61 protein-coding genes and 1 pseudogene (1 of these 62 running past the window's edge) are annotated in these 54806 nt (G+C 70.7%); 44 read left to right on the forward strand and 18 right to left on the reverse strand.

From position 1 onward, the window contains the following. Positions 1-89: 89 nt before the first annotated feature. On the reverse strand, positions 90-839 hold the full coding sequence (locus Apa02nite_RS35155; RefSeq protein ID WP_203828966.1) for an NUDIX hydrolase: 750 nt from the start codon (positions 837-839) through the stop codon (positions 90-92). A 107-nt stretch (positions 840-946) separates the two neighbouring features. On the opposite strand from Apa02nite_RS35155, the gene Apa02nite_RS35160 reads away from it, so the two are divergent. Continuing rightward, positions 947-1924, forward strand: coding sequence for a Gfo/Idh/MocA family protein (locus Apa02nite_RS35160; RefSeq protein WP_203828921.1), 978 nt, complete (start codon positions 947-949; stop codon positions 1922-1924). A gap of 229 nt (positions 1925-2153) precedes the next feature. On the opposite strand, the gene Apa02nite_RS35165 is transcribed toward Apa02nite_RS35160, so the two are convergent. From Apa02nite_RS35165 to Apa02nite_RS35175, 3 genes are all read right to left on the reverse strand, one after another. Beyond that, entirely contained in the window at positions 2154-3161 is a 1008-nt protein-coding gene (locus Apa02nite_RS35165; RefSeq protein WP_203828922.1) for an inorganic phosphate transporter, read from the reverse strand. A gap of 2 nt (positions 3162-3163) precedes the next feature. After that, on the reverse strand, positions 3164-3790 hold the full coding sequence (locus Apa02nite_RS35170; RefSeq protein ID WP_067686269.1) for a DUF47 domain-containing protein: 627 nt from the start codon (positions 3788-3790) through the stop codon (positions 3164-3166). 82 nt (positions 3791-3872) lie between these two features. Continuing rightward, the gene (locus tag Apa02nite_RS35175; protein WP_203828923.1) at positions 3873-4805 is read right to left on the reverse strand and encodes a PI-PLC domain-containing protein; all 933 of its coding nucleotides are present in this window, start codon (positions 4803-4805) and stop codon (positions 3873-3875) included. Positions 4806-4907: 102 nt separating this feature from the next. Here Apa02nite_RS35175 and sigJ point away from each other — a divergent pair, with 102 nt between their 5' ends. Beyond that, positions 4908-5792, forward strand: a complete 885-nt coding sequence (gene sigJ / locus Apa02nite_RS35180) for an RNA polymerase sigma factor SigJ (protein ID WP_203828924.1) — start codon at positions 4908-4910, stop codon at positions 5790-5792. Here the strand turns inward: sigJ and Apa02nite_RS35185 are convergent. Then, positions 5775-6281: a DUF402 domain-containing protein gene (locus Apa02nite_RS35185; RefSeq protein WP_203828925.1), complete on the reverse strand. Its 507-nt coding sequence runs from the start codon at positions 6279-6281 to the stop codon at positions 5775-5777. The two genes, sigJ and Apa02nite_RS35185, sit on opposite strands and share 18 nt — an antisense overlap. Before the next feature lie 55 nt (positions 6282-6336). Here Apa02nite_RS35185 and Apa02nite_RS35190 point away from each other — a divergent pair, with 55 nt between their 5' ends. The 3 genes from Apa02nite_RS35190 (at position 6337) to Apa02nite_RS35200 (ending at position 9674) form a co-directional block, all read left to right on the forward strand. Then, complete coding sequence (locus Apa02nite_RS35190) at positions 6337-8331, forward strand: ATP-dependent DNA helicase (RefSeq protein WP_067686277.1); 1995 nt, start codon at positions 6337-6339, stop codon at positions 8329-8331. Further along, positions 8328-8741 carry an NUDIX domain-containing protein gene (locus Apa02nite_RS35195; protein ID WP_203828926.1) on the forward strand — a complete coding sequence of 138 codons (414 nt, stop codon included), beginning with the start codon at positions 8328-8330 and terminating at the stop codon, positions 8739-8741. The genes Apa02nite_RS35190 and Apa02nite_RS35195 overlap by 4 nt, the downstream gene beginning before the upstream one ends. Positions 8742-8903: 162 nt before the next feature. Further along, positions 8904-9674: a hypothetical protein gene (locus Apa02nite_RS35200; RefSeq protein ID WP_203828927.1), complete on the forward strand. Its 771-nt coding sequence runs from the start codon at positions 8904-8906 to the stop codon at positions 9672-9674. A gap of 8 nt (positions 9675-9682) precedes the next feature. Here Apa02nite_RS35200 and Apa02nite_RS35205 read toward each other — a convergent pair whose 3' ends face one another. Then, positions 9683-10057, reverse strand: coding sequence for a DsrE family protein (locus Apa02nite_RS35205; RefSeq protein ID WP_067686286.1), 375 nt, complete (start codon positions 10055-10057; stop codon positions 9683-9685). Between the two features lie 14 nt (positions 10058-10071). Between Apa02nite_RS35205 and mtfM the strand changes: the two genes are divergently transcribed. Together mtfM and Apa02nite_RS35210 are read left to right on the forward strand one after the other, a co-directional pair. Next, a complete protein-coding gene (mtfM, locus tag Apa02nite_RS52025; RefSeq protein ID WP_269748318.1) occupies positions 10072-10176 on the forward strand; it encodes a small membrane protein MtfM in 105 nt (34 codons plus the stop codon). Continuing rightward, positions 10173-10775, forward strand: coding sequence for a heme-binding beta-barrel domain-containing protein (locus Apa02nite_RS35210; protein WP_067686315.1), 603 nt, complete (start codon positions 10173-10175; stop codon positions 10773-10775). Before mtfM ends, Apa02nite_RS35210 begins: the two co-directional genes overlap by 4 nt. A 40-nt stretch (positions 10776-10815) precedes the next feature. Here the strand turns inward: Apa02nite_RS35210 and Apa02nite_RS35215 are convergent, their stop codons facing one another. Next, entirely contained in the window at positions 10816-11556 is a 741-nt protein-coding gene (locus tag Apa02nite_RS35215; protein ID WP_203828928.1) for an aminotransferase class IV, read from the reverse strand. 55 nt (positions 11557-11611) lie between these two features. On the opposite strand from Apa02nite_RS35215, the gene Apa02nite_RS35220 reads away from it, so the two are divergent. The 11 genes and pseudogenes from Apa02nite_RS35220 (at position 11612) to Apa02nite_RS35270 (ending at position 19814) form a co-directional block, all read left to right on the forward strand. Then, a complete protein-coding gene (locus Apa02nite_RS35220) occupies positions 11612-12010 on the forward strand; it encodes a Fur family transcriptional regulator (protein ID WP_083970996.1) in 399 nt (132 codons plus the stop codon). A gap of 8 nt (positions 12011-12018) precedes the next feature. Continuing rightward, entirely contained in the window at positions 12019-13038 is a 1020-nt protein-coding gene (gene ygfZ, locus Apa02nite_RS35225; protein WP_067686318.1) for a CAF17-like 4Fe-4S cluster assembly/insertion protein YgfZ, read from the forward strand. A gap of 21 nt (positions 13039-13059) precedes the next feature. After that, a complete protein-coding gene (locus Apa02nite_RS35230; protein WP_203828929.1) occupies positions 13060-13893 on the forward strand; it encodes a beta-keto acid cleavage family enzyme in 834 nt (277 codons plus the stop codon). Continuing rightward, positions 13890-14801 (forward strand): asparaginase, encoded by a 912-nt coding sequence (locus Apa02nite_RS35235; RefSeq protein WP_203828930.1) that lies wholly within the window; start codon positions 13890-13892, stop codon positions 14799-14801. Before Apa02nite_RS35230 ends, Apa02nite_RS35235 begins: the two co-directional genes overlap by 4 nt. Positions 14802-14869: 68 nt before the next feature. Then, positions 14870-15220, forward strand: a pseudogene (locus Apa02nite_RS35240) (helix-turn-helix domain-containing protein); the annotation flags it as partial. Positions 15221-15321: 101 nt separating this feature from the next. Continuing rightward, complete coding sequence (locus tag Apa02nite_RS35245; protein ID WP_067686301.1) at positions 15322-15801, forward strand: hypothetical protein; 480 nt, start codon at positions 15322-15324, stop codon at positions 15799-15801. Between the two features lie 61 nt (positions 15802-15862). Further along, positions 15863-16168, forward strand: coding sequence for a DUF2516 family protein (locus Apa02nite_RS35250; RefSeq protein ID WP_232343951.1), 306 nt, complete (start codon positions 15863-15865; stop codon positions 16166-16168). Positions 16169-16298: 130 nt separating this feature from the next. Then, the gene (locus Apa02nite_RS35255; protein ID WP_067686307.1) at positions 16299-17183 is read left to right on the forward strand and encodes an alpha/beta fold hydrolase; all 885 of its coding nucleotides are present in this window, start codon (positions 16299-16301) and stop codon (positions 17181-17183) included. A gap of 131 nt (positions 17184-17314) precedes the next feature. Further along, positions 17315-17746, forward strand: a complete 432-nt coding sequence (locus Apa02nite_RS35260) for a hypothetical protein (protein ID WP_203828931.1) — start codon at positions 17315-17317, stop codon at positions 17744-17746. Positions 17747-17912: 166 nt separating this feature from the next. Continuing rightward, a complete protein-coding gene (locus Apa02nite_RS35265; RefSeq protein ID WP_203828932.1) occupies positions 17913-18689 on the forward strand; it encodes an EI24 domain-containing protein in 777 nt (258 codons plus the stop codon). Positions 18690-19295: 606 nt separating this feature from the next. Then, a complete protein-coding gene (locus Apa02nite_RS35270; RefSeq protein WP_203828933.1) occupies positions 19296-19814 on the forward strand; it encodes an O-acetyl-ADP-ribose deacetylase in 519 nt (172 codons plus the stop codon). 91 nt (positions 19815-19905) lie between these two features. Here the strand turns inward: Apa02nite_RS35270 and Apa02nite_RS35275 are convergent, their stop codons facing one another. The 3 genes from Apa02nite_RS35275 to Apa02nite_RS35285 form a co-directional block, all read right to left on the reverse strand. Then, complete coding sequence (locus Apa02nite_RS35275; RefSeq protein ID WP_067702618.1) at positions 19906-20919, reverse strand: LacI family DNA-binding transcriptional regulator; 1014 nt, start codon at positions 20917-20919, stop codon at positions 19906-19908. A gap of 24 nt (positions 20920-20943) precedes the next feature. Then, complete coding sequence (locus tag Apa02nite_RS35280) at positions 20944-22347, reverse strand: GH1 family beta-glucosidase (RefSeq protein ID WP_067702621.1); 1404 nt, start codon at positions 22345-22347, stop codon at positions 20944-20946. A 219-nt stretch (positions 22348-22566) separates the two neighbouring features. Then, the gene (locus Apa02nite_RS35285; RefSeq protein WP_203828934.1) at positions 22567-23328 is read right to left on the reverse strand and encodes a maleylpyruvate isomerase family mycothiol-dependent enzyme; all 762 of its coding nucleotides are present in this window, start codon (positions 23326-23328) and stop codon (positions 22567-22569) included. A gap of 68 nt (positions 23329-23396) precedes the next feature. Here Apa02nite_RS35285 and Apa02nite_RS35290 point away from each other — a divergent pair, with 68 nt between their 5' ends. After that, positions 23397-24491, forward strand: coding sequence for a UDP-N-acetylmuramate dehydrogenase (locus tag Apa02nite_RS35290; protein WP_373873079.1), 1095 nt, complete (start codon positions 23397-23399; stop codon positions 24489-24491). 16 nt (positions 24492-24507) lie between these two features. On the opposite strand, the gene Apa02nite_RS35295 is transcribed toward Apa02nite_RS35290, so the two are convergent. Continuing rightward, positions 24508-25218 carry a CAP domain-containing protein gene (locus Apa02nite_RS35295; protein WP_232344827.1) on the reverse strand — a complete coding sequence of 237 codons (711 nt, stop codon included), beginning with the start codon at positions 25216-25218 and terminating at the stop codon, positions 24508-24510. A gap of 382 nt (positions 25219-25600) precedes the next feature. Between Apa02nite_RS35295 and Apa02nite_RS35300 the strand changes: the two genes are divergently transcribed. From Apa02nite_RS35300 to Apa02nite_RS35420, 25 genes are all read left to right on the forward strand, one after another. After that, positions 25601-26299 carry a response regulator transcription factor gene (locus tag Apa02nite_RS35300; protein ID WP_067702631.1) on the forward strand — a complete coding sequence of 233 codons (699 nt, stop codon included), beginning with the start codon at positions 25601-25603 and terminating at the stop codon, positions 26297-26299. 85 nt (positions 26300-26384) lie between these two features. After that, entirely contained in the window at positions 26385-28754 is a 2370-nt protein-coding gene (locus Apa02nite_RS35305; RefSeq protein ID WP_203828935.1) for a chemotaxis protein CheA, read from the forward strand. A gap of 1 nt (position 28755) precedes the next feature. Next, positions 28756-29193, forward strand: coding sequence for a chemotaxis protein CheW (locus tag Apa02nite_RS35310; RefSeq protein WP_203828936.1), 438 nt, complete (start codon positions 28756-28758; stop codon positions 29191-29193). Continuing rightward, positions 29193-30065: a hypothetical protein gene (locus tag Apa02nite_RS35315; RefSeq protein WP_203828937.1), complete on the forward strand. Its 873-nt coding sequence runs from the start codon at positions 29193-29195 to the stop codon at positions 30063-30065. The genes Apa02nite_RS35310 and Apa02nite_RS35315 overlap by 1 nt, the downstream gene beginning before the upstream one ends. Positions 30066-30078: 13 nt before the next feature. Beyond that, entirely contained in the window at positions 30079-31257 is a 1179-nt protein-coding gene (locus Apa02nite_RS35320) for a protein-glutamate methylesterase/protein-glutamine glutaminase (protein WP_203828938.1), read from the forward strand. Continuing rightward, entirely contained in the window at positions 31254-32099 is an 846-nt protein-coding gene (locus Apa02nite_RS35325; RefSeq protein WP_203828939.1) for a CheR family methyltransferase, read from the forward strand. Before Apa02nite_RS35320 ends, Apa02nite_RS35325 begins: the two co-directional genes overlap by 4 nt. Continuing rightward, the gene (locus tag Apa02nite_RS35330; RefSeq protein ID WP_083972308.1) at positions 32096-32491 is read left to right on the forward strand and encodes a response regulator; all 396 of its coding nucleotides are present in this window, start codon (positions 32096-32098) and stop codon (positions 32489-32491) included. The genes Apa02nite_RS35325 and Apa02nite_RS35330 overlap by 4 nt, the downstream gene beginning before the upstream one ends. Further along, a complete protein-coding gene (locus Apa02nite_RS35335) occupies positions 32488-32973 on the forward strand; it encodes a chemotaxis protein CheX (protein ID WP_203828940.1) in 486 nt (161 codons plus the stop codon). Before Apa02nite_RS35330 ends, Apa02nite_RS35335 begins: the two co-directional genes overlap by 4 nt. Continuing rightward, the gene (locus Apa02nite_RS35340) at positions 32970-33332 is read left to right on the forward strand and encodes a response regulator (protein WP_067702655.1); all 363 of its coding nucleotides are present in this window, start codon (positions 32970-32972) and stop codon (positions 33330-33332) included. Before Apa02nite_RS35335 ends, Apa02nite_RS35340 begins: the two co-directional genes overlap by 4 nt. 7 nt (positions 33333-33339) lie before the next feature. Next, positions 33340-33828: a hypothetical protein gene (locus Apa02nite_RS35345; RefSeq protein WP_067702658.1), complete on the forward strand. Its 489-nt coding sequence runs from the start codon at positions 33340-33342 to the stop codon at positions 33826-33828. A gap of 148 nt (positions 33829-33976) precedes the next feature. After that, complete coding sequence (locus Apa02nite_RS35350) at positions 33977-34420, forward strand: flagellar hook assembly protein FlgD (protein WP_203828941.1); 444 nt, start codon at positions 33977-33979, stop codon at positions 34418-34420. 42 nt (positions 34421-34462) lie between these two features. Continuing rightward, positions 34463-35734 (forward strand): flagellar hook protein FlgE, encoded by a 1272-nt coding sequence (locus tag Apa02nite_RS35355; protein ID WP_203828942.1) that lies wholly within the window; start codon positions 34463-34465, stop codon positions 35732-35734. Positions 35735-35940: 206 nt separating this feature from the next. Beyond that, positions 35941-36219, forward strand: a complete 279-nt coding sequence (locus tag Apa02nite_RS35360; RefSeq protein WP_067702666.1) for a flagellar FlbD family protein — start codon at positions 35941-35943, stop codon at positions 36217-36219. A gap of 1 nt (position 36220) precedes the next feature. After that, positions 36221-37012, forward strand: coding sequence for a motility protein A (locus tag Apa02nite_RS35365; protein ID WP_067702669.1), 792 nt, complete (start codon positions 36221-36223; stop codon positions 37010-37012). A 2-nt stretch (positions 37013-37014) separates the two neighbouring features. Next, positions 37015-38079 (forward strand): flagellar motor protein MotB, encoded by a 1065-nt coding sequence (locus tag Apa02nite_RS35370; RefSeq protein WP_203828943.1) that lies wholly within the window; start codon positions 37015-37017, stop codon positions 38077-38079. Between the two features lie 11 nt (positions 38080-38090). Continuing rightward, positions 38091-38543: a flagellar basal body-associated FliL family protein gene (locus Apa02nite_RS35375; protein ID WP_067702674.1), complete on the forward strand. Its 453-nt coding sequence runs from the start codon at positions 38091-38093 to the stop codon at positions 38541-38543. 137 nt (positions 38544-38680) lie between these two features. Then, positions 38681-39631 (forward strand): flagellar motor switch protein FliM, encoded by a 951-nt coding sequence (locus tag Apa02nite_RS35380; protein ID WP_239164765.1) that lies wholly within the window; start codon positions 38681-38683, stop codon positions 39629-39631. Beyond that, positions 39628-40398, forward strand: a complete 771-nt coding sequence (gene fliN, locus Apa02nite_RS35385; protein ID WP_203828944.1) for a flagellar motor switch protein FliN — start codon at positions 39628-39630, stop codon at positions 40396-40398. Before Apa02nite_RS35380 ends, fliN begins: the two co-directional genes overlap by 4 nt. Before the next feature lie 11 nt (positions 40399-40409). Continuing rightward, positions 40410-40868 carry a FliO/MopB family protein gene (locus Apa02nite_RS35390; RefSeq protein WP_083972309.1) on the forward strand — a complete coding sequence of 153 codons (459 nt, stop codon included), beginning with the start codon at positions 40410-40412 and terminating at the stop codon, positions 40866-40868. Positions 40869-40995: 127 nt separating this feature from the next. Further along, positions 40996-41769, forward strand: a complete 774-nt coding sequence (gene fliP, locus Apa02nite_RS35395) for a flagellar type III secretion system pore protein FliP (RefSeq protein ID WP_232344830.1) — start codon at positions 40996-40998, stop codon at positions 41767-41769. Then, entirely contained in the window at positions 41766-42530 is a 765-nt protein-coding gene (locus Apa02nite_RS35400) for a flagellar biosynthetic protein FliR (RefSeq protein ID WP_067702682.1), read from the forward strand. Before fliP ends, Apa02nite_RS35400 begins: the two co-directional genes overlap by 4 nt. A gap of 37 nt (positions 42531-42567) precedes the next feature. Next, a complete protein-coding gene (locus tag Apa02nite_RS35405) occupies positions 42568-43659 on the forward strand; it encodes an EscU/YscU/HrcU family type III secretion system export apparatus switch protein (protein ID WP_203828946.1) in 1092 nt (363 codons plus the stop codon). 169 nt (positions 43660-43828) lie between these two features. Continuing rightward, positions 43829-45871: a flagellar biosynthesis protein FlhA gene (locus Apa02nite_RS35410; RefSeq protein WP_203828947.1), complete on the forward strand. Its 2043-nt coding sequence runs from the start codon at positions 43829-43831 to the stop codon at positions 45869-45871. Continuing rightward, positions 45861-47465, forward strand: a complete 1605-nt coding sequence (locus Apa02nite_RS35415; RefSeq protein ID WP_239164766.1) for a hypothetical protein — start codon at positions 45861-45863, stop codon at positions 47463-47465. The genes Apa02nite_RS35410 and Apa02nite_RS35415 overlap by 11 nt, the downstream gene beginning before the upstream one ends. Beyond that, positions 47462-47692, forward strand: a complete 231-nt coding sequence (locus tag Apa02nite_RS35420; protein ID WP_203828949.1) for a hypothetical protein — start codon at positions 47462-47464, stop codon at positions 47690-47692. Before Apa02nite_RS35415 ends, Apa02nite_RS35420 begins: the two co-directional genes overlap by 4 nt. A gap of 97 nt (positions 47693-47789) precedes the next feature. On the opposite strand, the gene Apa02nite_RS52030 is transcribed toward Apa02nite_RS35420, so the two are convergent. From Apa02nite_RS52030 to fliF, 7 genes are all read right to left on the reverse strand, one after another. Next, positions 47790-49682 (reverse strand): flagellar hook-length control protein FliK, encoded by a 1893-nt coding sequence (locus tag Apa02nite_RS52030; protein ID WP_203828950.1) that lies wholly within the window; start codon positions 49680-49682, stop codon positions 47790-47792. Positions 49683-49734: 52 nt separating this feature from the next. Beyond that, entirely contained in the window at positions 49735-50718 is a 984-nt protein-coding gene (locus Apa02nite_RS35430; protein WP_203828951.1) for a transglycosylase SLT domain-containing protein, read from the reverse strand. Between the two features lie 101 nt (positions 50719-50819). After that, on the reverse strand, positions 50820-51254 hold the full coding sequence (locus tag Apa02nite_RS35435; RefSeq protein WP_232344834.1) for a flagellar FliJ family protein: 435 nt from the start codon (positions 51252-51254) through the stop codon (positions 50820-50822). Between the two features lie 145 nt (positions 51255-51399). After that, positions 51400-52707: a FliI/YscN family ATPase gene (locus tag Apa02nite_RS35440; RefSeq protein ID WP_067702703.1), complete on the reverse strand. Its 1308-nt coding sequence runs from the start codon at positions 52705-52707 to the stop codon at positions 51400-51402. 35 nt (positions 52708-52742) lie between these two features. Further along, positions 52743-53411: a FliH/SctL family protein gene (locus tag Apa02nite_RS35445; protein WP_203828952.1), complete on the reverse strand. Its 669-nt coding sequence runs from the start codon at positions 53409-53411 to the stop codon at positions 52743-52745. Then, positions 53395-54420: a flagellar motor switch protein FliG gene (gene fliG / locus Apa02nite_RS35450; RefSeq protein WP_067702708.1), complete on the reverse strand. Its 1026-nt coding sequence runs from the start codon at positions 54418-54420 to the stop codon at positions 53395-53397. The genes Apa02nite_RS35445 and fliG overlap by 17 nt, the downstream gene beginning before the upstream one ends. 45 nt (positions 54421-54465) lie before the next feature. Further along, on the reverse strand, positions 54466-54806 hold the final stretch of the coding sequence (gene fliF, locus Apa02nite_RS35455) for a flagellar basal-body MS-ring/collar protein FliF (RefSeq protein ID WP_203828953.1). It continues 1285 nt past the right edge of the window; the window shows 341 of its 1626 coding nt (coding positions 1286-1626); its start codon lies off the right edge, out of view; it ends in the stop codon at positions 54466-54468.

Genomic DNA, 54806 nt, shown 5'->3' on the forward strand with positions numbered 1-54806 from the left:
CCCGTCCGCGTTCCGGCACCACCCCCGCGTCACCCTGATCGCGTGCCCGTGCCGCCCACGCACCCCCCACCGCCCCCACGACACCCCCGCTACAGCGTGAGCGTCGCCGTCCCGTCCGTACCGATCTCGATCCGAGGCATCACCGGATTGGCCGCGTCCCGCCCCGCCGAAGCCGCCACCACCCCCGCAATGCTCAGCGCCGCCGCGATCTGAGCCACCGTGTGCCTCGTAGGCGGCAACATCGGCAGCTCCGCCGACTTCGCCGGATCGATCCACGCGGTCCGATCGGCCTCCCCGGACACGTCCCGAGCCTCCTGTGCCTCCGGCAGCAACGCCACGAAGAACCACGTGTCGAACCGCTTCGGCTCGAACTCCGGTGTCACCCACCGCGCCCACGGCAGCAACAGGTCGTCCCGCAGTCGCAGCCCGCGCCGTTCCAGCAGCTCGGCCATGGTCAGTTCGCGGCGCAGCACCGCGGCCCGGTCCGACTCCCACGTCGGATCGTCGACGTCGGCGACCGTCCGGTCCGGTTCCGCCGCCGGGCCGGCCAGCACCACACCGGCCTCCTCGAAGAGCTCCCGGGCCGCCGCCCCGACCACGGCCCGGGCCTGGTCCTCCGGGACGCCCAGTCGCTGCGCCCAGTCGTCGCGCAGCGTCTCGGGGCGGTCCGACGGATCGACGCCACCGCCCGGGAACGCGTACACGCCGCCGAAGGCCATCGTGGTCATCCGGCGCAGGACGTACACCTGAAAACCGGGACCGGACGGCCTCAGCAGGACCACGGTGGCGGCCGGGCGGGCCGGCACGGCCGGACCGGTGAAGTCCCGGGCCCGTTTCATCATCGCGGCGGGGAGCGGCATGGAAAGCGGGATCGGCTCGGTCACCGGTCGATCCTGCCACGCGTGAACCTGCCACCGGTGCCGCCGCGGGCGATACGGTAACGATCATGACGGGACAGAACGTTCGCTGGGGCATTCTCGGACTCGGCGGGATCGCCGCGACCTTCGCCGCTGACCTTCCACTGGTGCCGGGGGCCGAGCTCGCCGCGGTCGGCTCACGCAACCAGGCGACCGCCGACGCGTTCGCCGAGCGGTACGGCTTCGCCCGCGCCCACGGCTCCTACACCGCCCTGGCCACCGACCCCGACGTCGACGTGGTCTATATCGCCACCCCGCACGCGTTCCACCTGGCCGGCGCCCTGGAGTGCATCGAGGCCGGCAAGGCGGTGCTGGTCGAGAAGCCGATCACGCTGGACCTGGCGTCCGCGGCCCAGCTGGTGCAGGCGGCCCGCGCCCGCGGGGTGTTCCTGATGGAGGCGATGTGGATGCGCTGCAACCCGGCCATCCGCAAGATCACTGAGCTGATCGAGGAGGGTGCGATCGGCTGGGTCAGCGCGATCCACGCCGACTTCGGTCTGCAGGGACCGTTCGCCGCCGACCACCGGCTGCGCGCCCCCGAGCTGGGCGGCGGTGCGCTGCTCGACCTCGGCGTCTACCCGATCCACCTGGCCCACCTGATCCTCGGCTCGCCCGCCTCGGTGCAGGCCTGGGCGCACCTGACCCCGGAACGCGTCGACGAGCACACCGGTGTCCTGCTCGGCTGGCAGTCCGGCGCGATCGCCGCGCTGACCTGCAGCATCAACGGTGCCAGCCGCAACGCCGCGTCGATCACCGGCACCGAGGGCCGGATCGACATCCCGCCGGGCTTCATGGTGCCGCGCTCGTTCACGCTGAGCCGCCCGGACAAGGCCCCCGAGACGTACGAGTTCGACTTCCCGGGCAGCGGCTACCAGTTCGAGGCCGCCGAGGTGCAGCGCTGCCTGGCCGCCGGAGAGCTGGAGAGCCCGCTGGTCACCCAGACCACCACCCTCGAGGTGATGAACCTCCTCGATTCGATCCGCGACCAGGTGGGCGTCACTTACTGAACCCCATTTGGTACGAATACCGAGCGCTCGCCCGCAGGCTACGAGCCACGTCCCGCCCGTGAGGCCACCGCGAGACCGCGGCCCGCTCCGGACCGCGGCGCGGCTCACGGTCCCGGCTGTGCCTCAGGGGTGTCTCCGCGCTGCGGAGACACCCCTGAGAGCCAGCCAAAGCCCGGTGGCGCGCCGCGGTCCGGAGCGGCGCGGGCCTCGCGTCCGTACCGGAAAGGGCTTATGCGAACAGCGGCCTGGTGACGAAGTAGAAGATGCAGGCGAGCAGGGCCGCGGCGGGGAACGTGGTGATCCAGGCGATCACGATGTTGCCGGCGACGTTCCAGCGGACCGCGCTCAGGCGTTTCGTCGCGCCGACGCCCATGATCGCTGAGGTGATCGTGTGGGTGGTCGAGATCGGGGCGTTCAGGACCCAGGCGTTGAAGTACAGGACCGAGCTGGCGACCGTCTCGGCGGCGAAGCCCTCGGCCGGGCCCAGGTCGATGATCTTGCGGCCCAGCGTGCGGATGATGCGCCAGCCGCCGGTGTACGTGCCGGCCGCCAGCATCGTGGCGGACGCCCAGTAGACCCACTGCGGGATGTCCGTGGCGTTGTCCTGGAACCCGCCGGTGTAGAGCGCCAGCACCACGATGCCCATGGTCTTCGCCGCGTCCTGCACGCCGTGACCGATCGCCATCATCGCGGCGGAGACGGTCTGCGCGTGCCGGAAACCGCGGTTCAGCTTGCCGGGGTGGCCGCGCCGGAACGCCCACATCAGGCCGACCATGAAGAGGAAACCGAGGATCAGGCCGACCACCGGGGAGAGCACCATCGGGACCAGCACCTTGGTGAGGATGGTGGTCCACTGGACGCTGCCGATGCTGGCGACCACGGTCGCGCCGACCAGCCCGCCGAAGAGCGCGTGCGACGAGCTGGACGGCAGGCCGAAATACCAGGTGACCAGGTTCCAGGCGATCGCGCCGAGCACGCCGGCGAAGATGATGCCCAGGCTGGGGATGCCGATCGGCAGGTCGACGAGGCCGTCGCCGACCGTCTTGGCGACGTTGGTGCCGAGGTGGGCGCCGACGAAGTTGCCGACCGCGGCCATCGCCAGGGCGACCCGCGGGGTGAGCGCGCGGGTGCTGACGCTTGTCGCGATCGCGTTCGCCGCGTCGTGGAAGCCGTTGGTGTAGTCGAACACCATCGCCGCGAGGATCACCGCCAGGACGGCGACGAGTTCCGGAGACAAGCTCAGGACTCCTTGACGGCGATGGTCTCGACAGTGTTCGCCACGTGCTCGAACGCGTCGCAGGCCGCCTCCAGCTCGTCGGCGACCTCCTTCATCTTCAGCACGGTCAGCGCGTCGTACTCGCCGGAGAACAGCCGGACCAGCAGCATCCGGTACGCCCGGTCACCGTCGTTCTCCAGCCGGTTGATCTCGATCCAGTAGTCCTCGAGATTCTTCATCGAGCGCAGCCGCGGCATCGCCTCAGAGGTGATCTTCGCCTGCTGGTCGAGCACCGTGATCAGCTCGTGCATCTCCCGGGGCAGCGACGGCAGCTCGGTGAGCCCGTACAGGTAGAGCAGGTTGCCGACCGCCTCCAGGTGGTCCATCACGTCGTCCAGCTGGGAGCCGAGCGAATAGATGTCGGCCCGGTCGAACGGCGTGATGAACGTGGAGTTGATCTTTTTGTACAGCTCGTGGGTGATCGCGTCGCTGTCGTGCTCGACGTCGCTCAGCCGTTCACTGACCGACTGCACGTCGACGCCGGGCAGGGTCAGCTCATTGAGCAGCTCGGTGCCCTTCACCAGGTTGAGCGAGGCCTTGGTGAAGAGGTCGTAGAAGACGCCCTCTACGGGACGGAATGAGAACTTCACGGCAGGGACCTCGATTGACAGGTTCGCTTGATCTCCGCAGGCATGCTATCGGTCCCCGGGAGTTCACCCTTTCGACACGGTGCTAAACCGGCCCCGCGTGCGGCCGGGACGCGCCCGGACGCGGGGCCCGAACCGGCAGCTCAGCCCGGGTGGCCTGGCCGGTGGGGTGTTTCCGCAGGTGCTTGGCCAGTCCGTGCAGGTCGGTGTCGGCGATCACATCCACGCCGGCCGCGCTCAGCTCCGCCCAGATCGCGGCCCGGGCCCGGCGGGAGCCGTCCGGCAGGCCGCTGATCCGTACCGTGCGGCCGTCCGCGTGTGCCGCCTGGACCAGCGCGTGCAGCTGGTGGCGCTCCTCGGCGGTGATCGGCTCGCAGCCGTCCCAGCCGAACCGGCGGGTCCACGACTCGGTGAGCACCGGTGCCAGCTCGGGCGGGGCGGCGCAGGCCGGGTCCAGGTCCAGGTCCTCGAAGGAACCCTCGGCGAACGCGTACCGGACCGGCTGGGCGGCGAGCAGGTCGCGGACGTTCACGATGCCGGCCACCGTCACGGTCACCACGCCCGGCGTCAACTCGCCGCCGGCGCTGCGGCTGAGCAGGGGCGCGTGGTCGCGCAGCTGCTGGTCCAGCATCCGGTAGGCGCGCAGCAGCGAGTCGGTGTCCCGGTTCGGCCCGGTGAACTCGACGACCAGCTGGAACGGGGCGCGCTGGTCGTGCCAGAGCCGCCCGGCGGTGGCTTGGGCGCGGGTGAACAGCGGCGCCAGCACGAGCCGGCGCAGGGTACGGCCGGGCTGCGGGTCGCCGGGGCCGAGGAACAGCTCGCCGTGCGGGCCGGGGACCACCCGCACGGTCATCCCGCCCAGGCCGAGCCGCAGCACCGGCGGCAGCGGGTCGGTGAGCCGGTCCGGGATCAGGGCGTGCCCCTGGGGGAGGCAGGTCCGGGGCCGGCGGGCCAGGGCGACCGACATGGCGCCGCCCGCGCCGGCGAGTCCGGCGAGGCTGCCCGCGAGAGTCGCCATGTCCTGCACGTGCGCCCACCCATCCTAATAGTACTAAATGTGCCGTTTCATACTGTGGCACAGGTGATACCCGACCCCGGGCAGGCCGCGCAGAATTGCCCCATGCCGTCGCCGACCGCCACCGAGTTCCAGACCCACCGCGCGTACCTGACGGCGGTCGCCTTCCGGATCATCGGCAACCGGGCCGAGGCCGAGGACGCCGTCCAGGAGGCCTGGCTGCGCTTCGCGCAACAGGCCGACGTGCGGGATGCGCGGGGGTGGCTGACCACTGTCACCTCACGGATCTGCCTGGACCAGCTCAATTCCGCCCGGGTACGCCGTACGTCCTACCCGGGGGAGTGGCTGCCCGCGTTCACCGTCGACCAGGACGCCGACCCGGCCCTGTTCGCCGAGCGCGCCGACCAGGTCAGCGTGGCGCTGCTGGTGGTGCTGGAGCGGCTCACCCCGGAGCAGCGGGTCGCGTTCGTGCTGCACGACGCGTTCGGGGTGCCGTTCGACGAGGTCGCCACGGTGCTGGACACCACGGCGGCGGCGGCCCGGCAGCACGCCTCCCGGGGCCGGCGCGCGGTGGCCGACGGCGGGGTGCGGCACACCGCCGGGCTGGCCGAGCAGCGCCGGGTGCTGGCGGCGTTCCTGACCGCGGCGCAGAGCGGTGACCTGATCGCGCTGGCCGCGGTGCTGGCGCCGGACGTGGTCGCGATCAGCGACGGTGGCGGGCTGGTGCGCAGCGCGCTGCGGCCGGTCTTCGGCCCGGAGAAGGTCGGCCGGTTCTTCCACGGCCTGCTCACTCACCGGCTGGCCGACGTGGCCGACCTCGAGGTGGCGCCGGTGCTCGTCGAGGGCGGCGCCGGGATGCTGCTGCGCGGCCGGCGCCCGGACGGGGCGCTGCTGCTCGCGGTGCTCACCGTCGCGGTCGAGGACGGCCGGATCACCGGGCTCTTCACCCAGCAGAACCCGGAGAAGGTCCGCCTAGTCGGTGACCTCTGAGAGGTGCTTGCGGTAGTGCGTGGCGAACGGCTCGGTGCCGTCGCCGAGCTTCACCATCAGCTCCCGGGCGGCCGCGTTGGCGTGGCCGACCAGGTCGTCCTGGTACCCGAAGAGGATCCGGTGCTCCTCGAACTCGTCCTCGTCGCGCAGCTCGACCAGACCGGACTCGCGGCGGCGCACCACGTCCAGGTCGAGGTCGATGATGTGCACGGTGTCACCCTCCCAGCGGGCCGGGGTGGTGATGTCGCAATACACCTCGCTGGTCCGCGGCGGCGGGTTGAACATGCCGGTCCACCAGGAGTCACGCGGGATGAGCAGGATGAACGGGATCTGCTCGACGGAGGGCCGGCCGTGGTAGACCGACGCGGTGCCGTGCGTCACGCCGACCCAGACGCCGAGGTCGTCCTCGGCCAGGCGGCGGGCCGGATAGTCACGGTGAGCTGATCCGTCGTACTTGGTGTAGATGACCCGGACCATCTCGCTCGACATGGGTGCACCCTAACGGTGACCGGGTTCTGTCGGTGGTCCCGGGTACGGTTCCTGGGTGCCCGCAGCTACCAAGAAAAAGGCGACCGCCGAGCAGCTCCTCGCCGCCGCGGTCGGCGCCGTTCCCGGGGGCTCCACCCGCCCAGGTCAGCAGGCCATGGTGGCGGCGATCGAGAAGGCCATCCAGGACCGCGAGCACCTGCTGGTGCAGGCCGGCACGGGCACCGGGAAGAGCCTCGGCTATCTGACCCCCGCGCTGCTGGTGGAGGGCCCCGTGGTGGTCTCCACGGCCACCCTGGCCCTGCAGAATCAGCTGGTCGAGCACGATTTGCCGCGGCTGGCCGCGGCGGTCGAGCCGGTGCTCGGGCGCAAGCCCTCGTTCGCCGTCCTCAAGGGCCGGCACCACTACCTCTGCATGGCCAAGCTCGAGCACGTCGACGCGGAGGCGCCGACCGACACGCTGTTCGACGACGCGCCCGCGCCCAAGGCCGGGCAGTGGCTGGGCGAGGCGGGCAAGCTCGGCAAGCAGGTCCTGCGGATCCGGTCCTGGTCGGAGAAGACACAGACCGGTGACCGCGACGAGCTCGACCCGGGCGTGGACGAGGCCGCCTGGAAGTCGGTCTCGATGCCGGCGCGGGACTGCGTCGGCGCGGCCCGGTGCCCCTATGGGCAGGAGTGCTTCGCCGAGGCGTCCCGGGTCCGGGCCCGCGAGGCCGACATCGTGGTCACCAACCACAGCCTGCTCGCCGTCGACATGCTCGCCGAGCGGCACATCATCCCGCCGCACAAACTGCTTGTCGTCGACGAGGCGCACGAGCTGGCCGACCGGGTCTCCTCGGCCTCGCAGGCCGAGCTCACCCCGGAGGCGATCGAGCGGGCCGGCCGCCGCGCCCGCACGATGATCCCGCCGTCCGCCGCCGAGTCGCTGGCCGAGGCGGCCGACGCGCTCACCGTCGGGCTCGCCGACATCCCGGCCGGCCGGCTCACCGCCGGGCTGCCGGACGCGCTGCGCCAGCCGGTCACCCTGCTCGAGTCGGCCACCCGGGCCGGCCTGAGCGCGATCGGCGACATCAAGGCCGACGATCCCGACCCGGTCAACAAGCAGCAGGCCAAGGCGGTGCTCGACGAGCTCTCCAAGACCGCCCAGCGGCTGCTCGAGGAGGACGACTACGACGTCGCCTGGGTGGAGAAATCCGAGTTCGGCTCGGGCCGCCGCGCGCTGGTGGTCGCACCGCTCTCGGTCGCCGGCACACTCGCCCAGGCGCTCTACGAGGACCGGACGGTGGTGGCCGCCTCGGCCACGCTGACCCTGGGCGGCCGGTTCGACACGGTGGCCCGGTCGCTGGGCCTGCCCGCGCCGACCGCGGAGGCGTCCTCCGGCGACGGCTGGACCTCGCTGGACGTCGGCTCCCCGTTCGACTATCCGAAACAGGGCATCCTCTACGTCGCGGCGCACCTGCCCCGCCCCGCCGCCTCCGGGCTGCCGGACGCCGCCGGCGAGGAGCTGCTGCGGCTGGTCGAGGCGCTCGGCGGCCGTACTCTCGGGTTGTTCTCCTCGCGCAAGGCGGCGACCCAGGCCGCGGAGCTGCTGCGCGCCAAGACCGACCTGCCGATCCTGCTGCAGGGCGAGGAGACGCTGCCGATCCTGGTCCGCAAGTTCCGGGAGGAGAAGGCGAGCTGCCTGTTCGGCGTGATGTCGCTCTGGCAGGGCGTGGACGTGCCCGGCGACTCCTGCCAGCTCGTGGTGATCGACCGGCTGCCGTTCCCCCGGCCCGACGAGCCGCTGGCCGCGGCCCGCTCGGCCGCCGTCGACTCGGCCGGCGGCTCCGGTTTCGCCAGCGTGAGCGTCCCGATCGCGGCGGTCCGGCTGGCGCAGGGCGTGGGCCGGCTGATCCGGTCGACAGGTGACAAGGGTGTGGTCGCGGTCCTCGACTCGCGGCTGGAGACGGCCCGCAGCTACGGCGCGTTCCTGCGCAAGTCGCTGCCCCCGTTCTGGTATACGACCCGGCCCGAGGTCGCGGTCGGCGCGCTGACCCGGCTGGCCAAGTCGTGATCCGGGTCGCGTGCACGTTCCTGGTCGACGCGACCGGCGCGTTGCTGCTGCAGCTGCGCGACGAGTTCGCGCCGTATTACCCGAACGTCTGGGGCCTGCCCGGCGGCGCGATCGAGGCGGGGGAGACACCTGCCGAGGCGGCCGAGCGGGAGCTGCTCGAGGAGGCGAGCGTGCGCGCGGCCGAGCCGCTGCTGCTCTTCGAGCGCCAGGACCTGCCGGCACAGGACCGGGAGAAGCACTATTTCCACGGCCGCACCACGGCCACCCAGGCCGACGTGGTGCTGGGCGAGGGCGCGGCGATGCTGTTCGTCCCGGCCGCCGAGGTGCTGGACCGCCCGTTCACCCCGGGCAGCGCCGAGGTGATCGCCCGCTTCCTGACCTCGTCGGCCTACCGCTCCGCCCTCCGATGACACCGGCTCATCGAGCCGGTCGTCTCCGGCGCCGACGGGGACACGGCGCTGCGGGTGGCCCTTGAGCTGTGACCGGCGCGTGTCACCATGGCTGCCGTGATGGGGCCGGGGAGCGGGTTCGGGGTGCCGGGGGCAAAGCGGACGCGTCGGTGGCTGCTTGCGGTGGTGGCGGGCTGGGTGGTGGTGCTCGCCGGGGTGTCGTGGTGGTCGGTGCGCAACGATCCGGCGACCGTGCCCGAGCAGCGGGACGCCGGGCAGGCGATGGCGCCGCTGCGGAAGGCGGCCGGGACCTTGCTGGCCGCCGCCGAGAACGGGCCGTGGGTGATCCGGCTCGGGGCGCCGCACGTCGAGACCTGCCGGCTGACCCCGGTGCGCGACGGGCGCCGGGCCGGGCAGGACGTTTTCCTGTACGTGCCGCAGGGGCAGGCCGAGGCCGCCCTCGACCAGGTCGCGGCGGCGCTGCCCGGCGACTACCGGGCCGGTGTGGTGCCGACCAAGGCGGGGACGCGGCTGGCGCTGTACGCCGACGCCGGTGACTTCATCGCGGTCGAGGCACACGCCGAACCGGCCGATCAGGTGCTGACCCTGTCGGCCGACACCGGATGCCGGCCGCCGGGGGTGACCACGGCGGCGACCGGTCCGGCGGCGGGACCGGCGCCCGCGACGCTCACCGAGACTGTGGTGGCGCTCGGCGGGACGGCCGCCGCCGAGGTGTCGGTGGAGTCGGCCGGGTGTCCCGAGGGCGGGGTGGCGGCCACCTATCGAGCGACCGCCGGGGCGAGCGGGGATCGGCCGGTCGGGGTGCCCGCCGGTACGACGGTGGTGTGGTCCTCGGCGGGCGGCTGGGCGTACCGAAAAGGATCCGCATCGGTCGTGGTGGACGCGAACGGTGAGCGTCTGCAGGTCGCCGTGACCACCGCCTGCGAGTCGTAGAACCAGCGTCAGTAGACGAGGGCCTGGGCGCCCTCGGACATGATCTCCTCGACGAACACCGCGGCGCCGGCGATCCGGATGCCCGGGATGACGTCGGCCGGGCCGATGTCGCGGCGGGCCACGCACTGGGTGCACGCGGTGATCCGGCCGGCCTCGAGCAGCACCTCGATCAGGTCCGGCAGCGGCGCGGCGTGCGGCAGCGCGAACTCGGCGGCCCGGCCGGGCAGCGCGAACCAGGTGGACTCGCCGGTCAGCCAGAACGACACGTCGACCCCGGCGGTCGCCGCCGTCGTCGCCACGTTGAAGGCCTGGTTGCAGCGTTCCGGCGCGTCCGCGCCGGCGGTGGCCTTGACGACCAGCAAACGTGCCATGCGGGCCAGCATAGGATGGGCCGGACATGGTTACAGAGATCGGGTTCGTGAGCCTGCTGGTCGCCGCGATAGGCGGACTGGCGGGCGGTTTCGGTTATCTGGCAGTGCGAATTTCGAGGGGGCGTTGGTGAGCGGCGAGACGACGGAAACTCCTTTGGACCCGCCGCCGTGGCTGAACGCCCCGCCGGTGGACGCCTACCCCTATGAGGACACCCACGACCTGCGGTCGGGCCCGGACCTGAACCCGGCGTTGCTCGGCCTGCTCCCGTTCATCGGGCTGTGGCGGGGCCGTGGCCAGGGCGGATTCCCGGCGGCGGAGGACTACAACTTCGCCCAGGAGATCCGGATCAGCCACGACGGGCGGGACTTCCTGCGCTTCGAGTCGCGGTCCTGGCTGCTCGACGAGGAGTCGGCGCCGATCGGTCAGGCGCTCACCGAGTCCGGGTTCTGGCGGCCGGTGCTGGTCGACGGCCGGCCCGGCGACGAGATGGAAGCCACGATGATCCGGCCGGACGGCGTCGCCGAGCTCTATCTGGGCAAGGCCGCCACCACCCGGCTGGAGATGGGCACCGACGCGGTCGCGTACACGCCGTCCGGTCTGCACGTCACCGGCGGGCACCGGTTGTTCGGGGTGGTCGAGGGTGCGCTGCTCTACGCGCACGAGATCTCCATCGACAACAGCGACCTGACGCCGCACATGTCGGCGCGGCTGCTGCGCATCGGCGGTTGATCAGGCTCATCAAGAGCTGGTCGAGCTCATCAAGAGCTGATCAAGAAGAGAAGCCCAGCATGGCGAGGAAACGGGGCGTCCACGGTGATCGTGGGCGCTCCGTTCCGTCCAGGGAGATCACTTCGGCGAGGCCGCGCAGGGACGAGGTCAGCCAGATCGCGTCGGCGGTGGCCAGCTCGGGCAGCGTGACCATCCGGTGCACCGGGCGCAGGCCGGCGGACGGGGCGAGCGACAGCAGGTGGGCTGCGGTGATCCCGTCCAGGATGCCCGCCTCGGCGGGTGGGACCGTGCAGAGTTCGTCGCCGGAGAGCCAGACGACCGAGGCGGTCGTGGCTTCCAGGACGTACCCCTCGAGGGAAACCCAGACCACGTCGTCGGCCTGATGCCGCGCCGCCCAGCGGCGAGCCGCGAAGTTGCTCGCGTAGGACAGTGACTTGGCCGCGGACAGTGACCAGGGCGGACGGTGCCCGGCGGCGACGCCGAGGCCGGCGCTGAGCACCCGGACGCCGTCGCGGCGCTCCCGCAGCACCTGCTCGGGGATCGCCGAGACGCCGACGTGCAGCAGGGTGCGGGTGTAGATGATCCGCATGGCGCCGGTCCGGCCCGCGCCGGCGGTGACGTCCACCACGGGCGGCGGGGGCAGGTCGAGCAGCGCGGCCGAGCGGGCCAGCCGGCCCAGGTGCTCGGGCAGCAGCCAGGGCCCGGACTCCCGCAGGTGCAGGGTCTCGAAAACCCCGTCGCCGAGCAGATCGGCGGGTGTTACCAGGATCCGCTCCGTCATCTGTTCGAAACTAGCGAACTATGCTCGTGGAGTGTCCGCCACTTCGTTAGCCGCCATGCTCCGTGAGCGCGGCCTGCGGCTCACCCCGCAGCGCCAGTTGATCTTGGAAGCGGTGCACGAGCTAGGCCACGCGACCCCCGAGTCGGTGCACAACGCGGTCCTCGAACGGGTCGCCGGTGTCAACATCACCACCGTGTACCGGACGCTGGAGCTGCTGGAAGAGCTCGGCCTGGTCAATCACACCCACCTCTCGCACGGTTCGCCCACCTACCACGCGGCCGGCGAGCATCAGCACGTCCACCTGGTCTGCCGGTCCTGCGGGTCGATCGAGGAGATGGACCCGGTGGTGCTGGCGCCGGTCTGTGCGCGGCTGCTCGAGGAACGCGACTTCCGGGTCGATGTCGGACACGTCTCCCTGTTCGGGGTCTGCGGCAAGTGCAAGGAGTCCCAGTGAGCATCGTCATGATCGAGGATCTCGACCCGGGTTCGGCCGACGCGGGCGTGCCCGCGCACCTCGGCGATCCGGTGCGGGAGCAACGGCTGCTGGAGAGCGCGGTCGGCCTGGTCGACCGGTCGAACCGGGACGTGATCGCGGTGCCGGGGGTGGAGCGGGCGAGCTGGCTGCACACGCTGACCACTCAGCATCTGTCCGAGATCTCGGACGGCAGTGAGCTCCTGGTCCTCTCGCCCCACGGGCACGTCGAGCAGCACGCTTTTGTCACCGACGACGGGGTGACCGCCTGGCTGGACACCGAGCCCGGCAGTGGGGCCGGGCTGCTGAAATACCTGGAGATGATGCGTTTCTTCACCCAGGTCGAGCCGCGTCTCGCGACCGCCGAGATCGCGGTGCTGTCGCTCGTCGGCCCGGACGCCGCCGCGCTCTTCCCCGATCTCGCCGAGCCGCGGGTCAGCCCGGTGCCGGGTCCGAAGTTCGCCGCCGGGTCGGTGCCGCCCGAGGCCACGTCGCACTACGCGGTACGCCCGTTCGAGGGCGGCCTGGCCCGCCGGGTCCCGCTCGGCGTCGACCTGCTGATCCCTCGTGCCGCCAAGGACGCGGTGATCGAGAAGCTGGGCGTGCCGCAGGCCGGCCTGTGGGCGTACGAGGCGATCCGGGTCGCGGCCCGGGTGCCCCGGCTCGGCCACGAGACCGACCACAAGACGATCCCCGCCGAGGCCGGGTTCCAGGCCGCGGCCGTGCACCTGGACAAGGGGTGTTACCGCGGTCAGGAGACCATCGCCCGGGTGCACCACCTGGGCCGGCCGCCGCGCCGCCTGGTGCTGCTGCACCTGGACGGGATCGCCACCGACCACCCGCCGGTGCAGGGGACGCCGGTCGAGCTGGACGGCCGGGCGATCGGGTTCATCGGCACCGGGGTCCGGCACCACGAGTTGGGCATGGTCGCGCTGGCGGTGCTCAAGCGCAACGTCCCGGACGACGCGCGCCTGCTCGTGGGGGAGTCGGCAGCCGCCATCGACGCGTGATTCTCGTGGCAGGATGGCCGCATGACCGGGACCTTGATCACCGTCGCCCCGACCGGCGCGGAGAGCGACAAGGCGGTTGTGCCAGCCCTGCCAGTGACCCTGGATGAGCTGGTAACGACCGCGAAGGAGTGCGAGGCGCTGGGCGCCTCGATCATTCATGTGCACATCCGGGACGCCCAGGCCCGGCCGACCCTGGACCAGGGCCGGCTGCGTGCCACCGTCACGGCGTTGCGCGAGTCGACCGGGCTGATCGTTCAGCTCTCCTCGGGCGGCGCGGTGACCGATCCGGAGTCCGACCGGCTGGCCGTGCTGGACGCCGGTCCGGAGATGGCCTCCTGCACGATGGGCACGGTCAACTTCGGTGACGGCGTGTTCCTGAACCGCTGGGAGTTCATCGTCGGCCTGCACACCCGGATGCAGGAGCGCGGCATCGTGCCGGAGTACGAGATCTTCGACCTGGGCCAGCTCACCACCCTGCAGCGGCTGCTGAGCCGGCACGGGCTGCCGTTCGGCGGCCACGTGCACGTCGACCTGGTGATGGGCGTGCCGGGCGGGATGCCCGGCACGGCGGCCGCGCTGGTCGCCTGCGAGCAGGTGATCCGGGACCTGCCGGAGGGCACCACGTTCTCGGCGACCGGGATCGGCCGCAGCACCCTGCCGGTGATGCTGGCCTCGCTGTCGGCCGGCGGGCACCTGCGGGTCGGCATGGAGGACACCGTCACGTACGCGAAGGGCCGCCCGGTCGAGTCGAACATGCAGCTGGTCGCCCGCGCGGTCGGTTTCGCCCAGCTCGCCCAGCGCCCGCCGCTGTCGCCGAGCCAGGCCCGTGAGCTGCTCGGAGTGCCGTCCCGGTGACCGTTGTCGCGGAGGTGGTCCGGTCCGGTTTCGTGGAGAGCGTGCACCACGGTGTGGTCGCCTTCACCGACCGGCCGGGTGTCGGGGAGACCGGGGTCCCGTTCTTCCCCCGGTCGTCGAACAAGCCGTTGCAGACGGTCGGGATGCTCCGCCACGGCCTGGTGCCGCGCGAGGAGACCGACCTCGCCATGATCAGTGCCAGTCACGACGGCGAGCCGTTCCACGTGGAGCGGGTGCGGGGCATCCTGGGCGCCGCCGGGCTGGGGCTCGAGGCGCTCGGCTGCCCGGCCCAGCTGCCGTTCGCTGAGGCGCCGCGGAACGCCTGGCTGCGCAACGGTGGCTCGGCCGAGCCGATCCTGATGAACTGCTCGGGCAAGCACGCCGGGATGCTGGCCACCTGTGTGATCAACGGGTGGCCGCTGGCGTCGTACCTCGATCCCCGGCACCCGCTGCAGGTGGCGCTCGCCGAGGCGGTCAGCGAACTGGCCGGTGAGCCGATCGCGGCGGCCGGGGTGGACGGGTGCGGTGCGCCGGTCCTGGCGATCTCGCCGGTTGCGCTGGCCCGGTCGTTCCAGCGTCTGGTCGAGGCCGCACCGGGCACTCAGGAGCGGCGGGTGGCGGACGCCATGCGGGCGCACCCGGAGCTGGTCGCCGGCACCGACGCGCCGGACACCGTGCTGATGGGCAAGGTGCCAGGCCTGCTGATGAAGAGCGGCGCGGACGGGGTGGTGGCGGCCGCGGTGCCGGGCGCCGGCGGGATCGCCATCAAGATCTCCGACGGTGCGGCCCGGGCCCGGGTGCCGGTGCTGCTCGAGGCGCTGCGGCGGCTCGGCGTCGAGGCGCCGCCGCTGGACGAACCGGTGCTGGGTGGCGGTCTGCGGGTCGGCGAGGTCCGCGCGGCCTGGTGACTCGTCTCACGCTAGCTCTTGCAAGCGTTTGCTTGCAGGAGCTAGCACTCGGGGCTAACTTCGAATACATGGCCACACCCAAGGACCTGCCCCAGGACATCGGGACGTTCATCCGCGACCTGAGGCAGACCGCGAAGATCTCGCTCCGGCAGCTTGCCGACAAGGCCGGGGTGAGCAACCCCTACCTGAGCCAGATCGAGAACGGCCTGCGCAAGCCGAGCGCCGAGGTGCTGCAGCAGATCGCCAGCGCCCTGCGTGTGTCAACGCCCGCGATGTACCTGCGGGCCGGACTGCTCGACGGCGAGGGCCAGCTGGGTGTGCTGGCCGCCATCGCGGTCGACCCGGAGCTCACGATCGCGCAGAAGCAGTCCCTGTCGCAGATCTACGAGACGTTCCGCAACGAGAACTCTCGGAACGCGCCGCTCGCACCGTCGTCCTCCGCCACGGCCGAGACCGCGGACCTGGACGAGCACGAGGCCGGCGCATCCCGGACCACCCCGATCACCGTCGAGGAGACGAAATGACCGAGCAGACCAAGACCAAGATCCCGACCCCGCTGTACGCCGCCGCCGGTGCCGGTGACCTCGCGTACCAGCAGCTGCGCAAGCTGCCGGCCGTGCTGACCGAGCTGAGCGACCGCGCGGTCGCCTCGCTGCGCACCGCCAACGTTCAGGCCACCGAGCTGCAGAAGAAGGCCGCCACCACGGACTTCGACGCGCTGCGCACCAACGCCACCACGGTGGCCAGCACGTTCGCCCAGGTCGCGCAGGAGCGTGCGGTCGCGGCGTACACCGCTCTGGTCGCCCGCGGTGAGAAGGTCGTCGGCAGCGGCGTCATCGAGACCGCCGAGGTCGTCAACGCCGACATCGAGGCCACCGAGCAGCCGCAGGCCGTCGAGGCGGCGATCGAGGAGGCCAAGGCGGTCGAGTCCGCCGAGGCGACCCCGAAGCCGCGCAAGCGCGTCAAGCCCACCCCGGCGACGATCAAGCCGGCCGAGTAAGCATCGCGACATGATCGACGGGCCCCGGCATCGCCGGGGCCCGCGGCATAGACTCTCCGGCATGGCGCCTATTTTCTTCCGAGACGTGCAGGGCTGGATCGAGCTGCTGGTCCTGCTGTTCGCGCTGATCCTGGAGGTCGTGGCGTTCATCCACTGCCTGACCCAGCGCGGCGCCGGCTTCCAGGCCCTCGGAACGCTGCCGAAGGGCGCCTGGGCCGCGATCATCGGCATCTGCGCCCTGCTGACGTGGTACGGCAGGTCCGCATTGGGCATCTTCGGCCTGGTCGGCATCGCTGCCTCGTTGATCTATCTTCTCGACGTGCGTCCCGGCCTGCGGGACATCGCCGACGGCAAGGGCTTCTGGTGACCCTGCCCTCTGTCATGACCCGGCCTTCGGTCGTGGCGCTGCCTTCTGTTGTGGCGCTGCCTTCTGTTGTGGCGCGGCCCTTTGTTGTGGCGCGGCCTTTGGTTGTGGCCCGGCCGGCCCTGGCCCGCGGGTGAGGGGTCGTTTCGGCCCGCCGCCGCCCGACGGTGGGCCGCGCCTGCAGCGCAGCGACGGGACCAGGCCGCAGTCTGGTCGGCCGACGCTGCCGGGCCCGGCCACCGAGACGGTCACGCTGGCCTCCGGTGTCCGCGTCGAGCAGCTGATCACCGGCACCGGCGACCCGGTGACGGTCTTCGCGCACGGGCTGGCCGGGGACATCGCCGGCACCCGCCCGCTGGGCAGCGCGGTCACCGGCCGCCGGGTGTTCTTCCACTTCCGCGGGCACGGCCGCTCCGACATCCCGCCCGGCCCGTGGAGCTTCGGCGACCTGGCCACTGACCTGCGCGGGGTGGCCGACCTGTCCGGGGCGACCCGGGCGCTCGGGGTGAGCATGGGCGCGGGCGCGTTGTGCCGCCTGATCGCCGAGACGCCGGACCGGTTCGAGCGCGCGGTGTTCTACCTGCCCGCCCCGCTGGACGGCCGGCGCTCGGACGCCGCGGTGCAGCGCCTGAACCGGATGCTCGCCTCGGTCGAGTCCGGCGAGGCCGCGATGATCGCCGACGCGGTCGAGGCGGAGCTGCCCGCCTCGGTGCGCAACACCCCGGCCGGCTGGAGCTATCTCCGGCAGCGGGTCGACCAGTTGCAACGGGACGGCCTGGCGGTCGAGCTCGAGACGCTCTGGCCGGAGCCGGCGGTGCCGGACGAGAACCTGCTCCGCGCGTTCCGCGGGCGCGCGCTGGTGATCGGCTGTGAGGGCGACGAGGTGCACCCGTCGGGCTGGGCCGAGCGGCTCGCCACCCTGCTCAGGGCGGATCTGCAGATGTACGACCGCCCCACGGTCCTCTGGACGAACCGCCAGGAACTCCGCGACCGGATCTCGGTTTTCCTGAACAGCTGATCCGGCAATTTAGTGGCTATATGCCCCGAAAGCCGTAACTTTTACCGCTCTCGAGCGATGTTCTCGGCGTGCGCCTGTCCCCTAAATCCGCTTTTATCGGTGTTATTGCGATCGGTCTTCCGTTCGCTGTCGTGGTCGGCTGGGCCCTGGGCACCCCTGTTGCCCGGACAGTGGCGGCCCAGGAAGCCGGCGGCATCGGTGGCAGCGACGCCCTCGGCGGAGCCCCGATCACTGCCGACGCGTCCACCGGCGGTTACGCGTCCCATCCGCCCCGCCCGAACGGGCCGGTCACCACGACCGGCCCCACACCGTCCCCGATCGTGGTGATCAGCAGCAGGGTGATCACCAAGACCGTCACGGTGCCCGGCTCGCCGCTTCCGGTCACCACCACGACCTCCGCGCCACCGCCGGTCGTGATCGAGCCTCCGGTGCCGACGCCGACCCAGATCACCGGCCCGCCGGAGCCGATCCCCACCGACTCGGAGAGCGCCGAGCCGAGCTTCGACCCGGAACCGCCGGTCGACGACGACGAGCCGCGCCGCTCCTGGCGCCGTTTCCGCTAGCCCGCCAGGTCCCGGCCGGGTGTGACGACCGGGTCGGGTTCCGAGCGGGTGCGGCGACCGCGTCGGGTTCCGGGCGGGTGCGGCTGGCCGCGTCGGGTTCCGGGCGGGTGCGGCTGGCCGTGTCCCACTAAGCTGCCGGATCGTGAAGGAAGATCCGAGTCGGCCAGTGTCCGCGGTTCGCCAATTCGCCACCGGTGCCGGGCTGCTCGGCCGTGGGCTCGGCCTGGTCCTGAGAAGCCCCCGGCTGCTCGGCCTGGGTCTGCTCCCCGCGCTGCTCGCCGGCGTGCTCTACACGATCGGGCTGGTCGTCCTGATCCGCTACCTGCCCGAGCTCTCCGCCAAGGTCACCTGGTTCGCCGACGGCTGGACCGGTTTTTGGCGCGACTTCGTCGAGGTGCTGGCCGGCGCCGGGCTGCTCGGCCTGACCCTGCTGCTCGGCATCCTGACGTTCACCGCGGTCACCCTGCTGATCGGCGACCCGTTCTACGAGAAGATCTCCGAGCTGGTCGAGGACCGCTTCGGCGGGGTGCCGGACGCCGTCGAGGTCGGGTTCTGGCGCTCGCTGCGCCGCAGCCTGGCCGACTCGGTCCGCCTGATCGGCCTCTCGATCCTGGCCGGCATTCCGCTGTTCGCGCTCGGTTTCGTACCGGTGATCGGCCAGACGGTGATCCCGGTCCTGGCCGCCGCGGTCGGCGGCTGGCTGATCGCCCTGGAACTCACCGGCGTCCCGTTCCAGCGTCGCGGTCAGCGCCTGCGCCACCGCCGCGTCACCCTCGCCACGAACGTCCCGCTCACGCTGGGCTTCGGGGTCGCGGTGTTCTGCTCGTTCCTGATCCCGCTCGGCGCCATCTTCCTGATGCCCGCGGCCATCGCCGGCGCGACCCTGCTGGCCCGCCGCACTCTCGGCAAACCGGTGCATATCACCACGGTCAGCTCGCTGTAGGCGGTTGTCACCACCCTCAAGATCAAGAGCTTTTTGTCGTGCGTCCGCTGTGGTGCGGACCGTCGCTCCCGCCGGGACCCCTGCGGGCTTCGCTGGCCGCTGGCGCGTCCAGAACGCGAAGCCCTCCGGGGCGACGTCCGCTTTTGGTCACGGAAAACCCCCTGGCACCCCCCCTAACCAAACTGAACCCGATTTCCACACTCCAAGCCCATCCACACCCCACCCCCACCCCAAACCCCCTCCCCACCACACTGTCCAAGGGGGAGCCCCCTGGGAGGGTGGGCTCTGCGCGGAGCGTGTGAAGCCATGATCGCGCCCTAACTCCCCACACAGTGCTCGCCACGGGCTTGCGTGGGGACTTTGGGTGCGGAGCGCGCCGTAACTCCCCACGCAGTGGTCGCCACGGGTTTGCGTGGGGACTTTGGGTGCGGAGCGCGCCGTAACTCCCCACGCAGTGCTCGCCACGGGTTTGCGTGGGGAGTTTGGGTGCGGGGTGCGCCGTAATTTCACACGCAGTGGTTGTCGCGGGTTTGTGTGGGGAGTTTGGGTGTGGGGGCGCCGAAAGTCCCCACGCTGTGGGGTTGGTGGTGGATGGGGGGAGCTGTTGTGCGGGTGGAGCTGGTTGATGGGGACATCACTGGGCAGCGGGTGGACGTGGTGGTGAACGCGGCCAACTCGTCGCTGCTCGGTGGGGGTGGGGTGGACGGCGCGATTCATCGCAAGGGCGGGCCGGAGATCCTCGCGGAGACGCGAGCGTTGCGGGCGGCGAAATACGGTCGCGGGCTGCCGGTCGGCCAGGCGGTCTCGACGACGGCGGGGCGGTTGCCGGCGCGCTGGGTGGTGCATACCGTCGGGCCGGTGTTCAGCGCGACCGAGGACCGGTCCGAGCTGCTCCGGGCGTGTTACGCGAACTCGCTTCGGGTGGCCGACGGGCTGGGCGCCGAGACGGTGGCCTTTCCGCTGATCTCGGCGGGGATCTACCGCTGGCCGGTCGAGGACGCGGTCCGGCAGGCGCTGGGAGTGCTGCGCGCGGCCGAGCCGGAGCACCTGCGTACGGCGTACCTCGTCCTGTTCGGCGCCGAAACCGCAGCGGTCGCCCGCGCGGTAGCCGGCACCCAGCCGTAGCGAAAATCCCCTGCCGTGGCCGATGCCCGGGCGTAGCGGAAAGCCCGCGCGGTGGCCGGCGCCCGGGCGTAGTGGAAAGCCCGTGGCGGGGTCAGGCGGAGTCGCGGACGATCAGTTCGGTGGGGAGGACTATCGACTCCGGTACGTCGGGTTCGCCGCTGATCAGGCGGAGCATCTGGCGGGCCAGGGTGCGGCCCATCTCGCCGATCGGCTGGCGGACCGTGGTCAGCGGCGGGTCGCTGTACCGGCTGATCTCGAAGTCGTCGAAGCCGATCACCGCGACGTCGGCGGGCACCCGCCGTCCGGCCTCGCGCAGCGCCAGCAACGCGCCGTGCGCCATCAGGTCGGAGGCGACGAAGACCGCGTCCAGCGCCGGGTCCTGGGCGAGCAGTGTGCGCATCCCGGTGATCCCGGACTCCCGGGTGAAGTCGCCGGCCACCACCAGCTCCGGCAGGCCGGCCGAGCGGAGCGTGTCGGTGTATCCGGCGAGGCGTTCCACCCCGGCGACCATGTCCTGCGGGCCGGCGATCGTGGCGATCCGCTGGCGACCGGTTCCGATCAGGTGGCGGACCGCGGCGGCGACTCCGCCGGCGTGGTCGACGTCGACGTACGGAACCGGGGGTTCGGCGTTCATCGGGCGGCCGCTGCAGATCACCGGGATGCCGCGCCGGGCCAGCGCGCCGGGCAGCGGGTCCGCGCCGTGGATCGAGGCGAACATGACGCCGTCGACGTGGCCGGCCACCGCGTAGCGCTCGACGCGGTGATGGCCGGCCTCGGAGCCGGTCATCATCAGCACGAGCTGCTTGTCGGCCGCTTCCAGCTCCATCCCGACGCCGCGGATGATGGCCGGGAAGAACAGGTCGTCGGAGAAGACCCGGTTGGCCGTTTCCGGCAGGATCAGCGCGATCGAGTCGGTGCGCTGGGTGACCAGGCTGCGGGCGGCCTGATTCGGTACGTACCCGAGCTCCTCGACCGCGTGGTTGACCGCCTCCCGGATGGTGGCCGCCACCGTGGTCGAGCCGTTGACGACGCGGGAGACGGTCGCGCGGGACACCCCGGCGCGCCGGGCCACCGCCTCCAGGGTCGGGCGCTCCCGCGTCGTCACAAAACGCTCCTCAGTAAAGGCGGGCTACTCGAGCCCGTTACGCCGGATCACCTCGCGGTACCACTTGGCGCTGTCCTTGAGCACACGCTGCTGCGTCGTGTAGTCGACGTGCACGATACCGAAGCGCTTCTTGTAGCCCTCGGCCCATTCGAAGTTGTCCATCAGCGACCAGAGGAAGTATCCACGCAGGTCCACTCCGGCAGCCAGGGCGTCGTGGCAGGCGCGCAGGTGGCCGTCGACGTAGTCGATCCGGCGCTGGTCGGGAACGTTGCCGTCGGCCGCCGGGCCCTCGGGGAACGCCGCGCCGTTCTCGGTGATCATCATTGGGGTGCCCGGGTAGTCCCGGTGCAGGCGGGTGAGCAGCCGGGTCAGGCTGGCCGGCTCGATCGGCCAGTTCATGTCGGTGACCGGGCCGACCGGCGGCCGGAACGCGATGCCCTCGCTGCCCGGGTAGTCCAGCGCGCCGGGGGCGCCGGGCTTCGCCGAGACGTACGCCGGGTTGTAGAAGTTGATCCCCAGCACGTCGATCGGCTGGTTGATGATCTTCAGGTCGCCGTCCTGGACGAACGCCAGGTCGGTGAGCCGGGCGACGTGCTCGAGGACGTCCGCCGGGTATTCGCCGCGCAGCAGCGGGTCCAGGAAGATCCGGTTGGCCAAGCCGTCGATCAGGCGGGCGGCGTCCCGGTCTGCGGCGTTCTCCGGGTCGACCGGGTAGACCTCGCACGGGTTCAGCGTGATGCTGACCCGCTGGGCGCCGGCCGCGCGGAGCGCCTGCGTCGCCAGGCCGTGACCGAGGTTCAGGTGGTGCACGGCGGCCAGGGACGCCGCCGGGTCCTTGACGCCGGGGGCGTGGATGCCGGACGCGTAACCGAGGTAGGCCGAGCACCACGGCTCGTTCAGCGTGGTCCAGGTGGCCACCCGGTCACCGAGCCGGCGGTACACGATCTCGGCGTACTCGGCGAAGGCCTCGGCGGTCGCCCGGTTGGTCCAGCCGCCGTGGTCCTCGAGGGTCTGCGGCAGGTCCCAGTGGTAGAGCGTCACGGTCGGGTCGATGCCCTTGGCGAGCAGCTCGTCGGTGAGCCGGTCGTAGAAGTCGAGCCCCTTGGTGTTGACCGGGCCGGTGCCGTCCGGGCGGATCCGGGGCCAGGCGACCGAGAACCGGTACGAGGCCAGCCCCAGGTCGGCCATCAGCGCCACGTCGTCGACGTACCGGTGGTAGTGGTCGCAGGCGATGTCGCCGGTGTGGCCGGCGTACACCTTTCCGGGCGTACGGCTGAAGGTGTCCCAGATGGACGGGCCGCGACCGTCCTCCCGCGCCGCACCCTCGATCTGGTACGAGGCCGTGGCCGCGCCCCAGACGAAGCCGTCGGGGAAGGTGATCCCCGCACGCGCCGGCTGCGCCGACGTGGACGTGACGGTTGCCGTCATGTCTTCACCGCTTCCTTGATCCGCTGAACTTAACCGGTTCACTATACCTATTTGCTGAGCTTCGCTCAGCGGCGATTTGCCCTGAAAGTCGACGAGTTAGAGCCGATTTCCGGTGCCCGCAAACCCGGCGGGTACCAGAAATCGGCTCTAACTCGTCGACGGCAAATCGCGAACCTCCACGGGGTGGGGGCGCGTCCAGCGGTGAGGAAGTGGGGTCCGTCAGCCGGTGCGGAGGGCTTGGAACAGGCGGGGGTCGCCGGTTTGGGCCGGAGGGGTGAGGGGTGTGCGGCCCATCAGGGTGAGCTGGAGGTCGCTGGCGGTGCCGGTGGCCTTGGCTCGGGCGTGGTGGTCGTCGGTGTCGAGGATGGTGCCGGTGTCCAGCAGGGCGATGCCGCTGCCGCGCAGCCGGACGAACCACTCGGTCTCGGCGTCCGTGCCGACCAGGTGGACCACGCCGTGCAGGTCGGTGGGGCCCAGCCGCTTGCCGGCCGGCAGCCAGGTGTCCAGGATCTCGGCGACCCCGTCGGCGGCGAGCTTGGTCTCGATCGGGGTGGGTCGCCCGGCGGCCGCCTCGGCGTCCCAGCGGTGCACCGACAGCTCGTGCGCGAGCCGGCGGTCCCAGAAGGCCGCCTTCTTCGGCTGGGGCGCCCAGTTCCACGCCGGGTAGTCCGGGTCGAGCGCCTCGAGCGTCTCGATCGTGCCGGTGACCTCGCGGCGCAGCTGGTCGAGTGCCTCGTCCCAGCTCGGCCGGGGGTCCGCGTCCGGCGCCACCGTGGGCCGGTCGGTCACCCCGCGGGTGACCGTGGCGCGGACCCAGCGCAGCAGGCCGGTGACGTGGTGGGCCAGGTCGCCGGTGGTCCAGTCGGGGACGTCCGGCACGGGAGCGTCGGGACCGGTCTCGGCCACGGCGTCCCGCAGGGCCGGGCCGTCGGCGCGCAGCGCCGCCAGCCAGAAGTCCTTCGTCCCGTGCAACCTGTTCATCGCAGTCGTCTCCCGCTCGGCCGGACCGCCGGTGAATCACTCTGCCCTATGAGCTTAGGGTGAACGTCGTGCCCGACGCATACGCCGATCATCTGACTGACGATAACTCCGAGGCTGACGCTGTTCCGGCTGCGGACCGAATGCTGGCGGTATATACGACGCTACGCCTAGGTGGCCCGGCCGGCACGGTGACCACCGCTGTCGAGACGGACGAAGCGGTCGCCGTGGTGCGTAAGGCCACGGCCGAGGGACGCCCGTTCCTGATCCTGGCCGGTGGCAGCAACGTGGTGATCGGTGACGCGGGCTTCGACGGCGAGGTGCTGGTGCTGCGCAACCGCGGCGTCGAGGTGGTGGCGGAGGGCGACGGCGAGGTCGTGGTCCGGGTCGCCGCCGGCGAGCCGTGGGACGACTTCGTCGGGTACGCGGTGGCGAACGGCTGGTCCGGCGTCGAGTGCCTGTCCGGCATCCCCGGTTCGGCCGGCGCCACCCCGATCCAGAACGTCGGCGCGTACGGCCAGGAGGTCGAGCAGACCATCGTGGCGGTGCACGCCTACGACAGGGTCGCCGACGAGCAGCTGGTGCTGACCCCGGCCGAGTGCGGTTTCGGCTACCGCTCGAGCGTGTTCAAGCACAGCGACCGTCACCTGGTCACCGCGGTCGACTTCCGGCTGGCGACCGACGGGCTCTCCGCCCCGATCCGATACGCCGAGCTGGCCCGGCAGCTGGGCGCCGAGGCCGGCGACCGGGTGCCGGTGGCGCAGGCCCGGCAGACGGTCCTGCAGCTGCGCGCCGGTAAGGGCATGGTGCTCGACCCGGCCGACCGGGACACCTGGTCGGTGGGCTCGTTCTTCACCAACCCGGTGGTGCCGGCCGCGTTCTTCGCGGAGCTGACCACGACCCGTGGCGGCATGCCGCACTGGCCGGGCGAGAACGGCACCGTGAAGATCCCGGCGGCCTGGCTGATCGAGAACGCCGGGTTCCCGAAGGGCTTCGCCGGCGCCGGGGTCTCGATCTCCACCAAGCACACCCTGGCGCTGACCAACCGCGGTTCGGGCGACACGGCCGCGCTGCTGGACCTGGCCCGGACCATCCGGGACGGGGTACGCGACCGCTTCGGCGTCGAGCTGCACCCCGAACCGGTGCTGGTCGGCGTCGAGTTCTAGACGCGGACGAACCGGTTCAGCGCCAGCCGAACACCTGGGTGTAGTAGGGCGTGCCGTCCGACGCGTACACGATGGCCGCGCCGATCTTCTTGGCCCCGCAGTTCAGGATGTTGGCGCGGTGCCCCGGGCTCTCCATCCACGCCTTCATCACCTCGGGCGCGGTCGGGTAGCCCCAGGCGATGTTCTCGCCGGCCGGGGTGCGGTACCCGGCCCGCTGCGCCCGCATGGAGAAGGTGGAGCCGTCCCGCCACACGTGGCTGAACAGCCGGGTCCGGGCCATGTAGTAGCTCTGTGCCACCGACGCCAGGATCAGCTCGTGGTCCAGGCCGACCCGGGGGCAGCCGGCCGCCCGGCGTTCCCGGTTGGTCAGCCGGACGACCTGGTGCATCAGGCTGCGGGCGCGGGCCTTCTCCGGGTCCGGGGTGGCCGCGCCGGCCGGTGCGGCCTCGACGTTCGGCGTGATCGGCGCGGCCGGGGTGCGCGGTGTCGTCGCCGGGCCGGGTGACGTCGTGGCCGGCTCCGGAACCGTGTCGGTGACGACCGGCGTGGGCTGGCCCGGCGGCCGGTCCGGTACCACCGGTCCCTGGGCGTTCACCGCGTGCGGCAGCGCGAACAGAGCGGCGGGCAGAGCGAGCAGCGCGGGCGCGGCCGCTAGCGCGGAGGCGCGGCGTACCACCTTGTCGAGCACGGGTTCCTCCCGGATCCGTGGTGGACGCGATTCGTCCACCAGGGATATCGGACCCTTTACTTCGTCCCGTGTCACATCTTTCGCGGAACGGCGGAAATGCCGTACAAGAAATGAAAAGCTGAGGGGATCGGCGGTCCGCAGGCGGGCAGCGGAGCGTGATTAGCGCCTGACATCCGTCTTGGTCGGATCCTTCGGCGACCGGCCGGTGTACAGGGTCTTTGCCCGCTAAACTGTGACTGTCCGTAAATAGGCGATGACATCACGCTATGGTGTTTTTGCGCCTTTGAATTTCTCCCGTCCGCGGTCGCGCGGACGGTGCCAAGCGAGACACCGAACTTCCCACCGCCGGCTGCGGCGCGAGGGAGATCGGCCGTGCCCGAAAACGGGTGCGAGCACGGGTTGGGGGCAGGGTGAACACACGATGAGTCGCCTACTCGTGGTCGAAGACGACCCGGACATCGCACTCGCCCTGCGGCTGTTGTTCAGCCGCGCCGGGTACGAGGTGGCCCACGCCGCGGACGGGCGTTCCGGCCTCAAGGAGGCGTACGCCGAGCACCCCGATCTGGTGGTGCTCGACGTGGGTCTGCCGGAGATGGACGGCTGGCAGGTACTGGAACGTCTCCGCGACGTCTCGGACGTGCCGGTGCTGGTGCTGACCGCGCACGGGCAGGAAGCGGAGAAGGTCCGCGGCCTGCGTGGCGGCGCGGATGACTATCTGACCAAGCCGTTCGCCAACAACGAACTGCTGGCCCGGGTGGAGGCGCTGCTGCGCCGCTCGTCCACCGGGCAGAACAGCTGGGCCAGCCAGATCTATGACGACGGCCTGGTGCACCTGGACCCGACCAAGCGCCGGGTCTACGTCAAGGGGGACGAGAAGCGGCTCACGCCGACCGAGTTCCGCCTGCTGAACGCGCTGGTGCGGCACGCCGGCGCGGTGCTCTCGCCGAATCAGCTGCTCACACAGGCGTGGGACGACCCGACCGGCATCGGCCAGGAGCGGGTCAAGTTCGCGGTGCTGCGATTGCGGCGCAAGCTCGGCTGGTCCGATCCCGAGGAATCACCGATCGAATCGGTGCGCGGGTTCGGCTATCGCTACCGCCGCCCGGGCGGGGAAGCCTGAGAAGTCGGGCGTACCGGGTGAGTCTTCTCAGTTGGTGCCCGTCAGGGTCGATGAGGGCTGTGAAGCCGAGCAGGAGGTAGGTGTCGTGGAAGACCTTGGCGAGATCGTCGGCGAATTCCTGATGGAATCGCACGAGAACCTGGACCAGATCGACCGGGACCTCGTGAGCCTGGAACAGGAACCGGACTCGCGTGATTTGATCTCCCGCATCTTCCGGGCGATCCACACGATCAAGGGCACCAGCGGGTTCCTGGCGTTCTCCCGGTTGGAGAAGCTGGCGCACGCGGGTGAGTCCCTGCTGTCCCGATTGCGGGACGGCGTCCAGCCGGTCACCCCGGAGACCATCACCGTTCTGCTCGTCACCATCGACGGTGTCCGCTCGCTGCTCGCCTCGATCGAGGAGAAGGGCACCGAGTCCGAGGTCGACATCGACAGCATCATCGTCAAGGTCAACGCGCAGATGAACGCGCCGACCGAGGCGAAGGCGGAGGCTCCGGCCGCCGCCGCGGCGCCCGCCGCCGAGGCCGCTCCGGCCGCGGACGGCGAAGCGCCGGTGCCGCTCGACGAGACGCCGGCCCGCCCGGTTCCCGAGCCGGTCGCCGAACAGCGGCAGCCGCTGGGCCAGATCCTGGTCGAGGCGGGCGCCGCCCAGCCGGGCGACGTGTCCACCGCGCTGCAGCAGCAGATCGAGGGCGACGAGCGCAAGCTCGGCACCATCCTGCTGGACGAGGGCAAGACCCAGCCGGCCGCGGTGAACGAGGCCCTGCAGTCGCAGGCGGCGCCGAAGCGGAGCATCGCGGACAGCGCGATCCGGGTCGACGTCGACCTCCTGGACACCCTGCTGAACATGGTCGGCGAGCTGGTGCTCGCCCGTAACCAGCTGGTTCGCGGGGTCATGGAGATCGGCGACTCCGGCCTGGTGCGCAGCGCCCAGCGACTCGGCATGATCACCAGTGAGCTGCAGGCCGGCATCATGAAGACCCGGATGCAGCCCATCGAGCACATCTGGTCGAAGCTGCCCCGCGTCGTCCGGGACCTGAGCAACTCGCTCGGCAAACAGGTCCAGCTGGTGATGCAGGGCAAGGACACCGAGCTCGACCGGAGCCTGCTCGAGGCGGTCAAGGACCCGCTGACCCACCTGGTCCGCAACGCGGTCGACCACGGCATCGAGGACCCGGAGCGCCGGGCCGCCGCAGGCAAGGGCACCGAGGGCACGCTGACGCTCCGCGCCTACCACGAGGGCGGGCACGTCGCGGTCGAGGTCGCCGACGACGGCGCCGGTCTGGACGTCGACCGGATCGCGGCGAAGGCCGTGGAGAAGGGCCTGCTCCGCCCGGACCAGGTCGCGAACATGGACCGGCGCGACATCATGGCGATGGTCTTCCAGCCCGGCTTCTCCACCGCTGCCAAGGTCACCAACGTCTCCGGCCGCGGTGTCGGCATGGACGTGGTCAAGACCAACATCGAGAACATCGGTGGCGCGGTCAGCGTCGACTCGACGCCCGGCGAGGGTACGGTCTGGCGGCTCACCATCCCGCTGACCCTGGCCATCATCCAGGCGCTCACCGTCGACTGCGGTGAGCACCGGTACGTGGTCCCGCAGGTCGCGGTGCTCGAACTGGTCTTCATCGACGGACAGTCCACCAAGATCGAGTACGCCTCGGGCGCCCCGGTCTACCGCCTGCGCGGCAAACTGCTGCCGCTGATCCGGCTGGACCGCGCGCTCGGTCTGGAGGTCGGTGGCGACCAGGGCGTCTACATCATGGTGCTGCAGGCCGACGGCCGCCGGTTCGGCATGGTCGTGGACCGGGTGCTGAACACCGAAGAGGTCGTGGTCAAGGCCTTGAACACCCGGTTCAAGGACATCGGCCTGTACGCCGGCGCGACGATCCTCGGCGACGGCAAGGTCGGCCTGATCCTGGACGTCTCGTCGCTGGCCCGCCGCTCCCACCTGGCCGTCGACTCGGAACGCGAGAACGTCGTCGCCAACTCGAAGGCCTCCGGCGAGGGCAAGATGCAGCGCCTGCTGGTCACCGCGGTCGGCGAACGCCGGGTGGCGATCCCGCTGGACACGGTCACCCGGCTCGAGGAGTTCCCCAAGGACCGGATCGAACACGCCGGCTCCCGCGAAGTCGTGCAGTACCGAGGGCAGATCCTGCCGCTGGTGCGGTTGTCGCACCTGCTCGGCGCGTACGGCGAGGAGCCCGAGGGCGACACCGTGTCGGTGGTCGTCTACAGCGAGGGCGGACGGAGCGTGGCGCTGGTGGTCGACCGGATCGTGGACATCGCCGAGAACTCGACGGCGGCACGCCGGGACGCCGAGGAGGACGGGCTGGTCGGCACCGCGGTGATCCAGCAACGGGTCACCGAGCTGCTCGACGTACGCCGGGCCATCCTCGCCGCCGACCCGAACTTCTACAGCGACGCGTCCGACGACATGCTGGTGGAGGCCTGAGATGGCGAGTCGCCAGTTCGCCACCTTCGAGGTGGACGGCCAGCTCTTCGGCGTCGAGGTGCACACCGTGCAGGAGGTGCTCTCGTACAACGAGTACACCCCGGTGCCGCTCGCCCCGAAGGCCGTCGGTGGCCTGTTCAACCTCCGGGGCCAGGTGATCGCGGCGGTCGACCTGCGGGTCCAGCTCGGGCTCGCCCGGCAGGCGCTGCAGGGGCCGGTGATGAACGTGATCCTGCGCGGCGACGGCGAGCCGGTGAGCCTGCTGGTCGACAAGATCGGTGAGGTGGTCGATCTGGACGACGAGACGTTCGAGCCGCCACCGGACACCCTCAGCGGCCCGACCCGGGAGCTGGTGGTCGGCACGTTCAAACTGGACGGACGGTTGATGCTCGCCCTCGACGTCAATCAGGCGGTCGACACGTACCGCGCCACCAACTGATGTACAGCCTGGTCAGCGCCCCGGTCCTGGGCTTCGACCTGACCCGCCTGCCGGGCGGGTCGGCGGCGGCCGACGTCATGCTGCGCGCGCTGCGCCTGCAGGTCGCCGACCTGCCGGTGCTCGCCGCGCGGCTACCCGACGAGGACACCCGGGGCCCGCTCTGGGTCGAGGTGGAGAGCGCCGCGCGCCGGATGCCGAGCCTCAAGGGGATGTCGAAGGACGACCCGGCGGGAAACCTCGCCCTGGTCGAGCGCGCGCCGATCGGTTCGGTCGACTCGCTGCTCACCTGCCTGCGCTACGACGTGATGTCGTGGACCTGGGAGGGCACCGGCCGGGCCGCCCGGCAGACCGAGGAGGCGGCCGGGGCGACCGCGCTGCTCTGCGACGCCGCGGTCGCCTGCTACCTGCGCGAGGTCCTGGACGACGACACCCGCCGCCGCCTCGGCGCCGGCTGGGTGTCCGCGGTGCGCAAGCTGCCGGCCGGCGCCCCGATCGACCTGGGACCGCACCACTACACGGTCTCCGCCCTGCTCGACCGGCTGCACACGCTGCGGCCGGAGGACCGGAAACGGGTGTCGACGGCCGCCGACGACGCCCGGCGCAACACCGCGGGCTGGTCGCCCGCCGTGCACTCGGCGTCCTGGGCGGCGTATCTCTCGGATCGGGTCCGTACCGCCGCCGCGGCGCAGATGCTGCTGGTACAGGCGGTGGACACGGCCGGCATTCCGCTGGCCGACCGGGCCGGTGGGGTCTGGAACATGCTCAGCGGCGCTGTTCAGGCGCTGGTGGTTCGCGATCTGCTGGACACCGCAACGGCGCACCGGCTGCTCGCGCCGGTGGTTGCGGCACTCGGTCCGGCCTGGCTCGGTTGAAGGGAGTGGTCGAATGATCTCGGTTCTCGTCGTCGACGATTCCGTGGTGGTCCGGCGGCTGATCGTCGACGCTCTCGGGGATGCTCCGGGCATCCAGGTGGTCGGCACCGCGGCGAACGGCCTGCTGGCCCAAGCCAAGATCGATCAGCTCAAGCCCGACGTGGTCACCATGGACATCGAGATGCCGCAGATGGACGGCATCGAAGCCGTTCGTGAGCTGCGGAAACGGCACGCGGCACTGCCGGTGATCATGTTCAGCACGCTGTCCGCGGCGGGTGCCAGCGCCACCCTGGAGGCTCTTGCCGCCGGCGCGACCGACTACGTCACCAAGCCCAGCAACGTGGGCTCGGTCAAGGAGTCCATCCAGGCGGTGCGGGACCAGCTCGTACCGAAGATCCAAGCGCTCGGCGGACGCCGCCGGACGCCGCCGCCGTCCGCGCCACCGCGTGGTCCGGCGCCGGCTGCCGGGCTGCGTCCCGGTGCCGCGGCGCCGGGACGGCCCGGCCCGCCACCGCCGCCCGGCGCGGCCCGCCCACCCGCTTCCGGACCGGCGCCGGCTCGGCCCGCTGCCGCCCGCCGCAGCGGGCCGCAGGGCCGGATCGACATCCTGGCGATCGGCTCCTCCACCGGCGGCCCGGACGCGCTCACCAAGGTGCTGCTCGGTCTGCCCGCGGACCTGGCGGTCCCCGTGGTGATCACCCAGCACATGCCGCCGGTCTTCACCAAGATGTTCGCCGAACGGCTGGACCGCAGCACCCCGCTGAAGGTGGTGGAGGCCGGTGACGGCATGGAGCTCACCGCCGGCACGGTCTACATCGCGCCCGGCGACCGGCACCTGGTCTTCAACCGCCGGGGCACGGCGACGCTGACCCAGCTCAGCAACGCACCACAGGAGAACTCCTGCCGACCGGCCGTGGACGTGATGTTCCGGTCGGTGGCGGCGCTGTACGGCGGCACCGCCTTCGCGGCCGTCCTCACCGGCATGGGACAAGACGGACGGGGTGGTGCGAAAGTGCTACGAGACGCGGGCTGCGAGATCTTGGCGCAGGACGAGGCGAGTTCGGTGGTCTGGGGCATGCCCGGCGCCGTGGTCGGTGCGGGCCTCGCGGACGAGGTGCTGCCGCTGGACCGGATAGCGGGCGCGCTGCTCAACCGGGTTCGCGTGGGACGGTCCGCGGCGGTGGCGCGATGACCCTCTCGCAATCGGACTTCTCGTTCGTCTCCAACCTGGTCCGCAAGGAAGCCTCGATCGTGCTGGCCCCGGGCAAGGAGTACCTGGTCGAGGCGCGGCTGATCCCGGTCGCCCGCGCGGTCGGCGCGGCGAACGTCAACGAGTTCCTGGCCGACCTGCAGCGCCGGCCCAACCCGCAGTTCCAGCGCAAGATCATCGACGCGCTGACCACCAACGAGACGTCCTGGTTCCGGGACCGGGAGCCGTTCTCCGCGCTCACCGACGTGGTGCTGCCCGAGCTGGTGAAGTCCCGGGCGTCCACCCGCAAACTGCGCTTCTGGTCGGCGGCCAGTTCCAGCGGTCAGGAGGCGTACAGCCTGGCGATCACCATGCAGGAGAACCTGCCGACCGGCTGGAACTACGAGATCCAGGGCACCGACATCTCGCACACCATGGTCGAGCGCGCCTCGAAGGGCGAGTACAGCCAGGTCGAGGTGAACCGGGGCCTGCCCGCCACCCAGCTGGTGCAGTACTTCGAGCGGGCCGGCGCGCACTGGCGGATCATCCAGCCGCTGCGCCGGAACGTGTCGTTCAAGCACATGAGCCTGACCGCGCCGTTCCCGCCGATGCAACCGTTCGACGTGATCTTCCTGCGCAACGTCCTCATCTACTTCGACGTGGCCACCAAGCGCCAGGTGCTGCAGCAGGCCGCGAAGCTGCTGCGCCCGGACGGCTGGCTGTTCCTCGGAGCGGCCGAGACGACGATCGGGATCGACGACAACTACGAGCGGGTGGCCGCTGGCCGCACATCCGCGTACCGAATCCGTAACGCGGTGCCTGCGGGCGCCGGGAGAAGGGGATGACGCCGATGCGCGCCATGGTGATCGACGATTCGCGCGCGATGCGCATGATCCTCAAGCGCATCGTCACGAAGCTGAGCTTCGAGGCGGTTGAGGCGGGTGACGGCAAGGAGGCGCTCGATCTCCTCGCCGACATGACCGAGGTTCCGGAACTGGCCCTCATCGACTGGAACATGCCCAACATGAACGGGCTCGAGTTCGTCGTGAAGGTCCGGGCCGATCCGCGGCTGCGGGAGATGACCCTGGTGATGGTCACCACCGAGAGCGAACAGAGTCAGATCGTCCGCGCACTCGCCGCGGGCGCCCACGAGTACGTGATCAAGCCCTTCACCGAGGGCGCCATGATCGAGAAGCTGGCCCTGCTGGGCCTCGTGCCGACCGGAGCAAACTCATGAGTGTCGAAGTCGAGGTGGACGAGAACGACCTCGCGGAGATGGTGGAACAGGTCTGGGAGTCATATCTGGATCCGGAGGGCGTGAGCCCGCTGATCCCGACGTACGACGAGAACCAGCCCTCCGAGGTGCACTCCTCGGTCTCCATCACAGGGTCGTGGAGCGGCCACATCGTGTACGCGTCGTCCCGGGCCGCCGCCCAGCGCGCCGCGGCCGCCTTCCTGGCGATGGAGCAGGACGAGGTCAGTGAGGAGGACATCTCCGACACGCTCGGCGAACTGGCGAACATCGTCGGCGGCAACGTCAAGGCGATGCTCCCGCCGGGCTCGCACCTGTCCCTCCCACAAGTTTCGCTCGCGCCGGAGACCTCGGCGCGTTTCCCGAACACCCAACGCATCAGCGGCGTCTATGGACTCTGGGAGGGCGAGCCGGTGTCCATTTCGATGTGGCAGAGCAGCACCGACACGAAGGAGGAGGGTGCATGAAAATCCTGATTGCTGATGACAGCAGGGTGATGCGGCAGATCGTCGTTCGTACCCTGCGGCAGGCCGGTTTCGGCGACCACGCCCTGATCGAGGCTGCTGACGGGCAGGAGGCGTTTGACAAGACCACGGCGGAGCAGCCGGATCTGGTGATCTCCGACTGGAATATGCCGCATCTGACCGGTATCGAGGTGTTGCGACAACTCCGCGCCGCCGGCAACAGCGTCAAATTCGGTTTTGTCACCTCGGAGTGCACACCCGAGATGAAGACCGCCGCCGAAGCCTCGGGTTCGGCCTTCTTCATCGTCAAGCCCTTCACCGCTGAGCGATTCGACGAAGTTTTCGCTCCTATTTTGGGATGATTACGACATGTCAGACGTCTCGGTTCTTCCCGGCTCACTAGCCGTACGCAACCTGTTCGAGGACCTCCTCGGCCGTGAGGTGACCGTCAGTCCCGGTGACCCGCTCAGCGCGGAAGAGGTCCGGACCGCAACGGTGGCCATCTTCACCGACGCCGGCCAGAAGATCTACGCGTCGATGGGCCTGCAACTGAGTCTGGCGGCCAATGCCGGCGCCGCGCTCGGTCTGCTGCCGCCCGGCGCCGCCGAGGACAGCATCGACGAGAAGCAGCTCTTCCCGAACCTGGCGGAGAACGTCTTCGAGCTGTGCAACATCTTCACCAGCCTCCTCAACAAGGAGGGGGCGCCGCACGTCAAGCTCTACCAGGTGATCTACCCGGGCATGGAGCTGCCGAGCGACGCCCGGGCGGTGCTGCTCGCCCTGGGTCGCCGGCTGGACCTGATGGTCGAGGTGAGCCGGTACGGCAAGGGCAAGCTCAGCATCTCGCTGGCACCCTGAGGACGTCGCGCGACCGCGTACGTACGCGGAAAATTGAAGATCCGAAATTGCGGGCCCGCCGATCCGGCGGGCCCGCAAATTTGTCCCTAAGAAAATCTCATGCCGGGCCGAAGTTCAGGGTGAGCTAGCCAAGGGACAGGAGAAGTCGATGACCTCGCCGACCTCTGGAACGGGCGCCACGGGTGCCTCTTCGGAAGCCGTACAGGCGGCCGCGAGAGCCGCTGCACTCGCGAAGGCCAACGCCAAGGACAAAGACCTCGGCGACAAGGACACCTTCATGAAGCTGCTGGTGGCTCAGCTGAAGTACCAGGACCCGTCGAATCCCGCGGATTCCACCCAGTTCCTGGCGCAGACCGCGCAGTTCACGCAGGTCGAGAAGCTGGAAGACATGATCGGCATGATGAAGGGCCAGCGGATGGTCACCGCCAGCGCGCTGGTCGGCAAGACCGTCACGTACATGGACCCGACCGGTGCCATGCAGTCCGGCGTGGTTGCTGCGGCAAAGCTCAATGGAGACAGCGAACCGATGCTCAAGGTCGGGAACACGGATGTAGAGCTGTCCAAGGTCACGGAGATTACACAGACCGCCTGATTCCGTCATTTCCCTTTACTTCTTGAACGCGAAGGAATCTTTATGCTGCGCTCTCTCTACTCCGGTATCAGTGGTCTGCACGCGCACCAGCAGATGATGGACGTCACCGGCAACAACATCGCGAACGTCAACACGGTGGGCTACAAGTCGACCTCGGTCCAGTTCCAGGACACGCTCAGCCAGATGGTCGGCGCGGCCGGCGCACCCCAGAACGGTCAGGCCGGCTCGAACCCGGCGCAGGTCGGCCTCGGTGTCCGGGTCGCCGGCATCACCTCGAACTTCGCACAGGGCTCCGCGGAGACCACCGGCAAGTCCGGCGACATGATGATCCAGGGTGACGGCTTCTTCATCACTCGCAGCGGCAACGAGATGCTCTACACCCGGGCCGGCTCGTTCGGCTTCGACGCCAACGGTGTGCTGGCCAGTGCCAATGGCGAGCCGGTGCAGGGCTGGACGGCCACTAACGGCATCGTCAACTCGGCAGTCCAGCCGGGCGACATCCGCATGCCCCTCGGGGCCACCATTCCGCCGAAGGCGACCACCACGGTCACCCTCAAGGGCAACTTGAGCAGCGACAAAATCCCGGATGTCAACAATCCGGACAACGGCGGCGACACCTACGCGACCACCATCCCGGTCAAGGTGTTCGACGCGCAGGGTGGCACGCACACGGTCACCGCGAAGATGGAGCGACAGGCCGGGTACGACAACACGTCCGACCCGACCACGTCGAGCTGGAAGGTCACGCTCTTCGACGAGAACGGCGACCCGGTCAGCGGTGACGCGACGATCAACTTCTCCGGCGGCAAGCCGAGCGACGGGGCCGGCGGCGTGGAGAAGACGCTGAGCATCGGCAGCGCACCCAACGCGTACACGGTCGACATCTCCGATGTCACGTCGTACTCCGGACTCTCTGACGCTCGGGTGTTCGACACCGACGGGCAGACGTCGGGTGCGCTCACCTCACTTTCCTACAGCGTGTCTGACACCGGTCAGATCATCGGCGTCTACAGCAACGGCTTGAAGGAAGTGCTGGGTCAGGTCGCCATGGCCACCTTCAAGAACGTCAACGGTCTGGAGAAGGCCGGCGACTCGACGTATCGGGATACCGTCAACTCCGGGTACGCCCAGGTGGGTCAGCCCGGCAGCGCCGGCATGGGCGCGGTGATGAGCGGGGCCCTGGAGATGTCGAACGTCGACCTGGCGCAGGAGTTCACCAACCTGGTCATCGCCCAGCGCGGCTTCCAGGCGAACTCCAAAATCATCACGACCTCCGACGAGATCCTCCAGGAGCTCGTCAGCATGAAGCGTTAGCAGCAGCGGCAGGTTGTCCGGCGGCGGCCGGGGCGGGGCACTCATGCCTGCCCCGGCCGCCGCTGTGTGAGCCCCGGATCGTCGCAGCTCGCACCCGGATAGCGACCGGTTGGATCTCATCGGCAACCGGGATCGCGCCGAAGTAGTAGGCGTAGGGCCACGGAGGGCCTTCCACCAGCCAAGGACGAACCAAGGACGGGACAGTCTTGATCCTCGTAACTCGTATCAATGGTGCCGTGTTCGCACTGAACCCGGACCTGGTCGAGCGTGTGGACTGCACGCCGGACACGGTCGTCACCCTGGTGGACGGCACCAAGTACGTCATCTCTGAGTCGGTGCCCGAATTCATCGACTCGGTGCGTCATTACCGCGCCTCGCTCATCGCCCAGGCGAGCCGTATGGAGCCAGTTTCCACGGCTGCCCACTCCTCGTCGGACGACGACCTCGACGCCAAGGTGCTCCCGCTGCACCGGAAGGAACGCTGACATGGACATCTCCACGATCGTCGGAGTGCTTGCCGGATTGGTGATCGTCTTCACCGTCCAGATCCTGGAGGGCGGTTCGCCGGCCTCCATCCTCCTGATCCCGTCCATGATCCTGGTCTTCGGCGGCGCGTTCGCCGCCGCCATGGCCGGCGGTGTCCTGAAGGACGCGACCGGGTTCGTCAACCAGCTCAAGAAGGCCTTCACCGCCAAGGTGACGCCGCCGACCCAGCTGCTCGACAACGTCGTGAAGCTGGCCGAGCGGGCCCGCCGCGAGGGCCTGCTGGCCCTCGAGGACGCGGTCAAGACGGTTGAGCACCCCTTCCTCAAGCGGGGGCTGCAGCTGGCCATCGACGGCACCGACCCGGATGAGCTGCACGACATCCTGCACGCCGAGGTCGCCGCGAAGAAGAAGGCCGACAAGGCCGGCACCAAGTTCTTCGAGAACATGGGTGGCTACGCCCCGACGATCGGCATCATCGGCACGGTCATGGGCCTGGTCCACGTGCTGGAGAACCTCGACAAGCCCGAGACGCTCGGTCACTCGATCTCCGCGGCGTTCGTCGCCACCCTGTGGGGCGTGCTCAGCGCCAACATCATCTGGCTGCCGATGGCGGCCCGCCTGACCCGGCTCAGCGGGGTCGAGGCGGAGGAGATGGAGCTGGTCATCGACGGTGTCCTGGCCATCCAGGCCGGCTCGAACCCGCGTCTGGTCGCCCAGAAGCTGCGCAGCCTGCTCCCCCCGGACGAGATGAAGAAGGCTGAGGCCATGGCCTCCTCCAAGAAGGCGGCCTGAGCATGAGTTCTGGTGGTGGCAAGCGCAAGAAAGCCCATGAGGAGCACGAAGAGCACGTCAACCACGAGCGCTGGCTCGTGTCGTACGCCGACATGCTCACCCTGTTGTTCGTCCTCTTCGTCGTCCTGTTCTCCATGAGTGACATCAACACCAAGAAGTTCGCCCAGCTGGCGCAGGGTCTCTCGGCCGGCTTCGGCTCCAAGAGCGCGGCCTTCAGCGGCAACTACGCCCCGCTGGACGGCGCCTCGAACAACGCGCAGATCGTGCAGATCGACCCGGGCTCCAACCCGGGTGACGGGGCCTCCGGGACCGAGGGCCTGAGCAAGAAGCAGCAGGAAGCGGTCGACCGGGCGGTCAAGGCCGAGGACCGCGCCAAGGCATCGGCCAACGCCGAGAAGGCAGCGAAGGAGGCGGAGGACCTGAAGGCGATCGAGAACAAGATCTCTGACGCTCTGGCCGCCGCGAAGCTGCTCAACAACGTGAAGTTCACGATCGATCAGCGGGGCCTGGTCGTCACGGTGGTCACCAATGAGGTCGTCTTCGCCGGCGACCGGGCGGACCTGCGCCCCACCGGCGAGAAGATCCTTAACGCGATCGCCCCGACGCTGGCCAAGCTGCCGAACAACATCGAGGTGGACGGCAACACCAACCAGCTCAAGGCGCGGACCAAGTACTACCCGAGCGGCTGGGAGCTCTCCGCGGCTCGTGCCTCCACCACGGTCCGGTACTTCACCGGGCACGGCATCCCGAAGAAGCGGCTCAGCGCTGTCGGTTTCTCCGACACCAAGCCGCTGATCGACCCGAAGGACCCGCGGTCGATCACGATGAACCGCCGGGTGGACGTGGTCGTGCTGACCATGCTGTCGGCCGACCAGGCGGCGCTGCTGCCCTCGGCTGCCGGCACCGACACCAAGCTGCACGCCGGCCAGACCTCGGCCGAGGCCAAGGCCGCCGCCGAGGCCGCGGCGACGACGGTCGAGGCCGACAACTCCTCAGGCTCCAGCACCACCGGTACGGACGGCACGCCCAGCAATTACTCCACGATCATCTCTGACAACAAGAACTGAGGGGACTTCTCATGGCTGACGAAAAGGACACTGCTGCGGTGGAAGCGCCGAAGAAGTCCAGCAAGAAGATGATGATCGTGATCGCGGCGGTGCTGGTGGTGCTGGGCGGCGGTGGCGCCGGAGCGTTCTTCATGCTCCGCGGCGACTCGGCCGAGGCGGCGCCGAAGAAGGGCGTCGTCACCGCGGCCGACAACACGATCACGGTGAACCTGGCCGACGGTCACTACCTGAAGCTCGGCTTCGCCCTGCAGCAGACCGAGGCGGCCGCCGAGGCGGTCGACCTGAGCGAGGCCTACGAGCTGGCGATCGACGAGTACACCGGCGTGAAGGTCGCCGAGCTCTCCACCGAGGAAGGCCGCGCGAAGCTCAAGGCGGACCTGCTGGCCAAGCTGATCAAGGCCTACACGGTGGACGGGACCAAGGAGGTCATGGACATCTACTACACCTCCTTCGTGACGCAGTAACCGAACGTCGTAGTCAGCGGTAACACGTAATAGCGGGTGAGGGCGGGTCTCTTCGGGGAGACCCGCCCTTTCGTGTATTAAGGGGCAAAACCGCCCCCAGCACTCAGCGGTTCGCGAAGTCCGCCGATCAGGACGACGTGACCACCACCGCACGCACCCCGGGCAAGATGTCGCGCCGTGGCCAGGGCGGGGGGCCGACGGCGTACGACTTCCGTCGCCCGATCAAGCTCTCCCGTGAACACGTCCGGACCCTGCAGATCGCGTTCGAGACGTACGCGCGCAGCTGCGGCACCCTGCTGACCACCCGCCTCCGCGCGGTCAGCAACGTCTCGCTCATCTCCATCGAGCAACTGAACTACGACGAGTACGTGGCGTCGCTGGCCAACCCCACGATCATCGGGGTGGTCACGCTCGACCCGCTGCCCGGCACGGTCCTGCTGGAGATCGCCCAGTCCGCGGTGATGACCGCGATCGACCACATGCTCGGCGGCCCCGGCGGCTCCCAGCCGGAGCGCCCGCTGACCGAGGTGGAGATGCCGCTGCTCCGCGGCCTGATCGAGCGGATGCTCGGCGAGATGCGCTACGGCTTCGAGAGCCTGGTGGACATCTCGCCGAAGCTCAAGGAGATCGAGTACAACGCGCAGTTCCTCCGCGCGCACGCGCCCGGCGACGCGGTCGTGGTGGCGTCGTTCGAGACCAAGATCGGTGCGGAGGAGTGCATCTCCACGATCTGCCTGCCGTTCAACACGATCCTCCCGGTGCTCTCCCGCACCGAGACGATCGTGCTCAGCGCGTCCGAGCGACAGGCCAAGGACAGGGCGCTGCGGAGCCTGACCGCCGGACTTTCCGCCGCTCCGATCGACGTAGCAGTGCGATTCCAGCCCATTCGGATGCGTACCGATGACATCGTGGATCTACGTCCGGGTGACGTCGTGCCGCTGGGGCATCAGACCAGCCGGCCGCTCGAGGTCACCGTGAACGACATCGTCTTCGCGCATGCCGTACCCGGCAATCAGGGTGCTCGGCTCGCCTGTCTCGTCGTGCCGTCCCCCCATGAGAACTCGTCCAAGGAGTCTGGCCGCTCATGACCGCCCCTGCCATCACCGCTCCGCAACTGTCACTGGCCCGGAACGCCGCCGAGGCCGCGCTGGCGGTACTGCCCACCAGTCGTGCCCTGTTCGCCGGCGACCCGGTGACTCCCGGCGAGACAGTGATCGAGGGCCAGGCGGTCACCGCGCGCTTCAGCGGCGCGGCCTCCGGCGAGGTCGTCGTGGTGGTCGGCCAGGATCTCGCGGACGCGCTCAAGGAGAGCCCGCTCGGCGAGCTGGACCTGACCGCGGCCGTCCGGCCGGCCCTCGAGGCCGCCTCCCGGGTGTTCGGACCGGTGATCCTCGACCCGGGGCAGGTGATGGACCCGCAGGTGGCGCTCAGCGCGCTGGCCACCAAGGAGGGTGCGGTCGCCATCCCGCTGCGCGACGACGAGGACGTCCGCGCGGTGATCGCCATGGCGCTCAGCCCGTGGCCGACCGACGATCCGATGGCAGCCATGACGGCCGCCGCCACCGGCGGCGGGGTGGCTCAGCGGACCTCGTCGGCGCTCGGCTCCCGGGGCGCCGGGCTGGACATGCTGCACGACGTGGAGATGGAGGTCTCGGCCGAGCTGGGCCGGACCCGGATGAGCGTGCGCGAGCTGCTCTCGCTGATCCCGGGCGCCATCGTCGAGCTGGACCGGGCCGCCGGCAGCCCGGCCGACCTGCTGGTGAACGGCCGCCTGATCGCCCGCGGCGAGGTGGTCGTGGTGGACGAGAACTTCGGTATCCGGATCACCGAGATCGTCTCGCCCGGCGCCGAGTAGGAGTCCCCACCTTGATCCGGCTTCTCCTCCAGGTCGGCTTCTCCCTGCTCATCGTGCTGTTCATGATGTGGGGACTGGCCCGGGCGCTGCGGCGTCCGTTCGGTGGCCGCGGGCACGGCCCGCTGACCGTGCTCAACCGGCAGCAGTTGAGCCGGGGCGCCGCGGTGGCGGTGGTGAAGGTGTCCGACCGGGCGCTGGTCCTCGGCGTCACCGACCAGCAGATCAGCTATCTGGGCGAGGCCGAGCTGGACATGTTCGAGCCGGAGCCGGTCGAGCACCGCGACCATCTGCTCATCGAACCGTCCGAGCTGATCGAACCGGACATGATCCTGCCGGGCCGGCACCCCGCGGCGCAGACCGGGCCGAGCATCCACGAGGAGCATCACGGCCCGCTCGACGGCTCGATCCTCTCGCCCCGGACCTGGCGGTCCACCTTGGAATTCCTGCGCGAGCGAACGACGAGGCGATGAGATGCGACGCGCGATCCTGATACTTCTCGCGGGCGTGGGGCTGGCTCTCGCGTTACCCACGCCGGTGTCCGCCGCACCCGGTCAGCCCGGGGCGGAGGTCGCGGCGAGGGCTGCGGATCGCGCGCTCATGGACGTACCCCAGCAAGCGCCGCAGGCGCCCGCCCACCCGGCGGCGGAACGACCACCGGAACTGCCGCGGGTGCCGCAGGCACCGAAGACCTCGCCGCCGAGCATCAACCTCAACATCAACGGTACGAACCCGGACGGCAGCCGCCCGGCCTCCAGCCTGGTGATCGTTCTCGGTCTGACCATGCTCTCGGTGGCGCCGGCGCTGCTGCTGCTCTGCACGTGTTTCACCAAGGTCTTCATGGTTCTCGGGATCACCCGCAACGCGATGGGCCTGACCACGCTGCCGCCCAACCAGGTGATCGCCGGGCTGGCGCTGTTCTTGAGCCTTTTCATCATGGGCCCGACCGTCTCCGCGATGAACGACGTGGGCGTGCAGCCCTATCTGAAGGGCGACAAGACGCAGGCCCAGGCGTTCAACGACGGCATCAAGCCGTTGCGTGAGTTCATGTGGAAGACCACCCGCGAGGACGAGCTGGCCCTGCTGATCAAGGTGTCCGACCAGGCCAAACCGGCGAATCGGGACGCCGTGCCGCTGACCACGCTGGTGCCCGCGTTCGTGCTCTCCGAGCTGCGGGCCGCGTTCATCATCGGCTTCGTCATCTTCATCCCGTTCCTGATCATCGACATGGTGGTCTCAGCGTCGCTGATGTCGCTGGGCATGATGATGCTGCCGCCGGTGACCATCGCGCTGCCGTTCAAGCTGCTGCTGTTCGTGCTGGTCAACGGGTGGGGGCTGATCATCACGGCACTGGTCGGCTCGTACCGGTTATGAACTTCGACGTCCCGATCGCCGAGCTGATGGCGCTCCTGCTGGGCGCGTGCCGGACCGGCGCGTGGATGGCGGTCTGCCCGCCGTTCAACTCGCGGCTGATCCCCGGGCCGGTGAAGGCGCTGCTCTCGGTGGGGCTGACCCTGCCGATGACGCCGTACCTGCGGGACACCGTCCCGTCGATGGAGACCCCCGCACTGATCTTCAGCGTGATCATGCAGGTGTTCGTCGGTGTCGGGCTGGGCTTCGTCACGGCGCTGCTGTTCGCCGCCCTGCAGGCCGCCGGTGACCTGCTCGACCTGTTCGGCGGGTTCACCCTGGCGATGGCGTACGACCCGCTGGGGATGAGCCAGAACGCGGTCTTCGGCCGGTTCTACAACCTGATCGCGATCACCCTGCTGTTCGCCAGCGACGGGCATCAGCTGATCCTGCGCGGCTTCCTGCAGAGCTTCAAGACGCTGCCGCTGGACACCACGTTCTCCGTCGAGACGTTCACCAAGCTGCTGGTCAGCGGGATCGGCGAGATGTTCCTGTCGGCGCTGCAGATCGCCGGGCCGCTGATCTGCGTGCTGTTCCTCGCCGACGTGTCGCTCGGCCTGCTGAACCGGGTGGCGCCCGCGCTGAACGCGTTCCAGCTCGGCTTCCCGATCAAGATCTTCCTGGTGGTCACCCTCTCCGGGCTGGCCATCGGGATGCTCCCCGGCGCGCTGCACACCCTCGTCGAACGGGCGGTCAGCGCGGTGGTCCAGCTCAGCGGCGGCTGACCGCCGCCGGGCCGCCCGTTGATGGGAGGAGGTGGAGATGTCCGGCGAAAAAACCGAACAACCGACTCAACAGAAGCTCAAGAAGGCCAAACAAGAGGGCCAGATCGGGCGTACGCCGGACCTCGGCGCCTGGTTCGGGATGCTGGCCGCCAGCGTGATGCTGCCGCGCACCCTGCGCAAGGCGATGGAGCACGCCGAGGACCTGGTCGGCAAGATCCCGGACATCATCGTCCACCCGGATCCGGCCAAGTGCCTGGGCATCCTCAAGGACGGGCTGTTCAGCGCGGGCTGGGCGGTGCTGCCACTGGCGATGACCATGATGGCGGTCGGTGTCGCCGCGGCCGGCGCGCAGGGCGGCATCCGGGTCGCCACCAAGCTGTTCGTCCCCAAGTTCAACCGGCTCAACCCGTTCACCGGCCTGAAGCGGATGGTCGGCGGGCAGGCGGTCTGGGAGCTCACCAAATCGCTGTTCAAGACCCTGGTGCTGGCCGGCGTGCTGTACATGACGATGAAGGACATCGTCCCGAAGCTGATGACCGCCGGTCGGCTGCCGCTCGCCGCGCTGCTGGGCATCGTCTCCGACGCCGCGCTGGCGCTGATCCGGGCCGCGGCGCTGGCCGGTATCGCGATGGCCGGTGCGGACTACTTCGTGGTGCGCCGGCGTACCCAGAAGCAACTGCGGATGAGCAAGGAGGAAGTCAAGCAGGAGAACAAGAACGCCGAGGGCGACCCGCTGATCAAGGCGCAGATCCGGGCCCGGCAGATGGCCATGTCGCGCAACCGCCAGATGGCCGACGTGCCGACCGCGGACGTGGTGGTGGTCAACCCGGTGCACGTCGCGGTCGCGCTGCGCTACGAGCCGGAGAAGGGCGCTCCGAAGGTGGTCGCGATGGGCAAGGGCCCGGTGGCCGCCAAGATCCGGCAGCTGGCCAACGACAACCGGGTGCCGATGGTGCAGGACGTGGCGCTGGCCCGGGCCCTCAACGCGAGCTGCGAGGTGGGCCAGGAGATCCCGGCCGAGTTCTTCGGCGCGGTGGCCAGGGTGCTGGCGTTCGTGATGAGCCTGAAGGCACGGGGGTCGGCGGCTGGTGTGCACCGCAATCCGAACCCCACCCCAGCAATGACGTAACCGGAATTCGGGAGATTTCCTCACATCGGGGGCGGTTACCGGGGAGGATCGGGGCGTGGCGGTGCCACAAGGGTCTCAGTGATGGCGACGGAACGCCGAACAGAACGACGCCAGGACGGCGACGACTGGGCCCGGATGGCCATCGGACTGCCCATGCCTGGAAGGTGTCGTGAAGAAGCCGAGCATCAGCAGACTCGCCGTCCCCATCGGGGTCATCGGCATCATCATCATGATGGTCGTCCCCCTGCCGACCTTCCTGCTGGACCTGCTGATCGCTTTCAACATCACGGTGGCCCTGCTGGTGCTGCTGACCAGCATGTTCGTCGAGAAGCCCCTGGACTTCGCGGTGTTCCCGGCGCTGCTGCTGGTGATGACGCTGTTCCGGCTGGCCCTGAACATCAGCGCCACCCGGCTGGTGCTGCGCGACGGCGACGCCGGCAAGGTGATCCACGCGTTCGGCAGCTTCGTGGTCGGTGGCAACCTGGTCATCGGCCTGGTGATCTTCTCGATCCTGGTGATCGTGCAGATGATCGTGGTGACCAAGGGCGCCGAGCGGGTCGCCGAGGTCGGCGCCCGGTTCACCCTCGACGCGATGCCCGGCAAGCAGATGGCGATCGACGCCGACCTGAACGCCGGCCTGATCGACGAGTCCGCCGCGAAGAAGCGCCGGGCCGAGGTGGCCGCCGAGGCCGAGTTCTACGGCGCGATGGACGGTGGCTCCAAGTTCGTCAAGGGCGACGCCGTCGCGGCCATCATCATCACCCTGATCAACCTGATCGGCGGGTTCGCGGTCGGGATCCTGCAACACGGCCTGTCGCCGACCGACTCGATGAACCAGTTCAGCATGCTGAGCATCGGCGACGGGCTGGTCTCCCAGGTGCCCGCGCTGCTGCTCTCGGTGGCCACCGGCCTGATCGTGACCCGGTCGGCGACCTCCGGGGACATGGGTCAGAGCGTCACCGCCCAGCTCGGCCAGAACAAGCTGGCGCTGCGCATCGGCGGCGCCGCGGCCCTCGCCCTCTGCGTGATACCGGGGCTGCCGAAGATCCCGTTCCTGGTGGTCGGGGTGGCGGTGCTGGTGATCGCGCAACGGGTCAAGGAGACCGTGCCGGACGAGGACGTGCCGGCCGTCGAGGCGGTCGAGATGCCCGCCGCGGACTCGCCCGAGCAACTGCTCGGCGAGATGCGGATCGACCCGCTGGAGCTGGCCCTGGCACCGGACCTGGTCGACCTGGTCGACGTGAACAGCGGCGACCTGCTCGACCGGGTGCGCGCGCTGCGGCGCAAGATGGCCCTCGAACTCGGGGTGATCATGCCGCCGGTGCGTACCCGGGACGACCTGGACCTGCCGCTGTCGTCGTACGCGATCCGGATCTCCGGCGTCGACGCCGGCACCGGACAGGCGCCACCCGGAACCGTGCTGGCGATCGGTGAGGGGCTGCAGGCGCTGCCCGGCCGGGCCGGTGTCGAACCGGTGTTCGGCCTGGCCGGCAAGTGGGTGCCGGCCGAGCTGCACTACCAGGCCGAGCTCTCCGGAGCGACGGTCGTCGACCGGGCGTCGGTGATCATCACGCACCTCGCCGAGGTGGTCCGGAACAACGCCAGCCGGCTGCTCGGCCGGGAGGACGTGCGCGCACTGTCCGAAATGGTCAAGCGCACCCACCCGGTGGTGGTCGAGGAGCTGACCCCGGGGCTGCTCAGCCTCGGCCAGATCCAGAAGGTGCTGCAGGCGATGCTCGACGAGGGCGTGCCGATCCGCGACCTGGTCCGGATCTTCGAGTCGCTGTCGCTGCGGGCCAAACTCTCCCAGGATCACGACGGCCTGATCGAGGCCGCGCGCAACGCACTGGGTCCGGCCATCGCCGCCCAGTACGCGACCGCCGGCCGGCTGACCGTGATCACGCTTGACCCGATGCTCGAGCAGAGTCTGCTCGAGTCTCTCCGGCCCAGTGAGACCGGCGCCTTCATGGCGATCGACGGCATGCGTGCCGAGGCGATCGTCAGCGAGGCCAGCCGGCTCGCCGAGGCCGCCGAGCAACAGGGCCTCAACCCGGTCCTGGCGTGCTCGCCACAACTGCGGTTGCCGCTGATGCGACTGCTGCGTGCCGGCTCCCGCCGGGTGCAGGTGCTGTCGTACAGCGAGATCTCTGGTTCCACCGCACAGATCGAGACGATAGGGGTGGTGAACGGTGCCTACGCGGGTGCTGCTTGAGGGACCGGCCATCGAGCCGTTACTGGCTCAGGTACGTGACGAGTACGGCTCGCGCGTCCGGATCATCTCCGCCGACAAGGTACGAAGCGGTGGTCTCGGAGGCTTCTTCGCGAAGCAGCACTACGAGCTCTCCGTCGAGGTACCGGACGCACAAGAGGACAGTGAGGACATGGCGCAACAGACAGTCGCCGGTAGCGGCGCGAACCCGTTGGAGCGGCTGCTCGAACAGGCCGAGTCCCGGGACCGGTTCACCGGCGAGCCGGCGCCGGCCCGGCCGTCGGCACCACGACTGGGCCCCGGGCCCGGGCTGAGCCCCGGCAACGGACTCGGCGATCGGCTGGCTCGACCGGAAGCTCTCACCAAGCAGGACAGCAGGGAGGCGGGGATGGGGGACACCGGTACCGCGTTTGCGGAACTGATGGCCGGACTCGACGTGGCGAGCCACCTCGGCGAGACACAGCGACCCGGTCACCGGGTCCGCCAGCCGGCCGACGCGGCGGTGCGCGCGTTCACGCCGGCCACCGCGAACGAGCCACCGGTCAACGTCGGCGGGCGGCCCAGCCTGCCGGCCGCGCTGCCCGGCCGGCCCGGCGGACGACCGGCACCACCGCCCTCGGCGCCGGTCTCCCCGGCCGGTGCGGCGACGGTGTCACCGGCGCGCCGTGCCGTGCCGCAGACCACCGCCGCGGCGCCGATCCGGACCACCGAGCCGACCGCGGCGCCGCCCCGGGCCGCGTTCCAGACTCCCGGGCCGACCGCGCCGCTCCGGTCCGCCGCCGAGGTGTACGGCCTGCCCGGCGACGACCCGATCCCGGTCTCCCCGGCGCCGGTGGCCGCCGCGGCACCGGCACCGCCGATCACGCCGAAGACGGCGCCCCGGCGGACCAGCAGCGACCTCGACGCCGTGCAGACCAACCTGATCACGGTCGGGATGCCCGAGGAGATGGCTCGCCAGATCACCGGCGGCGACACCTACGCCGGTGTGCTCGGGGTGCTCGCGTCCCGTCCGGCCGCGCCGGGCATCCCGGACGGCCCCGGCGAGATCCTGGTGCTCGCCGGTGAGGTGCACACGGCGGTGCCGATCGCCAAGCAGCTGCTCGAGCAGATCCACGTGGACCACACCCACCTGCTGCTGGCGGCGCCGTCCACGGCCGGCACCGGGCTGCACTCGTCACGGCTGATCTCCAGCCGGGACGTGGCCGAGTCACGCTCCGACAAGCTGCAGTCGGCCGACCACGCGTGGGTCGTGGTGATCGACGCGCCGGTCGGCGGCACCGACGAGTTCTGGGTCAACGAGATGTGTGACGCGCTCGGCGCCACCGCGCTCTGGGCCGTCGTCGACGCCACCCGCAAGACCGCCGACACCGCTCGCCACCTGCGCAATCTCGGTGAGGTGGAGGCACTCGTGGTGCACAGCGTGGAGCTGACCTCGGACCCGGCGTCGGTGCTCGGCCTGGACGTGCCGATCTTCTCGCTGGACGGCAAGCCGGCCACTCCGCACGCCTGGGCCGCGATGCTGTGCGCCCGGATCGCCGCTGAGGTGATGCCGGTGGCCGCGATGGCCCGGCGGGGTACCCGCACGCCCCGCCGATGATCCGACCGTCGGTCCTGGGATTCGCTCTGCTGCTCAGCCTGCCGGCCTGGTATCGGCTGCTGTTCGACCAGATCGAGTTCACCCAGGTGTTGATCCGGTTCCTGATCGCGGTGCCGATCGCGGCGGTCCTGATCGCCGCGTTCCGCTTCGTCACCTCGGGGTACGGCATCACCGAGGAGACACCGGCGACCGCGGCCCAGCAGATGGGTACCGAACGTTCGGCGTGACACCCCCGCACTGGTGCCTTGGGGAAGAGCTATCAGTGCATCTCACAGCGGCGCCGGCCCTCATCGAGGACCGGCGCCGTTGTCGTGCTCGACCAGGCTAGGCCTGGATGTCGATCCGGCCCGGTGCGGCGACCCGGCGGGTGGTCACCGGGGCCGGCTCGACCGGGAGGTCGGCATTCCCGCCGGTCCCGCCGCCGCGCCGGCCGAAGCCGCCGGACGCCTCGAACTGCTGCCGCGCCTGGTCCTGCGGACTGCCCTGGCGCAGGTCGAGCGTGCAGTTGCCGAACCCGGAGTCCTGCAGCTCCTGGCGCAGATCGTCGAGGGCCGAGCGGATCGCCTCGGTGCCGGCCTCGGTGCCACCGGTGAGCTGCACGGTGATGTCGCCGTTGCGGATCTCCGCGACCACCTGGACCGGCCCGAGGTCGACCGGGTGCAGGTTCACGGTGAGCCGGTGCACCCCGTCGGCGTCCAGCCGCAGCGGCGCGATCCGCATCGCGATCTGCTCGGCCGGGGGCGCGACCGGGATCGGTGTCGAGTTCTCGGCCGGCGCCGTCGGTGCGACCGGTGCGGCCGGCGCGGTGGCCTGCGGGCCGGTCACTCCGGGCAGGGCGGCGCCGGGCGGAAGGCCGGTCTCGGCGGGTGGTGCCGCCGGGACCGCGGTGGTCGCGGCGGGCGGTGCGGTCGCGGTCGCCGGTGCGGTTTCCGGTGTACGGGACTCCGCCCCCGGCTGCCCGTTCCCGCCCGGCGAACCGTCACCGGTGTCCGGCCTCGCGTCCGGAGCGGCCTCGCCGGGCGCCGGCGCCGCGACGGCCTCGGCGGGCGTGCCGGGAGTGGCCTCGGTGCCCGGCGCCGTGGCCGGTCCGGTGCCGGCCTCCTCGGCTCCGGCCTTGGCGGTGGCGGTCGCTGCGGCGAGCCAGGCCGGGCGGGCCGGGGTGGCGCCGGCCGCGGCGACAGTGGCGCCGGGCGGAGCGGCGGTTGCCCCGGACAGCGCAGTGGCGCCGGGCAGAGCGGTGGTCCCGGGCGGAGCGGTTGCCCCGGGCTGGGCGGTGGCGCCGGGCGGAGCGGCTGCCCCGGGCAGGGCGGTGGCGCCGGGCAGGGCGGTGGCGCCGGGCTGGACACCCGGCGTGGCGGTGCCGGTCGGGGGTGCGGGCGGCGCGGCACCCGCGACCGCGGCGGCCACCGTCGCTCCGGTCGGCACCGGGCCGGTGACCGGGGTGAGCCCAGTCGCGGGCTGACCGGTGCCAGGCTGTGCGGTTTCGGTCGGAGTGGCCGTGACGACACCGGGCTGACCGGCGGCGGCGGTGGCCGTCGGGGCCGTCGGGGCCGTCGGCACGGCCGGCTCCGGTGTGGACGCCGCCACCTCCGTGGGGACGACCGCCGGGTCGGCGGGCTTGGCCTGGCCGGCGTCCGCCACGGCCTTCGTGCCGGGCTCCGGGGCGGCCGCGACCTTGGCCTTCGCGCGCGGCGCGGGCCGGTCGGTGTTCTCGGCGCGTCCGGTGTCGTCGGGACGCTCGCCGGCCCGGTCGGCCCGGTCGGCCCGGTCGGCCGCCGCCCGGTCGGCAGCGGCGGCCCGGCGGGTGGCGGCCCGGTTGGTGGCGACCTTGGCGGCGGCGCGGTCCGCGGCGGCCCGCTCGGCGGTGACCCGGCCGGCCTCGTCCCGGCTCGCGGCGCGCTGGTCGGCGGCGCGCTGGGCGGCCCGGTCGGACGAGGCCCGATCGGAGGCCGCACGCTCCGAGGCCGAGCGTTCGGCGGTGCCGCGCTCGGACGCGCCACGTTCGGCGGCCGCCCGGTCGGCGTCGGCCCGGTCGGCGGCACGGCTGCCGGCCGCCCGATCGGTGGCCGCGCGGTTCGTGGCCGGGTCGGCGGTGGACTGGCCCAGCTCGGCGGAGAGCGCCGACCCGAAGTCCGCGCCGTCGTCACGCCGCGCACCCCGCCGGCGGGTGGTCTCGACAGCGGGCCGGTGCTCCGGGCCCGTCACGGAACTCGACATGATGATGCCGCTCCTCACTGATCCGGTGGTGCGGTGGTCTTTCTCCAGGGACTCAGCCGCCGAGCGCGGCCAGCGCCTTCTGCACCTTCGGCACGTACGCCTGGGTCTCACCGAACGGCGGGATCCCGCCGTACTTGCGCACCGCGCCGCCACCCGCGTTGTACGCGGCCAGGGCCAACGGCACCGACTTGAACTCCTTCAGCAAGCCCTTGAGCATCTTCGCGGCGCCGTCCACGGCCTGCGCCGGGTCGAACGGATCGTCCACGCCGAGGCCCTTCGCGGTGCCCGGCATCAGCTGCATCATGCCGCGCGCGCCGGCCGGGCTCACCGCCTTCGGGTTGTACCCGGACTCCACCTTGGCGACCGCGGCCAGCAGCTTCGGCGGGACGTCGTGCTTCGCGCCGGCCTTGAGGAACAGGTCCGCGTACGGCACACCGGCCAGCCCGGCGCCGCTCGCCGCCCCGCGCAGACCGGCCGGGCGCAGCGCCGACATGTCCTGCACCGCGGCGGGCGGCACGTCGTCGATGATCCGGCGGATGTGTGTCGGTTTCTCGTACACCGACTGGATCTTCACGTGGTCGCCCGGCTTCGGCGCGGCGATCATCTTGTTGTCGCCGATGTAGATCGCCACGTGGTCCACCGGCGAGTCGAAGGCCAGCACGTCACCGGGCTTGGCGTCGGACAAGCTGGCCACCGGCCGGCCCGCGGTGGCCTGCTGCCACGAGTTGCGCGGCAGCTTCACGCCGAGGTCCTCGTAGACCTGCTGGACCAGCCCGGAGCAGTCCAGGCCCTTCTTCGGGTCGGTGCCGCCGAAGACGTACGGCGTACCCAAATATTTGCGGGCCGCGGCGACCACGTCCCCGCCGGCCGGTCCGGCGGCCGCGCCGACGCCCTGGCCCGGCCCGGTGGCCTTGGCCAGCGCTGACTTGAACTTGTCGCCGGACGACGCGTCGGCCGCCGCGGGCGGCGGGGTCAGGCCGAGCTGGTCCTGCAGCTCGGCGACACGGGACAGGACACCACCGACACCAAGGCTCATACTTCGCTCCCGTTCTCTCTCGGCGGGCGACGGGTTCTTTCTCGGCGGGCGACGGGTTCTTCTGGGCGGGCGACGGGTGGGATCGGGAGTTGCCCGGCGGGTCAGGTGTCCTTGACGCCGCGCGCCGCGTTGCGGGCCTTCGAGGTCACCGCGAGCTCGTCGAGGTTGGCCTGGTCGGTACGCAGGTCGTGTGCCTTGACCAGGGCGGCGTGCCGCTCGGACATCATCTCCACCGCGCGGCGCCGCTTCGCCGCGTCGGTCAGGGCGGCCACCTTCTCCCGCTCGACCTCCTCGGCGTCGGTGACCATCCGCTGTGCGTCGAACAGGCCGGCGGCCAGCGACTGCCGGGCCACCAGCGCGGCCACCATGGCCCGGGCCGAGCCCTCGGACGGCGCGTCCTGGCCGACCAGGTCCAGATGCCGACGCTTGACCAGCGCCTGGGCGTCCCGGACGTCGGCACGCGACTGGATCACCGCGCCGCGGGCGCCGTCCTCCTGCGCCTTGCGCGCGCGCAGCACCGGGGAGAGTCGGAACATGCGGTTCACGTCAGCCTCCTAGCGGGCGGATGGAGCCCTCACCTCACCGCTTCGGCCCGGTCGGAGATCGTCTGAGGCCCTGCACCCAACCCGCAACGAGTCCGCTGCCTGCGGCGTCTTTTAACGGACGAAGCACCACCAATCGCTAGGTCGTGGCGATCAGGGCGCGCAACGCGGCCCACGCGTCGTCGGCGGTGACCCGTTCGTCCAGGTCCTGCTGCAGGAACGCGCTGATCTGGCCCCACGCCGCGTTGGCGCGGTCGGCCTCCGGGTTGGTGCCCGGCACGTACGCGCCGATCTCGACGAGCTCGCGGACCTCGCGGTGCGCGGCCATCAGGCGGCGCAGCTCGGTGGCGTCCGCGCGCTGCTCCCGGCTGGTGATCCGGTTGGACACCCGGGAGATCGAGTCGAGCGCCTGGATGCTGGGGAAGTGGCCGGCGGTGGCGAGCTTGCGGTCCAGCACGATGTGCCCGTCCAGGATCGAGCGGGCCGCGTCGGCGATCGGCTCGTTGTGGTCGTCGCCCTCGACCAGCACCGTGTAGAGCCCGGTGATGCTGCCCCGGGCACCCGGACCGGCCCGCTCCAGCAGCGAGGCGAGCATGGCGAAGACCGACGGCGGGTACCCGCGGGTGGCCGGCGGCTCGCCGACCGAGAGGCCGACCTCGCGCTGGGCCATCGCCGCCCGGGTCACACTGTCCATCATCAGCAGGACGTCGGCACCCTCGTCCCGGTAGTACTCGGCGATCCGGGTGGCGACCGCGCCGGCCCGGAGCCGGACCAGCGGTGGCGCGTCCGAGGTGGCGATCACCACGACCGAGCGGGCCAGTCCCTCCTTGCCCAGGTCGTGCTCGATGAACTCGCGGACCTCCCGGCCGCGCTCACCGACCAGGGCGACCACGTTCAGCTCCGCCGAAGTGCCCCGGGTGATCATGCTCATCAGGGTGGACTTGCCGACGCCGGAGCCGGCGAAGATGCCGATCCGCTGGCCGCGTCCGCACGGGACCAGGGTGTCCAGGACCCGTACGCCCAGCGACATCGGCTTGTCGACGAGCTGGCGCTCCATCGCGGACGGTGGGGCGGAGTCGATGCCGACCAGTTCGCCGCGCAGTGGCGGGCCGCCGTCCATCGGGCGGCCGAGGCCGTCCAGGATGCGGCCGCGCAGGTCCGGGCCGACCGAGATGCGCAGCGGGCCACCGGTGTTCATCGCCGGCGTGCCGGTGCCCAGCCCGGCGATCGGGCCGAGCGGCAGGCAGGACAGCTGCTGCCCGTCCAGGGCCGCGACCTCGGCGAGCACCGCGTCCGGCCCGGTGCCGATCCGCAGCAGGTCACCGACGCGGGCCTCGATCCCGCTGACCGTGACCCGGAGCCCGACCGCGCCGGTGACCCGGCCGCTGACCCGGGGCCGGGCCGCCGCGACGGCGCTCTGCATGCGGTGGTGGAAGACGTCGGTCATGCCCTGCCTCTCATGCCGGCGAGCCGGGTGCGGACTCAGATCCGCAGGGCCTCGCGGGTCCGGGCGACCGCCGCCGCGATGGTCGCGTCGACGGTCGCGGTGCCGGTCTCGGCGATCGCGTCGCCGGGACGGAGGCTGGGATCGGCGCGCAAGGTGATCTTCCGGCCCTGGTAGTCGTACGCGCCGCCGGTGTCGCCGGCCAGGGTCCGGAGGTCGTCCGGGTGCAGGCGCACCGTCATGTCGCCGTGCTCGGGGGCGGCGGTCATCGCCCGGCGCAGCGCGTCCGGGCCGCGTTCCGGGTCGTCCAGCAGGGACCGCCCGACGATCGCCTCGGCCAGCTCGAACGCGCTGGCCAGTACGAGCTCCTGCAGCTCGGTGAAGGTCGGCATGAGCTGGTTCTCCAGCTCGGTGACGGCCCGGCCGAGCGCGTTCACGGCGTGCGCGAGCGCCGCCGACCGGCGCTGCTCGTGCTGGTCCTCGCTGACCAGCGCCCGGGCCGCGGCGGCCTCGGCGGCGGCCACGGCGTCGCGCTTGCCCTGGGACCAGCCCTCGGCGTACCCGGTGGTCCGGGCCTGCTGCCGGGCCTCCTCCAGGACCTTCGGACTGTTCGGATCCGGCCGGCGCAGGTCGGTGGAGAAGCGGGCGGCGGTCGCGCCGACCGCCTCCGCCCCGCGGATCACCGGCCCGTCAGGCGATGAGCTCATCAACATCGCCGCCACGCTGGATCTCGATCTGCCCGGAGTCCTCCAGGGTGCGGATGACACTGACGATCTTCGCTTGGGATTCCTCGACCATCTTGACCTTGACCGGGCCGAGCAGGTCCATCTCCTCGAGCAGGTTCTCCCGGCCGCGCTCGGAGAGGTTCTTGGTGACCTTGTCCCGGACGTTCTCCGGCACACCCTTGAGGGCGGTGGCCAGGTCGGCCGGTTCCACCTGGCGCAGGATCAGCTGGACCGCGCGGTCCTCGAGGTTCACCACGTCCTCGAACATGAACATCCGGCGGCGGATCTCCTCGGCCAGCTCCGGGCTGCGGGCGTCCAGGGCCTCCAGGATGAGCCGCTCGGTGGTCCGGTCGGCGCGGTTGATGATCTCGACGAGCGGCTGCAGGCCACCGACTGTGGAGAGCTCGTCGGGCTGCAGCACGCTGGAGAGCTTGCGCTGCAACGCGCTCTCCACCTGCCGGATGATGTCCGGCGAGGTGCGGTCCATGATCGCGATCCGGTGCGCGACCTCGGTCTGCACCTCGAGCGGGAGGCCGGCCAGGATCGACGAGGCCAGCCCGGCCGGGATGTGCGCGAGCACCAGCGCGATCGTCTGCGGGTGCTCGTACTGCACGTAGGAGAGCAGCTGCCGGGGGTCGGCGTTGCTGAGGAAGTTGAACGGGATGTCGTTCATCGACGCTTCGAGGCGGTCCAGGATCAGCGCCGCGCGCTCCTTGCCGAGCGACGCCTCCAGCAGCTCACGGGCGTAGTCCATGCCGCCGGATCCGGCGTACCGGGTGGTCGCCATGGCGTAGAACTCGTCCATCACGTCGTCGACCTGGACCGGATCGAGTTTGCCCAGCCGCGCGACCTCCGCGGAGAGCATCTCGACCTCTTTCTCGGTCATTCCCGCCAGCACCTGCGCGGATTGTTCCTTGCCGAACTGGACCAGCATTATCGCGGCCTTGCGTACGCCCGTCATGGAGAGCGTGGTGAGCGCGGGTGTGGTCAACGCGTACTCCTCGAACCGTCTTGCCTGCGGGGGCTACCTGGGGGGTCAGCGGTGCGTCGCGTCGGCGGCCATCCAGCCGCGCAGCAGGGTGGCCATCTCGTCCGGTTTCTCCTTGACCATCGATTCGATCTCGCGGTGCCGTTCCTCGCGGGCCTCGTTGATCTCCTCCGGGATGAACCCGGAACCGCTCTCGAGCATCCCGGCGGCGTGCATGGCGTGGGTGGCCTCCAGCTCGGCCTGCCGCTGCGCGTCCAGCGCGGCCTGCATCTCTTCCAGGTGCGCCTTCTCCTCGGCGGTGAGCTGCTGGCGCCGCTTGGCACGCCGGCTGGCCCGCCAGGCCAGGAAGATCAGCATCAGCACCACGAAGGCGAGCGCGGCCGTTTTGA

The organism is Actinoplanes palleronii, from assembly GCF_016862315.1.
GTDB classification, from domain to species: Bacteria; Actinomycetota; Actinomycetes; order Mycobacteriales; family Micromonosporaceae; genus Actinoplanes; species Actinoplanes palleronii.

Bases quoted from the DNA above. Each gene is read 5' to 3' on its own strand.
- Apa02nite_RS35445 (WP_203828952.1), bottom strand. From the start codon at position 53,411: ATGAGCTCATCGCCTGACGGGCCGGTGATCCGCGGGGCGGAGGCGGTC.
- Apa02nite_RS35155 (WP_203828966.1), bottom strand. From the start codon at position 839: ATGAAACGGGCCCGGGACTTCACCGGTCCGGCCGTGCCGGCCCGCCCG.
- sigJ (WP_203828924.1), top strand. From the start codon at position 4,908: ATGCCGTCGCCGACCGCCACCGAGTTCCAGACCCACCGCGCGTACCTG.
- Apa02nite_RS35440 (WP_067702703.1), bottom strand. From the start codon at position 52,707: ATGACCGACGTCTTCCACCACCGCATGCAGAGCGCCGTCGCGGCGGCC.
- Apa02nite_RS35245 (WP_067686301.1), top strand. From the start codon at position 15,322: ATGACCGAGCAGACCAAGACCAAGATCCCGACCCCGCTGTACGCCGCC.
- Apa02nite_RS35345 (WP_067702658.1), top strand. From the start codon at position 33,340: ATGTCAGACGTCTCGGTTCTTCCCGGCTCACTAGCCGTACGCAACCTG.
- Apa02nite_RS35220 (WP_083970996.1), top strand. From the start codon at position 11,612: ATGCTCCGTGAGCGCGGCCTGCGGCTCACCCCGCAGCGCCAGTTGATC.
- Apa02nite_RS35285 (WP_203828934.1), bottom strand. From the start codon at position 23,328: ATGAACAGGTTGCACGGGACGAAGGACTTCTGGCTGGCGGCGCTGCGC.
- Apa02nite_RS35340 (WP_067702655.1), top strand. From the start codon at position 32,970: ATGAAAATCCTGATTGCTGATGACAGCAGGGTGATGCGGCAGATCGTC.
- Apa02nite_RS35185 (WP_203828925.1), bottom strand. From the start codon at position 6,281: ATGTCGAGCGAGATGGTCCGGGTCATCTACACCAAGTACGACGGATCA.
- Apa02nite_RS35330 (WP_083972308.1), top strand. From the start codon at position 32,096: ATGACGCCGATGCGCGCCATGGTGATCGACGATTCGCGCGCGATGCGC.
- Apa02nite_RS35320 (WP_203828938.1), top strand. From the start codon at position 30,079: ATGATCTCGGTTCTCGTCGTCGACGATTCCGTGGTGGTCCGGCGGCTG.
- Apa02nite_RS35280 (WP_067702621.1), bottom strand. From the start codon at position 22,347: ATGACGGCAACCGTCACGTCCACGTCGGCGCAGCCGGCGCGTGCGGGG.
- Apa02nite_RS35405 (WP_203828946.1), top strand. From the start codon at position 42,568: ATGTCCGGCGAAAAAACCGAACAACCGACTCAACAGAAGCTCAAGAAG.
- fliN (WP_203828944.1), top strand. From the start codon at position 39,628: ATGACCGCCCCTGCCATCACCGCTCCGCAACTGTCACTGGCCCGGAAC.
- Apa02nite_RS35335 (WP_203828940.1), top strand. From the start codon at position 32,488: ATGAGTGTCGAAGTCGAGGTGGACGAGAACGACCTCGCGGAGATGGTG.
- Apa02nite_RS52030 (WP_203828950.1), bottom strand. From the start codon at position 49,682: ATGTCGAGTTCCGTGACGGGCCCGGAGCACCGGCCCGCTGTCGAGACC.
- Apa02nite_RS35160 (WP_203828921.1), top strand. From the start codon at position 947: ATGACGGGACAGAACGTTCGCTGGGGCATTCTCGGACTCGGCGGGATC.
- Apa02nite_RS35310 (WP_203828936.1), top strand. From the start codon at position 28,756: ATGGCGAGTCGCCAGTTCGCCACCTTCGAGGTGGACGGCCAGCTCTTC.
- Apa02nite_RS35250 (WP_232343951.1), top strand. From the start codon at position 15,863: ATGGCGCCTATTTTCTTCCGAGACGTGCAGGGCTGGATCGAGCTGCTG.
- Apa02nite_RS35400 (WP_067702682.1), top strand. From the start codon at position 41,766: ATGAACTTCGACGTCCCGATCGCCGAGCTGATGGCGCTCCTGCTGGGC.
- fliP (WP_232344830.1), top strand. From the start codon at position 40,996: ATGGACGTACCCCAGCAAGCGCCGCAGGCGCCCGCCCACCCGGCGGCG.
- Apa02nite_RS35175 (WP_203828923.1), bottom strand. From the start codon at position 4,805: ATGGCGACTCTCGCGGGCAGCCTCGCCGGACTCGCCGGCGCGGGCGGC.
- Apa02nite_RS35350 (WP_203828941.1), top strand. From the start codon at position 33,977: ATGACCTCGCCGACCTCTGGAACGGGCGCCACGGGTGCCTCTTCGGAA.
- Apa02nite_RS35370 (WP_203828943.1), top strand. From the start codon at position 37,015: ATGAGTTCTGGTGGTGGCAAGCGCAAGAAAGCCCATGAGGAGCACGAA.
- Apa02nite_RS35205 (WP_067686286.1), bottom strand. From the start codon at position 10,057: ATGCTGGCCCGCATGGCACGTTTGCTGGTCGTCAAGGCCACCGCCGGC.
- Apa02nite_RS35435 (WP_232344834.1), bottom strand. From the start codon at position 51,254: ATGTTCCGACTCTCCCCGGTGCTGCGCGCGCGCAAGGCGCAGGAGGAC.
- Apa02nite_RS35375 (WP_067702674.1), top strand. From the start codon at position 38,091: ATGGCTGACGAAAAGGACACTGCTGCGGTGGAAGCGCCGAAGAAGTCC.
- Apa02nite_RS35325 (WP_203828939.1), top strand. From the start codon at position 31,254: ATGACCCTCTCGCAATCGGACTTCTCGTTCGTCTCCAACCTGGTCCGC.
- mtfM (WP_269748318.1), top strand. From the start codon at position 10,072: ATGGTTACAGAGATCGGGTTCGTGAGCCTGCTGGTCGCCGCGATAGGC.
- Apa02nite_RS35355 (WP_203828942.1), top strand. From the start codon at position 34,463: ATGCTGCGCTCTCTCTACTCCGGTATCAGTGGTCTGCACGCGCACCAG.
- Apa02nite_RS35365 (WP_067702669.1), top strand. From the start codon at position 36,221: ATGGACATCTCCACGATCGTCGGAGTGCTTGCCGGATTGGTGATCGTC.
- Apa02nite_RS35230 (WP_203828929.1), top strand. From the start codon at position 13,060: ATGACCGGGACCTTGATCACCGTCGCCCCGACCGGCGCGGAGAGCGAC.
- Apa02nite_RS35420 (WP_203828949.1), top strand. From the start codon at position 47,462: ATGATCCGACCGTCGGTCCTGGGATTCGCTCTGCTGCTCAGCCTGCCG.
- Apa02nite_RS35315 (WP_203828937.1), top strand. From the start codon at position 29,193: ATGTACAGCCTGGTCAGCGCCCCGGTCCTGGGCTTCGACCTGACCCGC.
- Apa02nite_RS35430 (WP_203828951.1), bottom strand. From the start codon at position 50,718: ATGAGCCTTGGTGTCGGTGGTGTCCTGTCCCGTGTCGCCGAGCTGCAG.
- Apa02nite_RS35215 (WP_203828928.1), bottom strand. From the start codon at position 11,556: ATGACGGAGCGGATCCTGGTAACACCCGCCGATCTGCTCGGCGACGGG.
- Apa02nite_RS35300 (WP_067702631.1), top strand. From the start codon at position 25,601: ATGAGTCGCCTACTCGTGGTCGAAGACGACCCGGACATCGCACTCGCC.
- ygfZ (WP_067686318.1), top strand. From the start codon at position 12,019: ATGATCGAGGATCTCGACCCGGGTTCGGCCGACGCGGGCGTGCCCGCG.